The sequence below is a fragment of the Microbacterium sp. genome (assembly GCF_044508325.1).
GTDB lineage: Bacteria > Actinomycetota > Actinomycetes > Actinomycetales > Microbacteriaceae > Microbacterium.
Genome location: NZ_JBIQHX010000009.1, coordinates 54,689 through 109,958, shown reverse-complemented (window position 1 = coordinate 109,958; position 55,270 = coordinate 54,689). Strand labels below are relative to the sequence as shown.

At 71.3% G+C, this 55,270-nt stretch carries 58 protein-coding genes and 2 tRNA genes (2 of these 60 cut by a window edge); 41 read left to right on the top strand and 19 right to left on the bottom strand.

Going from position 1 to position 55,270, the window contains the following annotated elements; all coding sequences use genetic code 11:
• Nucleotides 1–229, bottom strand: the 5' portion of a protein-coding gene (locus ACIWQI_RS09460) for a universal stress protein (protein WP_396656932.1). The gene continues 218 nt to the left of window position 1, outside the view; the window shows 229 of its 447 coding nt (coding positions 1–229); it begins with the start codon at nt 227–229; its stop codon lies beyond the left edge, outside the window.
• Between the two features lie 66 nt (nt 230–295).
• On the opposite strand from ACIWQI_RS09460, the gene ftsY reads away from it, so the two are divergent.
• Genes ftsY through ACIWQI_RS09445 form a run of 3 tightly spaced genes read left to right on the top strand, consistent with a single transcriptional unit; the run spans nt 296 to nt 2,064 of the window.
• Complete coding sequence (ftsY, locus tag ACIWQI_RS09455; protein WP_396656930.1) at nt 296–1,168, top strand: signal recognition particle-docking protein FtsY; 873 nt, start codon at nt 296–298, stop codon at nt 1,166–1,168.
• A 58-nt stretch (nt 1,169–1,226) separates the two neighbouring features.
• Nucleotides 1,227–1,727 (top strand): DUF2004 domain-containing protein, encoded by a 501-nt coding sequence (locus tag ACIWQI_RS09450; RefSeq protein WP_396656929.1) that lies wholly within the window; start codon nt 1,227–1,229, stop codon nt 1,725–1,727.
• A gap of 1 nt (nt 1,728) precedes the next feature.
• Nucleotides 1,729–2,064 carry a hypothetical protein gene (locus ACIWQI_RS09445; protein ID WP_396656928.1) on the top strand — a complete coding sequence of 112 codons (336 nt, stop codon included), beginning with the start codon at nt 1,729–1,731 and terminating at the stop codon, nt 2,062–2,064.
• Between the two features lies 1 nt (nt 2,065).
• Here ACIWQI_RS09445 and lipA read toward each other — a convergent pair whose 3' ends face one another.
• Nucleotides 2,066–3,055 (bottom strand): lipoyl synthase, encoded by a 990-nt coding sequence (gene lipA, locus ACIWQI_RS09440; protein WP_396656926.1) that lies wholly within the window; start codon nt 3,053–3,055, stop codon nt 2,066–2,068.
• Complete coding sequence (gene lipB / locus ACIWQI_RS09435; RefSeq protein WP_396656925.1) at nt 3,052–3,693, bottom strand: lipoyl(octanoyl) transferase LipB; 642 nt, start codon at nt 3,691–3,693, stop codon at nt 3,052–3,054. The genes lipA and lipB overlap by 4 nt, the downstream gene beginning before the upstream one ends.
• Nucleotides 3,694–3,783: 90 nt before the next feature.
• On the opposite strand from lipB, the gene ACIWQI_RS09430 reads away from it, so the two are divergent.
• The gene (locus tag ACIWQI_RS09430; protein ID WP_396656924.1) at nt 3,784–4,743 is read left to right on the top strand and encodes a TetR family transcriptional regulator; all 960 of its coding nucleotides are present in this window, start codon (nt 3,784–3,786) and stop codon (nt 4,741–4,743) included.
• A 44-nt stretch (nt 4,744–4,787) separates the two neighbouring features.
• The gene (gene ffh, locus ACIWQI_RS09425) at nt 4,788–6,350 is read left to right on the top strand and encodes a signal recognition particle protein (RefSeq protein ID WP_396656923.1); all 1,563 of its coding nucleotides are present in this window, start codon (nt 4,788–4,790) and stop codon (nt 6,348–6,350) included.
• 4 nt (nt 6,351–6,354) lie between these two features.
• On the opposite strand, the gene ACIWQI_RS09420 is transcribed toward ffh, so the two are convergent.
• Nucleotides 6,355–7,518, bottom strand: a complete 1,164-nt coding sequence (locus ACIWQI_RS09420; RefSeq protein WP_396656922.1) for a glutamate--cysteine ligase — start codon at nt 7,516–7,518, stop codon at nt 6,355–6,357.
• Between the two features lie 181 nt (nt 7,519–7,699).
• Here ACIWQI_RS09420 and rpsP point away from each other — a divergent pair, with 181 nt between their 5' ends.
• From rpsP to treY, 6 genes are all read left to right on the top strand, one after another.
• Nucleotides 7,700–8,167 carry a 30S ribosomal protein S16 gene (gene rpsP / locus ACIWQI_RS09415; protein WP_396656920.1) on the top strand — a complete coding sequence of 156 codons (468 nt, stop codon included), beginning with the start codon at nt 7,700–7,702 and terminating at the stop codon, nt 8,165–8,167.
• 4 nt (nt 8,168–8,171) lie between these two features.
• Nucleotides 8,172–8,402, top strand: a complete 231-nt coding sequence (locus ACIWQI_RS09410; protein WP_396656918.1) for an RNA-binding protein — start codon at nt 8,172–8,174, stop codon at nt 8,400–8,402.
• A gap of 1 nt (nt 8,403) precedes the next feature.
• Nucleotides 8,404–9,009 carry a ribosome maturation factor RimM gene (gene rimM, locus ACIWQI_RS09405; RefSeq protein WP_396656917.1) on the top strand — a complete coding sequence of 202 codons (606 nt, stop codon included), beginning with the start codon at nt 8,404–8,406 and terminating at the stop codon, nt 9,007–9,009.
• A 1-nt stretch (nt 9,010) separates the two neighbouring features.
• On the top strand, nt 9,011–9,715 hold the full coding sequence (trmD, locus tag ACIWQI_RS09400; RefSeq protein WP_396656915.1) for a tRNA (guanosine(37)-N1)-methyltransferase TrmD: 705 nt from the start codon (nt 9,011–9,013) through the stop codon (nt 9,713–9,715).
• A 73-nt stretch (nt 9,716–9,788) separates the two neighbouring features.
• Entirely contained in the window at nt 9,789–11,978 is a 2,190-nt protein-coding gene (gene glgX, locus ACIWQI_RS09395; RefSeq protein ID WP_396656913.1) for a glycogen debranching protein GlgX, read from the top strand.
• A complete protein-coding gene (gene treY, locus ACIWQI_RS09390; RefSeq protein WP_396656911.1) occupies nt 11,979–14,321 on the top strand; it encodes a malto-oligosyltrehalose synthase in 2,343 nt (780 codons plus the stop codon).
• Between the two features lie 48 nt (nt 14,322–14,369).
• On the opposite strand, the gene map is transcribed toward treY, so the two are convergent.
• On the bottom strand, nt 14,370–15,152 hold the full coding sequence (gene map / locus ACIWQI_RS09385) for a type I methionyl aminopeptidase (protein WP_396656909.1): 783 nt from the start codon (nt 15,150–15,152) through the stop codon (nt 14,370–14,372).
• A 133-nt stretch (nt 15,153–15,285) separates the two neighbouring features.
• Here map and ACIWQI_RS09380 point away from each other — a divergent pair, with 133 nt between their 5' ends.
• The 4 genes from ACIWQI_RS09380 (at nt 15,286) to ACIWQI_RS09365 (ending at nt 17,854) form a co-directional block, all read left to right on the top strand.
• On the top strand, nt 15,286–15,780 hold the full coding sequence (locus tag ACIWQI_RS09380; protein ID WP_396656907.1) for an MFS transporter permease: 495 nt from the start codon (nt 15,286–15,288) through the stop codon (nt 15,778–15,780).
• A 179-nt stretch (nt 15,781–15,959) separates the two neighbouring features.
• Nucleotides 15,960–16,307: a 50S ribosomal protein L19 gene (gene rplS, locus ACIWQI_RS09375; RefSeq protein ID WP_396656905.1), complete on the top strand. Its 348-nt coding sequence runs from the start codon at nt 15,960–15,962 to the stop codon at nt 16,305–16,307.
• Nucleotides 16,308–16,424: 117 nt separating this feature from the next.
• A complete protein-coding gene (gene lepB / locus ACIWQI_RS09370) occupies nt 16,425–17,204 on the top strand; it encodes a signal peptidase I (RefSeq protein WP_396656904.1) in 780 nt (259 codons plus the stop codon).
• Nucleotides 17,201–17,854, top strand: coding sequence for a ribonuclease HII (locus ACIWQI_RS09365; RefSeq protein ID WP_396656903.1), 654 nt, complete (start codon nt 17,201–17,203; stop codon nt 17,852–17,854). The genes lepB and ACIWQI_RS09365 overlap by 4 nt, the downstream gene beginning before the upstream one ends.
• Here the strand turns inward: ACIWQI_RS09365 and ACIWQI_RS09360 are convergent, their stop codons facing one another.
• The gene (locus ACIWQI_RS09360) at nt 17,855–18,181 is read right to left on the bottom strand and encodes a DUF2469 family protein (RefSeq protein ID WP_396656902.1); all 327 of its coding nucleotides are present in this window, start codon (nt 18,179–18,181) and stop codon (nt 17,855–17,857) included.
• A 150-nt stretch (nt 18,182–18,331) separates the two neighbouring features.
• Here ACIWQI_RS09360 and ACIWQI_RS09355 point away from each other — a divergent pair, with 150 nt between their 5' ends.
• The 4 genes from ACIWQI_RS09355 to ACIWQI_RS09340 are packed head-to-tail and all read left to right on the top strand — an operon-like array spanning nt 18,332 to nt 22,394.
• Complete coding sequence (locus ACIWQI_RS09355; protein ID WP_396656901.1) at nt 18,332–18,694, top strand: YraN family protein; 363 nt, start codon at nt 18,332–18,334, stop codon at nt 18,692–18,694.
• On the top strand, nt 18,691–20,214 hold the full coding sequence (locus ACIWQI_RS09350; RefSeq protein WP_396656900.1) for a YifB family Mg chelatase-like AAA ATPase: 1,524 nt from the start codon (nt 18,691–18,693) through the stop codon (nt 20,212–20,214). Before ACIWQI_RS09355 ends, ACIWQI_RS09350 begins: the two co-directional genes overlap by 4 nt.
• Complete coding sequence (gene dprA, locus ACIWQI_RS09345) at nt 20,211–21,416, top strand: DNA-processing protein DprA (RefSeq protein ID WP_396656899.1); 1,206 nt, start codon at nt 20,211–20,213, stop codon at nt 21,414–21,416. The genes ACIWQI_RS09350 and dprA overlap by 4 nt, the downstream gene beginning before the upstream one ends.
• A gap of 54 nt (nt 21,417–21,470) precedes the next feature.
• Entirely contained in the window at nt 21,471–22,394 is a 924-nt protein-coding gene (locus tag ACIWQI_RS09340) for a tyrosine-type recombinase/integrase (protein WP_396656898.1), read from the top strand.
• 9 nt (nt 22,395–22,403) lie between these two features.
• Here the strand turns inward: ACIWQI_RS09340 and ACIWQI_RS09335 are convergent, their stop codons facing one another.
• On the bottom strand, nt 22,404–22,952 hold the full coding sequence (locus ACIWQI_RS09335; RefSeq protein WP_396656896.1) for a murein hydrolase activator EnvC family protein: 549 nt from the start codon (nt 22,950–22,952) through the stop codon (nt 22,404–22,406).
• Between the two features lie 323 nt (nt 22,953–23,275).
• On the opposite strand from ACIWQI_RS09335, the gene rpsB reads away from it, so the two are divergent.
• The 8 genes from rpsB (at nt 23,276) to ACIWQI_RS09295 (ending at nt 29,333) form a co-directional block, all read left to right on the top strand.
• Nucleotides 23,276–24,265: a 30S ribosomal protein S2 gene (rpsB, locus tag ACIWQI_RS09330; protein WP_396656894.1), complete on the top strand. Its 990-nt coding sequence runs from the start codon at nt 23,276–23,278 to the stop codon at nt 24,263–24,265.
• Nucleotides 24,266–24,302: 37 nt separating this feature from the next.
• Complete coding sequence (gene tsf / locus ACIWQI_RS09325) at nt 24,303–25,130, top strand: translation elongation factor Ts (protein ID WP_396656893.1); 828 nt, start codon at nt 24,303–24,305, stop codon at nt 25,128–25,130.
• A gap of 82 nt (nt 25,131–25,212) precedes the next feature.
• The gene (pyrH, locus tag ACIWQI_RS09320) at nt 25,213–25,932 is read left to right on the top strand and encodes a UMP kinase (RefSeq protein ID WP_396656892.1); all 720 of its coding nucleotides are present in this window, start codon (nt 25,213–25,215) and stop codon (nt 25,930–25,932) included.
• 66 nt (nt 25,933–25,998) lie between these two features.
• Nucleotides 25,999–26,553 (top strand): ribosome recycling factor, encoded by a 555-nt coding sequence (frr, locus tag ACIWQI_RS09315; RefSeq protein WP_396656891.1) that lies wholly within the window; start codon nt 25,999–26,001, stop codon nt 26,551–26,553.
• 8 nt (nt 26,554–26,561) lie between these two features.
• The gene (locus tag ACIWQI_RS09310) at nt 26,562–27,659 is read left to right on the top strand and encodes a phosphatidate cytidylyltransferase (RefSeq protein WP_396656890.1); all 1,098 of its coding nucleotides are present in this window, start codon (nt 26,562–26,564) and stop codon (nt 27,657–27,659) included.
• Nucleotides 27,656–28,258, top strand: coding sequence for a DivIVA domain-containing protein (locus tag ACIWQI_RS09305; RefSeq protein ID WP_396656888.1), 603 nt, complete (start codon nt 27,656–27,658; stop codon nt 28,256–28,258). The genes ACIWQI_RS09310 and ACIWQI_RS09305 overlap by 4 nt, the downstream gene beginning before the upstream one ends.
• 202 nt (nt 28,259–28,460) lie before the next feature.
• Nucleotides 28,461–29,045: a phage tail tip lysozyme gene (locus ACIWQI_RS09300; RefSeq protein WP_396656886.1), complete on the top strand. Its 585-nt coding sequence runs from the start codon at nt 28,461–28,463 to the stop codon at nt 29,043–29,045.
• Between the two features lie 3 nt (nt 29,046–29,048).
• A complete protein-coding gene (locus ACIWQI_RS09295) occupies nt 29,049–29,333 on the top strand; it encodes a hypothetical protein (protein WP_396656885.1) in 285 nt (94 codons plus the stop codon).
• Here ACIWQI_RS09295 and ACIWQI_RS09290 read toward each other — a convergent pair whose 3' ends face one another.
• Nucleotides 29,334–30,401, bottom strand: coding sequence for an AI-2E family transporter (locus ACIWQI_RS09290; protein WP_396656884.1), 1,068 nt, complete (start codon nt 30,399–30,401; stop codon nt 29,334–29,336).
• Between the two features lie 164 nt (nt 30,402–30,565).
• On the opposite strand from ACIWQI_RS09290, the gene ACIWQI_RS09285 reads away from it, so the two are divergent.
• Together ACIWQI_RS09285 and ACIWQI_RS09280 are read left to right on the top strand one after the other, a co-directional pair.
• Complete coding sequence (locus ACIWQI_RS09285; protein WP_396656883.1) at nt 30,566–32,392, top strand: glycosyl transferase; 1,827 nt, start codon at nt 30,566–30,568, stop codon at nt 32,390–32,392.
• Nucleotides 32,389–33,342, top strand: a complete 954-nt coding sequence (locus ACIWQI_RS09280) for a tetratricopeptide repeat protein (protein WP_396656881.1) — start codon at nt 32,389–32,391, stop codon at nt 33,340–33,342. The genes ACIWQI_RS09285 and ACIWQI_RS09280 overlap by 4 nt, the downstream gene beginning before the upstream one ends.
• A gap of 20 nt (nt 33,343–33,362) precedes the next feature.
• Here the strand turns inward: ACIWQI_RS09280 and glgB are convergent, their stop codons facing one another.
• The 3 genes from glgB to glgX (ACIWQI_RS09265) are packed head-to-tail and all read right to left on the bottom strand — an operon-like array spanning nt 33,363 to nt 39,722.
• Nucleotides 33,363–35,513, bottom strand: a complete 2,151-nt coding sequence (gene glgB, locus ACIWQI_RS09275; protein ID WP_396656879.1) for a 1,4-alpha-glucan branching protein GlgB — start codon at nt 35,511–35,513, stop codon at nt 33,363–33,365.
• Nucleotides 35,510–37,600, bottom strand: coding sequence for a maltotransferase domain-containing protein (locus tag ACIWQI_RS09270; RefSeq protein ID WP_396656877.1), 2,091 nt, complete (start codon nt 37,598–37,600; stop codon nt 35,510–35,512). The genes glgB and ACIWQI_RS09270 overlap by 4 nt, the downstream gene beginning before the upstream one ends.
• A 40-nt stretch (nt 37,601–37,640) precedes the next feature.
• A complete protein-coding gene (gene glgX, locus ACIWQI_RS09265) occupies nt 37,641–39,722 on the bottom strand; it encodes a glycogen debranching protein GlgX (RefSeq protein ID WP_396656875.1) in 2,082 nt (693 codons plus the stop codon).
• A gap of 57 nt (nt 39,723–39,779) precedes the next feature.
• Between glgX (ACIWQI_RS09265) and ACIWQI_RS09260 the strand changes: the two genes are divergently transcribed.
• The 3 genes from ACIWQI_RS09260 to ligA are packed head-to-tail and all read left to right on the top strand — an operon-like array spanning nt 39,780 to nt 44,437.
• The gene (locus ACIWQI_RS09260; protein ID WP_396656874.1) at nt 39,780–40,943 is read left to right on the top strand and encodes a cysteine desulfurase family protein; all 1,164 of its coding nucleotides are present in this window, start codon (nt 39,780–39,782) and stop codon (nt 40,941–40,943) included.
• Between the two features lie 34 nt (nt 40,944–40,977).
• Nucleotides 40,978–42,075 carry a tRNA 2-thiouridine(34) synthase MnmA gene (mnmA, locus tag ACIWQI_RS09255; protein ID WP_396656872.1) on the top strand — a complete coding sequence of 366 codons (1,098 nt, stop codon included), beginning with the start codon at nt 40,978–40,980 and terminating at the stop codon, nt 42,073–42,075.
• A gap of 28 nt (nt 42,076–42,103) precedes the next feature.
• Nucleotides 42,104–44,437 carry an NAD-dependent DNA ligase LigA gene (ligA, locus tag ACIWQI_RS09250; RefSeq protein ID WP_396656871.1) on the top strand — a complete coding sequence of 778 codons (2,334 nt, stop codon included), beginning with the start codon at nt 42,104–42,106 and terminating at the stop codon, nt 44,435–44,437.
• Between the two features lie 19 nt (nt 44,438–44,456).
• Here ligA and ACIWQI_RS09245 read toward each other — a convergent pair whose 3' ends face one another.
• Nucleotides 44,457–46,160, bottom strand: a complete 1,704-nt coding sequence (locus ACIWQI_RS09245) for a long-chain-fatty-acid--CoA ligase (protein ID WP_396656870.1) — start codon at nt 46,158–46,160, stop codon at nt 44,457–44,459.
• Nucleotides 46,161–46,216: 56 nt separating this feature from the next.
• Between ACIWQI_RS09245 and gatC the strand changes: the two genes are divergently transcribed.
• From gatC to ACIWQI_RS09215, 6 genes are read left to right on the top strand one after another with little or no spacing between them, the layout of a single operon-like run.
• A complete protein-coding gene (gene gatC, locus ACIWQI_RS09240) occupies nt 46,217–46,516 on the top strand; it encodes an Asp-tRNA(Asn)/Glu-tRNA(Gln) amidotransferase subunit GatC (protein ID WP_396656869.1) in 300 nt (99 codons plus the stop codon).
• Nucleotides 46,513–48,045, top strand: coding sequence for an Asp-tRNA(Asn)/Glu-tRNA(Gln) amidotransferase subunit GatA (gene gatA, locus ACIWQI_RS09235; protein ID WP_396656868.1), 1,533 nt, complete (start codon nt 46,513–46,515; stop codon nt 48,043–48,045). The genes gatC and gatA overlap by 4 nt, the downstream gene beginning before the upstream one ends.
• 11 nt (nt 48,046–48,056) lie before the next feature.
• Nucleotides 48,057–49,553 (top strand): Asp-tRNA(Asn)/Glu-tRNA(Gln) amidotransferase subunit GatB, encoded by a 1,497-nt coding sequence (gene gatB, locus ACIWQI_RS09230; RefSeq protein ID WP_396656976.1) that lies wholly within the window; start codon nt 48,057–48,059, stop codon nt 49,551–49,553.
• A 29-nt stretch (nt 49,554–49,582) separates the two neighbouring features.
• The gene (locus ACIWQI_RS09225; protein ID WP_396656866.1) at nt 49,583–50,845 is read left to right on the top strand and encodes a DNA polymerase IV; all 1,263 of its coding nucleotides are present in this window, start codon (nt 49,583–49,585) and stop codon (nt 50,843–50,845) included.
• Between the two features lie 48 nt (nt 50,846–50,893).
• On the top strand, nt 50,894–51,214 hold the full coding sequence (locus ACIWQI_RS09220) for a hypothetical protein (protein ID WP_396656865.1): 321 nt from the start codon (nt 50,894–50,896) through the stop codon (nt 51,212–51,214).
• A 49-nt stretch (nt 51,215–51,263) separates the two neighbouring features.
• Entirely contained in the window at nt 51,264–51,785 is a 522-nt protein-coding gene (locus ACIWQI_RS09215; protein ID WP_396656863.1) for a hypothetical protein, read from the top strand.
• Between the two features lie 3 nt (nt 51,786–51,788).
• Here ACIWQI_RS09215 and ACIWQI_RS09210 read toward each other — a convergent pair whose 3' ends face one another.
• The 6 genes from ACIWQI_RS09210 to ACIWQI_RS09185 form a co-directional block, all read right to left on the bottom strand.
• A complete protein-coding gene (locus tag ACIWQI_RS09210; protein ID WP_396656861.1) occupies nt 51,789–52,271 on the bottom strand; it encodes a DUF2017 family protein in 483 nt (160 codons plus the stop codon).
• Nucleotides 52,268–52,576: an ATP-dependent Clp protease adapter ClpS gene (gene clpS / locus ACIWQI_RS09205; RefSeq protein ID WP_396656860.1), complete on the bottom strand. Its 309-nt coding sequence runs from the start codon at nt 52,574–52,576 to the stop codon at nt 52,268–52,270. Before clpS ends, ACIWQI_RS09210 begins: the two co-directional genes overlap by 4 nt.
• Entirely contained in the window at nt 52,567–52,917 is a 351-nt protein-coding gene (locus ACIWQI_RS09200) for a metallopeptidase family protein (protein WP_396656858.1), read from the bottom strand. Before ACIWQI_RS09200 ends, clpS begins: the two co-directional genes overlap by 10 nt.
• 3 nt (nt 52,918–52,920) lie before the next feature.
• Nucleotides 52,921–52,996, bottom strand: a tRNA-His gene (locus ACIWQI_RS09195).
• A gap of 37 nt (nt 52,997–53,033) precedes the next feature.
• Nucleotides 53,034–53,660 carry an oligoribonuclease gene (gene orn, locus ACIWQI_RS09190; RefSeq protein WP_396656857.1) on the bottom strand — a complete coding sequence of 209 codons (627 nt, stop codon included), beginning with the start codon at nt 53,658–53,660 and terminating at the stop codon, nt 53,034–53,036.
• Nucleotides 53,661–53,712: 52 nt separating this feature from the next.
• Nucleotides 53,713–53,785, bottom strand: a tRNA-Arg gene (locus ACIWQI_RS09185).
• A gap of 142 nt (nt 53,786–53,927) precedes the next feature.
• On the opposite strand from ACIWQI_RS09185, the gene ACIWQI_RS09180 reads away from it, so the two are divergent.
• Complete coding sequence (locus ACIWQI_RS09180) at nt 53,928–54,137, top strand: methyltransferase (protein WP_396656855.1); 210 nt, start codon at nt 53,928–53,930, stop codon at nt 54,135–54,137.
• 6 nt (nt 54,138–54,143) lie between these two features.
• On the opposite strand, the gene ACIWQI_RS09175 is transcribed toward ACIWQI_RS09180, so the two are convergent.
• The gene (locus ACIWQI_RS09175) at nt 54,144–54,434 is read right to left on the bottom strand and encodes a hypothetical protein (protein ID WP_396656853.1); all 291 of its coding nucleotides are present in this window, start codon (nt 54,432–54,434) and stop codon (nt 54,144–54,146) included.
• 91 nt (nt 54,435–54,525) lie between these two features.
• Between ACIWQI_RS09175 and msrA the strand changes: the two genes are divergently transcribed.
• Complete coding sequence (msrA, locus tag ACIWQI_RS09170; RefSeq protein ID WP_396656851.1) at nt 54,526–55,050, top strand: peptide-methionine (S)-S-oxide reductase MsrA; 525 nt, start codon at nt 54,526–54,528, stop codon at nt 55,048–55,050.
• Between the two features lie 170 nt (nt 55,051–55,220).
• Nucleotides 55,221–55,270, top strand: partial view of a single-stranded DNA-binding protein gene (gene ssb / locus ACIWQI_RS09165; RefSeq protein ID WP_396656850.1) — the start only. It continues 496 nt past the right edge of the window; only the first 50 of its 546 coding nucleotides appear in the window; its start codon is at nt 55,221–55,223; its stop codon lies beyond the right edge, outside the window.

The window sequence follows — 55,270 nt, the reverse complement described above, 5'->3', positions numbered from 1 at the left end:
ACTTCTGCAGCCGCGCCTGCATGTCGGCATCCACCTCGTGCTCGTAGCGGGCGAGGGGATCCTCGAGGCCGGCTTCGAGTGCGGCGCGCACGACGCTCGGCTTGAGGGGTTCGGTGACCGTGAGGATCGTGGCCCGGGCGCCGAGTGCCTTGGCGAGGGTGAGACCTTCCACGATCCCCTTGCGGGCGAGATCGGAGCCGTCGGTGGTGATGAGGATATTGGTGTACATCCGGCCCTCCAGGGCTGTCGCCGATGGCTGGATCGTAGCAACCGCGCCGCCCCGTAGGGTGGAGGCATGGTGCAGCAGTCCTGGTCATTGGGAAGCGCGCTGCGCGGCATGTTCGCAAAGCCCACGATCGACGAATCGACGTGGGACGACCTGGAGACCGCGCTGATCACAGCCGACTTCGGCCCCGACATCACCGAGCGCATCGTCGAGGAGCTGCGCGAGAAGGTGCAGCGTTATCGCACCACCGACCCGCGTGATCTGCGCCGGATGCTCAAGGAGACCCTGGAGGAGCACTTCGCGCGCTTCGACACGACGCTGCGGCTCACCGAGCGCCCTGCTGTCGTGCTCGTGGTCGGAGTCAACGGCGTCGGCAAGACGACGACGATCGGCAAGTTCGCGAAGTTCCTGCAGCGCCACGGACGGTCGGTCGTGGTGGGGGCGGCCGACACCTTCCGCGCTGCGGCCGTGGACCAGCTCGCGACCTGGGCGGAGCGCGGCGGGGCGGCGATCGTGCGTCCCGAGCGCGAGGGTCAGGACCCGGCATCCGTCGCCTTCCAGACCATCGACCACGCCATCCGCACCGGCACCGAGATCGTGCTGGTCGACACCGCCGGCCGGCTGCACACCAAGGGCGGTCTGATGGACGAGCTCACGAAGATCCGGCGCGTCATCGAGAAGCAGGCCCCCGTCAGCGAGGTGCTGCTCGTGCTCGATGCGACCACGGGACAGAACGGCGTGATGCAGGCCGAGGCCTTCCTCGAGCACGCCGGCGTGACCGGCCTGGTCATCACCAAACTGGACGGCTCCGCCCGCGGCGGCTTCGTGCTGGCGGTCCAGGAGCGCACCGGCATCCCCGTCAAGCTGCTGGGGCAGGGCGAGGGCATCGACGACCTCACCGGGTTCACCCCGCACGTGTTCGCAGCCTCGCTGGTCGACTAGCTCGACCGATCGCGCCGGCGGGCTACCGTCTTCCCCCTTCCGCTGGTTTCATAGGGCTATGGCGATCGAGCACGATTTCTTCGGGCTGCTGGAGTCCGGTCCGGACGGATCGATCTTCTGGTCCGAGAACGTGGAGTTCGGTGACCAGTCGGTCACCGTCGACCTCACCGCGCCCGATCAGGACGATGTCTCGGCCGCCGCGCTGGACGTGGCCGCGGCGATGATCTCGGCCCTCGAGGACATCGACATGCGCGCCCGGCAGGCCATGATGAGCGAGCTCGACGACCGCACCAGCGAAGTGATCGAATACATCATGCAGCAGCAGGAGCAGCTCGGTGACGAGCTTCAGGACCAGCTGGTCGACATCTCCGGCGACGTGCACGTCGACGTGATCCGCTCGCTGCAGCTGATGAGCATGACGATCCTCGCCGACGAGCACGGCGGCTCGGAGCCGTTCGCGGTGCTCGAATACGCCCTCGATCCCGATGCGGCCGACGACGTGCTTCTGGTGAACCTCGCGACCGACGGCGCGGTGCAGTCGGTCACCAGCGCCGACTGACATGCGCGACCTCGGCCCGGTGGACCTGGGGGTCCTGCTGTCGGTGTTCGCGGTGCTGCTGATCTTCTTCGGCATCGACTTCCGGGTCTCGCGCGGCGCCGCGCGCAGGCATCAGCGGCGCGCCCTCGCGTTCGTCTCGCTGAGCCTGCTGGGCGAGGCGGCCACGGCGATCGCGCTCGTGCTGACATGGGTGTCGCTCTTCCTGCCCGCAGCCGCCGAGCAGATCGACACGCTCCTCGTCTTCATCCCGGGCACCGTCGCCATCGGCTGCGCGGTGGTCCTCACCGTGGAGAGCGTCGTCAGCAGGCTGATCGGCCTGCGGGCGGGCCCCGACTGATTCACACCGCCTGTGCGAAGCCGTCCGCGGCCCGCTCCGCGAGATGTGCGAGCTCGTCGGGGATCGGTCGTCCGTGGGAGATCATCGACTGCGCCCAGAGCCTGCCGGCGCGGTATGACGACCGCACGAGCGGACCGGCGAGGACTCCGAGGAATCCGATGCGCTCGGCCTCCGCACGGAACTCGGCGAATTCCTTCGGGCTGACCCAGCGGGCGACGGGCAGGTGGCGCGGCGACGGTCGCAGATACTGCGTGATCGTCACGATGTCGGTGCCCGCATCGTGGAGGTCGTGGAGAGCCTGCAGGACCTCCTCCGGCTCCTCGCCCATCCCGAGGATGAGGTTCGACTTCGTGATCAGCCCCGCGTCGCGCGCCCGCGTCAGCACGCCGAGCGACCGGTCGTAGCGGAAGGCGGGGCGGATCCGCTTGAACAGGCGCGGAACCGTCTCGACGTTGTGCGCGAACACCTCGGGGCGGGCGTCGAAGACTTCGGCGAGCAGATCCGGGCGGCCGTTGAAGTCCGTGGCCAGCAGCTCGACCCCGGTGCCGGGGTTGACGGCGTGGATCCGGCGCACCGTCTCGGCGTTCAGCCACGCGCCGCCGTCCGGCAGGTCGTCGCGGGCGACGCACGTCACGGTCGCGTAGCGCAGCTGCATCCGATGCACGCTCTCGGCGACGCGGCGGGGCTCGTCGGTGTCGTAGTCGGCGGGACGTCCGGTGTCGATCTGGCAGAAGTCGCACCGCCTGGTGCATTGCGCGCCCCCGATCAGGAACGTCGCCTCCCGGTCTTCCCAGCACTCGTAGATGTTCGGGCAGCCGGCCTCCTGGCAGACCGTGTGCAGGCCCTCGTCCTTCACGAGGGCCTGCAGCGCCTGATACTCCGGGCCGAGCCTGGCCCTCGTCTTGATCCACTCCGGCTTGCGTTCGATGGGGGTCTGCGCGTTGCGCACCTCCAGACGCAGAAGCCGGCGACCCTCCGGCGCGGCGGTCATGCCGCCGTCCCCGTGGCGGCGACGGCCTCGAAGGCGGCCGAGACCGGCTCGACCAGAGCGGCGGGGGAGACATCCGCCCCCAGCACCTCGCTCACCGTCGTCACCCCGGCGTCGGTGATGCCGCACGGCACGATCGTGCGGAAGCCGGCGAGCGTGTTGTCGGCGTTGATCGCGAAGCCGTGCATCGTCACCCCCTTCTCCACGCGCACGCCGATCGCGGCGACCTTGTCTTCGGACAGGGATCGGCGCACCCACACGCCGCTGCGACCGGCGACGCGATATCCGTCCACTCCGAGTGGGCGCAGCACGTCGATCAGGATGCCCTCGAGCCGGCGAACGTACGCGACGACGTCGACCGGCTCGGGCAGCCGCATGATCGGATATCCGACCAGCTGGCCGGGGCCGTGCCAGGTGATCTTCCCGCCGCGATCCACATCGATGACCGGTGTGCCGTCGGTCGGGCGCTCGTGGGGCTCGGTGCGTGTGCCTGCGGTGTAGACCGCCTCGTGCTCGAGCAGCAGGAGCGTGTCGGGCCGGTCGCCGGAGACGACCTCGGCGTGGATGCGCCGCTGCAGCTCCCAGCCGTGGCGGTACGGAACGAAGGCGGGATCGAGGCCCACGACCTGGATGTCGAGCACGGTGCTCCTCTGCTGATTGTTGAACCGGATCCAACAATACAGTCCGCGTCCTGCCTCGCCTGTCCACGACACCGCATCTAGGCTGACATCATGACCGCCGACCCCCGCTCCGGCCGCCCCAGGGCCACGTCGCGGGAGACCATCGCCGAGGCGGCGTGCGAACTGTTCCTCGAGCAGGGGTACGAGCAGACATCCGTCACCGACATCGCCACCCGCGCCGGCGTCAGCCGCTCCAGCTTCTTCAACTACTTCGATTCGAAGTCGGCCCTGCTGTGGGGCGGCTTCGACGAGCGGCTGGATGCCGCGTGCACGCAGCTGGCCGCAGACGCACCGGTGCGTGGGATCCTCTCCGCGATCGCGGACGGGTTCGCCCCCGACGTGCTCGCGCTCGCGATCGCCCACGCCGATGCGATGGGGGTCGCCGATGAGCTCGAGCGCGGCCGTGCCGTGCGCGCGGCGCAGCTGGGGCGGGCGATCGCCGAGCAGGCCCACCGCGGCGGCATCCCGCGCCTGGCGGCGGACGTGCACGCGGCGGCCGCGGCCGGCGCGGTGATGGCCGCCGTCTGGGCGTGGGCGGCTGCGGGCTCCGGACGCACCGCCCTGGAGCGGTGGCTGCACGAGGCGCTCGCGCTCGTGCCGGGACTCGGCGGCGAGGTTCGCCAGCTGCGCGTGGTCGTGGAGGCCGAGGACTTCGACAGGGCGCTCGCGTTCTATCGCGACGTCGCCGGGATGCCGCAGGCCGAGGCGTACGAGGCGGAGGGCGGCGCCCGGGTGGCGATCCTGGACGCGGGCCGGGCGACCCTCGAGCTGTCCAATCGCGCTCAGGTCGCGTTCATCGACCGGGTCGAGACCGATGGGGATGCGCCCAGCGACCGCATCCGCATCGCCCTCGAGGTCGCCGACACGGCCGAGGCGGCGCAGCGGCTGGCCGACCACGGAGCGGTCGTGGAGGCATCCACCCGGCGGACGCCGTGGCGTTCGCTCAACGCGCGCCTGCGCGGCCCGGCGGGCCTGCAGCTGACCCTCTTCCAGGAGCTGGGGCCGGAGTAGGCGACGGCGGCGGCCGCAGGGGCTCGCGTAAACTTGCGGGCACTATGGCTACTTTCGGCACGCTCTCGGACCGCCTCACCGAGACATTCCGCAATCTCCGCACCAAGGGCAGGCTCACGCCCGCCGACGTCGACGGCACCGTTCGCGAGATCCGCCGCGCGCTGCTGGATGCGGATGTCGCGCTGCCGGTCGTCAAGGAGTTCACCGCGAACGTCCGCGAACGCGCGCTCGGCGACGAGGTCAACCGTGCGCTCAATCCCGCCCAGCAGGTTGTCCAGATCGTCAACGACGAGCTGATCGGCATCCTCGGCGGGCAGCAGCGACGCCTCCAGTTCGCGAAGAACCCGCCGACGGTGATCATGCTCGCCGGGCTCCAAGGGTCGGGCAAGACGACGTTCGCGGGAAAGCTGGCCAAGTCCCTGGAGAAGGACGGCCACACGCCGCTGCTGGTCGCGGCCGACCTGCAGCGCCCGAATGCGGTGGGCCAGCTCCAGGTCGTCGCCCAGCAGGCGGGTGCGGCGATCTACGCCCCCGAGCCGGGCAACGGTGTGGGCGACCCGGTGCGGGTCGCGCGCGACGGTGTCGAGACGGCGCGCCGCCAGCAGCACGACGTCGTCATCATCGACACGGCGGGCCGGCTCGGCGTGGACGCCGAGCTCATGAAGCAGGCCTCCGACATCCGTGCGGCGACCGACCCGGACGAGGTCCTGTTCGTCATCGACGCGATGATCGGGCAGGACGCGGTGAACACCGCGAAGGCGTTCCAGGAGGGCGTCGACTTCACCGGCGTGGTGCTGTCCAAGCTCGACGGCGACGCTCGAGGCGGTGCTGCGCTGTCGGTGGCCTCCGTCACCGGCCGGCCGATCATCTTCGCGTCCACGGGTGAGGGGCTCGACGATCTCGAGCCGTTCCACCCCGACCGCATGGCGAGCCGGATCCTCGACCTGGGCGACATCCTCACCCTCATCGAGCAGGCCCAGCAGGCCTTCGACGAGGAGGAGGCCCGCAAGGTCGCCGAGAAGCTGGCCACCGAGCAGTTCACGCTCGAGGACTTCCTCGACCAGCTGCAGCAGCTGCGCAAGATGGGCTCGATGAAGAAGATGCTCGGGATGCTCCCGGGCATGGGTCAGATGAAGCAGCAGCTCGACGACCTCGACGAGCGCGAGCTGGACCGCACCGAGGCGATCGTCCGTTCGATGACCCCGGCCGAGCGCCGCAACCCGAAGGTGCTCAACGGCTCCAGGCGCCTGCGCATCGCCCGCGGCTCCGGGGTCACCGTCACCGATGTCAACCAGCTCATGCAGCGATTCGAGCAGGCGTCGAAGATGATGAAGACCGTGGCGCGCGGCGGCGTGCCGAACGTGCCCGGCATGGGCCCGGTGCCCGGAATGGGGCGGCCTGGCGCGTCGAGCAAGCGCGGCAAGCAGCCCAAGCGCAAGGGATCGCGGTCGGGCAACCCCGCCAAGCGCGCCGCCGAGAACGCGGGCCTGGCCGCCCAGGAGCCCGCCGCGCCGACCGGCTCCGGCTTCGGGCTCGGCGGCCCGAAGGGCGCGGAGCCGACCGAGGCCGATCTCGCCCAGATCCAGAAGCTGTTCGGGCGGGGCTGAGCGCTCAGCGCCCGAGCGACGCGAGGTGCTCGCGCAGGGTCGGACCCGCGCGGAACTCGCGGATGAGGTGCATGACCACCTCGCGGAGGTCGCCGCCGGCGGCATCGGCCACGAGCACCTGCCGGGTCGATGAGGCACCCTGGGTCATGATCGACTCCAGCCCGCCGAACTCGCGCGTGCACTTGAGCTCGTCGGCGATGTCGGCGAGGGCCTCCATCGTCGCGCGCAGGTGGTCGGTGACCGCCTCCTCGTGCCCTTCGCGGTCGACGATCACGCGGGCGTCGAGTCCGTAGCGCGCCGCCCGCCACTTGTTCTCACGGACGAACCACGGCTGGATGCGCGGCAGCTCGCGACCGGCATCCAGTTCGCGGGAGAAGTGCTCGACGAGGACCTGCACGAGCGAGGCGACCGCCGCGAGCTCAGGCAGCGTCGACATCCCGTCGCAGGCGCGCACCTCGATCGTGCCCCAGCGCGGCGCCGGCCGGATGTCCCAGCGCACCTCGGTCGCGTCGTGCATGACGCCGGTGCGCACCATGTCGTCGAGGTACCCCTCGAACTGCGCCCAGTCGTCGAGCGGCCACGGCAGTCCGGCAGTGGGAAGCTGCTGGAACACGAGTGAGCGGTTCGAGGCGTAGCCGGTGCGCTCGCCCGCCCAGAACGGACTCGATGCCGACAGCGCCTGCAGATGCGGCAGGTAGATCGACAGCGCGTTGATGATCGGGAACACCTTGGTCACGTCGTCGACGCCCACGTGGACGTGGATGCCCCAGATCATCATGTTCCGCCCCCACCACTGCGTGCGCTCGATGAGCGTGTGATAGCGGGTGCTGTCGGTGACCTCCTGCTCGTACCACTGCGCGAAGGGGTGACTGCCCGCGCACAGGAGCTCGACTCCGAGAGGGTCGGTGACGCGACGCACGGCGGCGATGGCGTCCGCGATGTCGTCGGTGGCGGCGGCGACCGTGTCGCCGATGCCGCTGGTGACCTCGACGGTGTTGGTCAGCAGCTCGCCGGTGACGGTGAAGCGCTCGTGCTCGGTGTCGGTCGCCAGCGCCGCGATCACCTCGGGCGCGCGGGGCGCGAGGTTGCCCGTCACGCCGTCGGCGAGCATCACTTCCCACTCGATGCCCACCGATGAGCGGGCGGATGTCGCGAACGGCACCGTCATCCGGACATTGTCGCAGTGGGCGGAGGTCGTTCGCGAGCGATGCCGGGATCTGGCAGAATAGACGGTCGGACCACCGCTCGACCCTCTATCCGGCGTGCGGTCCGCCCTCAGAGCTTTGCCGGGTGTGCACCCCACGCCTCCGGCGCCGTTCATCGTCTCAACACACGCATTCAGGAGAATTGTGGCTGTCAAGATCCGTCTCAAGCGCCTCGGCAAGATCCGCGCGCCCTACTACCGCATCGTCGTCGCCGACTCGCGCACCAAGCGCGACGGCCGCGTCATCGAGGAGATCGGGAAGTACCACCCCACCGAGGAGCCGTCCTTCATCGAGGTCGACTCGGACCGTGCGCAGTACTGGCTGAGCGTCGGTGCGCAGCCGACCGAGCAGGTCCGCGCCATCCTCACCCTCACCGGTGACTGGGGTCGCTTCCAGGGCGACGAGAACGCCGTCTCGACGGTGAAGACCGCCGAGGCCAAGGCGGGCTTCGAGGCCGACGCCTCGAAGAAGTCGGTGCTCAAGCCCAAGGCCGAGCCCCGTCCCGAGCCCGTCGAGGAGAAGGCCGAGAAGGCGGTGGAGCCCGCTGCCGAGGAGCCGGCGGCCGAGGAGGCTCCCGCCGAGGACGCCGCCGCCGACGAGTCCGCCGAGTAGTCCGTTGCTCGCCGCCGCGCTCGAGCACGTCGTCAAGGGGATCGTCGATCACCCCGAGGACGTGCGCATCCACTCGTCCACCTCTCCGCGCGGAGATGTGCTCGAGGTCCACGTGCACCCCGACGACCGGGGGCGCGTGATCGGGCGCGGCGGGCGCACCGCCAAGGCGCTGCGCACGGTCGTCTCCGCGCTCGCCGACGGCCGCCGCGTGCGCGTCGACGTCGCGGACGACTGACGTGGCAGCCCCGAAGCGACCGCCGGCGCCCTCGGGCAGGACGCAGCTGCGCGTCGGCCGCCTCGTGAAGGCGCACGGCCTGAAGGGCGCGCTGAAGCTGGAGCTGTACACCGACGACCCCGACGGCCGCTTCGTCCCCGGTGCGACCTTCACCCTGCAGGTGCCCGAGTCGTCGCCCTGGCACGGGAAGACCCTCACGGTGCGCGAGTTCAAGTGGATGAACAGTCATCCCGTCGTGTTCTTCGAGGGGATCGACGACCGCACGGGTGCGGAGAGCGTCGTGCGCGCGATCCTGTGGATCGAAGAGGATGCCGCCGCCGAGGCGGAGGACGACGCCTGGTACGACCATCAGCTGATGGGTCTGGACGTCGTCCGCGACGGCGCCGTGGTCGGGCGGGTCGTGCGCGTCGATCACCTGCCCGCTCAGGATCTGCTGATCGTCGCGCCCACCGGCGAGGACCGGGAGGTGCTCGTGCCGTTCGTCAAGGCGATCGTCCCCGAGGTGGACGTCGCAGGAGGCCGGGTCGTCGTGACGCCGCCGGCCGGGCTGTTCGAACCCGCCCCGGACGCCGAGTCGTCGGCCGAGGACGCATCCGCGGAGGACTGACGTGCAGATCGACGTCCTCACCATCTTCCCCGCGTTCTTCGACGTGCTCGAGGTGTCGCTGCTCGGGCGGGCACGTGAGGCAGGGCTGCTGGACATCCGGGTCCACGACCTGCGGGACTGGACCCACGACCGTCACCGCACCGTCGACGACACCCCGTACGGCGGCGGGGCCGGGATGGTGATGAAGCCGGAGCCGTGGGGCGAGGCGCTCGACGCGCTCGTGCCTGCCGACGCCGGGGCCCAGGCCCCGCCGGTCATCGTCTTCCCCTCGCCCGCCGGCGCTCGCTTCAGCCAGTCGATGGCCCGGGAGCTGGCCGGTGCGTCGCACCTGATCTTCGGCTGCGGCCGCTACGAAGGCATCGACGAGCGCGTCTTCGACTATGCCGCCACCCGCGGCGATGTGCGCATGGTGAGCCTCGGCGACTACGTGCTCAACGGGGGCGAGGTCGCCGCGATGGCCATGATCGAGGCCGTCGGCCGTCTCGTGCCCGGCGTCGTCGGCAACCCGGACAGCCTCGTCGAGGAGTCGCACGAGGACGGCCTGCTGGAGCACCCGTCGTACACCAAGCCCGCCGCCTGGCGCGGATTCGAGGTGCCGCCGGTGCTCCTCAGCGGCAACCACGGGGCGGTCGCCGCGTGGCGGCGCGAGCAGCAGCTCGAGCGCACGCGCGCACGCCGGCCCGACCTGCTCGGCCCGCAGGACTGAACGCCGGGTCCGCGAGGACCGGGGCCGGGCGGCACCGGCGCTAGGGTGGGATCCTCCGGACGGAAGGATGCCCGTGCAGGCGTGGCCGGGAACCGCGTACCCCCTGGGTGCCGAATTCGACGGCGGCGGAACGAACTTCGCCGTCTTCAGCGAGGGCGCCGAGAGGGTCGAGCTGTGCCTGTTCGACGACGCCGGCGCAGAGGTCCGCATCCCGCTCGTCGACGTCGACGCCCACGTGTGGCATGCGTATCTGCCCGAGGTGGGGCCCGGCCGGCGCTACGGCTACCGCGTGCACGGCCCGTACGACCCCGCGCAGGGCCTCAGGTACAACCCGAGCAAGCTCCTCCTCGATCCGTACGCCAAGGCCGTCGAGGGCCAGGTGCAGTGGAACCAGTCGGTCTACGGCTACGACTTCGGCGACCCCGAGTCGCGCAACGACGACGACTCGGCCGCGAGCATGATGAAGGGCGTCGTGGTCAACCCGTTCTTCGACTGGGCCGGTGATCGGGCCCCGAAGACGCCATACGCCGAGAGCGTCATCTACGAGACGCACGTCAAGGGCATGACGAAGCTGCACCCCCTCGTCCCCGAGGACATCCGCGGCACCTACAGCGCCCTCGGTCACCCCGCCGTCATCGAGCACCTGCACCGGATCGGCGCCACCGCGCTCGAGCTGATGCCCGTGCACCAGTTCGTCGACGACGACGCGCTGCAGCAGAAGGGGCTGTCCAACTACTGGGGCTACAACACCATCGCCTTCTTCGCCCCGCAGAACACGTACGCCGCCGGCGGCCAGCGGGGCCAGCAGGTGCCGGAGTTCAAGGCGATGGTGCGCGCGCTGCACGCGGCCGGCATCGAGGTGATCCTGGATGTCGTGTACAACCACACCGCGGAGGGCAATCACCTCGGACCGACCCTGAGCATGCGCGGCATCGACAACGAGGCGTATTACCGGCTCGAAGCCGAGGACAAGCGGTACTACACGGACTACACCGGCACCGGGAACAGCCTGAACGTCAGCAGTCCGCACTCGCTGCAGCTGATCATGGACTCCCTCCGCTACTGGGTGCTCGAGATGCATGTGGACGGCTTCCGCTTCGACCTGGCGGCCACCCTCGCCCGCGAGTTCTACGACGTCGACAAGCTCGCCACCTTCTTCGAGCTCGTCCAGCAGGATCCGGTCGTCTCGCAGGTCAAGCTCATCGCCGAGCCGTGGGATCTCGGTCCCGGCGGCTATCAGGTCGGCAACTTCCCGCCCCAGTGGACGGAATGGAACGGCAGGTACCGCGACACGGTGCGCGACTTCTGGCGCGGCGAGCCGCAGGCTCTGGGGGAGTTCGCCTCGCGCCTGACCGGTTCGGCAGACCTGTACGAGCACTCGGGACGCCGGCCGGTGGCATCCATCGACTTCGTCACCGCGCACGACGGCTTCACCCTGCGCGATCTCGTCTCCTACAACGAGAAGCACAACGAGGCCAACGGCGAGGACAACAGGGACGGCGCCGACGACAACTGCTCCTGGAACTGCGGGGTGGAAGGACCCACCGACGACCCGACGGTGCTGGAGCTGCGTGCGCGCCAGCAGCGCAACTTCCTCGCGACGCTCCTGCTGAGCCAGGGCGTGCCGATGATCTCGCACGGCGACGAGCTGGGGCGCACGCAGCAGGGGAACAACAACGCCTACGCGCAGGACAACGAGCTCAGCTGGATCCATTGGGACGACGCGGACGAGCCCCTGATCGAGTTCACGGCAGCCCTGGCCCGGCTGCGCCGCGAGCACCCGACGTTCCGCCGCAGCCGATTCTTCGACGGTCGGCCGATCCGCCGCGAGGAGGGCGCGCCGGTGCCCGACATCGTCTGGCTGCGACCGGATGGCACCGTGATGCAGCCGGAGGACTGGGACTCGGGATTCGGTCGCGCGATCGGCGTCTTCCTGAACGGGCAGGGGATCCGCGAGCGCGGCCGCCGCGGCGAGCCGATCGAGGATCTCCACTTCATCGTGCTGTTCAACGCGGGCGACGAGGCGATCGACTTCCACCTCCCCACCCACGAGTTCAGCCCGAGCTGGGACGTGCTCGTCGACACCGCCGGCACCCAGACCGACCCGGGCGCCGTCGAGCCGGGCGGGTCGCTGCGGCTGGAGGCGAAGTCGATCATCGTCCTCCGCGAGCACAGGGGGGTGGCGCCGACTGCCGACCACTCTGTGGCCGCGTCGCTGGCGGCGCGCGGCGAGCCGGCCGGCGGGCGACCCGGGCAGGCCTGAGTGCGCGCGCCGGCATCGACCTATCGCCTGCAGGTGCGGGCCGGCTTCGATCTGGATGCCGCGGCGCACCTGACCGGCTATCTGCGCGATCTCGGCGCCGACTGGGCGCACCTGTCTCCGCTGCTGCAGGCCACGAGCGGATCCGACCACGGGTACGACGTGGTCGATCCCGGGCGGGTCGATGAGCAGCGAGGAGGCACGGAGGCCTTCGCACGGTTCGTCGCCGGCGCCCGCGCGGCCGGCCTCGGCATCCTCGTCGACATCGTTCCCAATCACATGGGCATCTCGCGCCCGGAGCAGAACCCGTGGTGGTGGGATGTCCTCGCGCACGGGCGCGCCTCCCCGTTCGCCGAGGCCTTCGACATCGACTGGGACGCCGGCGACGGGCGGGTGCGCGTGCCCATCCTCGCAGGGTCGATCGACGACGTGCTCGGCGACGTCGTCGTCGACGTCGAGGCCGGGGTGGTCCGGTACGGCGATCACCTCCTGCCGCTCGCTCCCGGCACAGCCGACGACGGCGCCGACCCGGCCGCCGTGCTCGGCCGCCAGCACTGGGAGCTCGTGCACTGGCGCCGCGAGGCATCCGATCTCACCCACCGGAGGTTCTTCGCCGTCTCCACCCTCGCCGGGCTGCGCGTCGAGGTCCCGTGGGTGTTCGCGCAGTCCCACGCCGAGATCGTGCGCTGGGTCCGCACGGGCCAGGTCGACGGACTCCGCGTGGACCACCCGGACGGGCTGCTCGACCCGGGCGGATATCTGGCGCGGCTCGACGCGGCGACCGGAGGCGTGTACGTGCTGGTCGAGAAGATCCTCGAGCGCAGCGCCACCGACGATCCCGAGCGCCTGCCGGCGTGGTGGGCGGCCGACGGCACGACCGGCTACGACGCCATGGCAGAGATCGATCGCGTCCTGGTCGATCCGGCGGGGGAGCGGCCGCTGGACGCGCTCGACGGGCGCCTGCGCGCCGAGACCGGTCTGCCGGCGCCCCAGCCCTGGCCCGATCTCGTCCACGACGCCAAGCGCATGATCGCCGACACCATCCAGGTCTCCGAGATCCGGCGGCTCGTGCGCTGCCTGCCGGCGCACGTGCGCAGCACCGTTCCCTCCGCGCACGACGCGCTCGCCGAGCTGCTGGCCTGCTTTCCCGTCTACCGCTCGTATCTTCCGGCGGGACGCCGGTGGCTGGACGAAGCGGCGCGCGAGGCATCCCGGCGCCGCCCCGACCTGGCCGCGGCGATCGAGACCCTGCTGCCGCTGCTCGCCGACCCCGGCGCCGACGTCGCTCGTCGCTTCCAGCAGACGACCGGTCCGGTGATGGCCAAGGGCGTCGAGGACACGGCGTTCTACCGGGCGACACGGCTCGGCACCCTCACCGAGGTCGGCGGCGACCCCGGTGTCTTCGCTCTGAGCGTCGACGGGCTGCATCGCGCGTTCGCGCACCGGCAGGCGGCCTGGCCGCGGTCGATGACCGCGCTGTCGACGCACGACACCAAGCGCGGCGAGGATGTGCGCGCCCGGCTCTCGGTGCTCGCTGAGATCCCGGACCGCTGGGCGAGCGTGCTCGAGCGTCTGCGGGGCATCGCCTCCAGCGGGCACGGCCCGTTCGACGCGCTGCTGTGGCAGGCGATCGTCGGGTCGTGGCCGGCGGCGCCCGGGCGACTGCACGCCTACGCCGAGAAGGCGGCGCGCGAGGCGGGCGAGGCGACGACCTGGTGGGATCCGGATCCGGGCTTCGAGCGGCGGGTGCACGAGGTCGTCGACGCGGCGTCCGGACCCGCCCGCGACGTCCTCGCGGAGTTCACTGCCGAGATCGCCCCGTTCGGCTGGTCGAACTCGCTCTCGGCCAAGACCCTGCAGCTGGCGGGACCGGGAGTGCCCGACGTGTACCAGGGCTCCGAGCTCTGGGAGACCTCGCTCGTCGACCCCGACAACCGCCGCCGGGTCGACTTCGAGGTGCGGCGCGGGCTGCTCGAGAGGGTGGATGCCGGCTGGCAGCCCCCGATCGACGAGTCCGGCGCCGCGAAGCTGCTCGTCGTCGCGCGATCGCTGCGCCTGCGGCGTGACCGGCCGGATCTGTTCACGCGGTACACGCCGATGACCGTCGTGGGGGAGGCCGCGGACCACGCGATCGCCTTCGACCGCGGCGGCGCGCTCGCCGTGGCGACCCGGCTGCCGGTCGGGCTGGCCGGTCGCGGCGGATGGGGCGACACCGTGCTCCTGCGGCACGCAGGGCCGACGGTGGACGTGTTCACCGGTCGCGGGTTCGAGGGGCACCGCGTGCCGATGGGCGACCTGCTCACGACTTACCCGGTGGCGCTGCTGGTGCCGGAGGACGGGGCATGATCGGCGATCGCGCCGCCGGACGACCGTGGGCCCCGGCCCCGGACCGGGCTACGCGGCGCCGACCGCCGAGCGGTCGGTGAGCACGATCGGAGCACCGTCGGTGATCGCGATGGTGTGCTCGGAATGCGCGCCCCGTGAGCCGTCGACGCTGCGCAGCGTCCAGCCGTCGGGATCGGTGACGAGCTTGTCGGTGGTCTGCAGGAACCACGGCTCGATCGCGATCACCAGTCCCGGCCGCAGCGGGAAGCCCCGCCCGGGCTTGCCGTCGTTGGGCACGTGCGGGTCGCCGTGCATCGTGCGCCCCACCCCGTGTCCGCCGAAGTCCGTGTTGATCGAGTAGCCCTCGCCGCGGGCGACCTCGGCGATCGCGTGCGAGATGTCGCCGATCCGGTTGCCGGCCGTGGCGGATTCGATCGCCGCCTGCAGCGCGCGCTCGGTCGTCTCGATGAGGCGCAGGTCCTCGTCGCGCGGGGTGCCGACCACGAACGAGATCGCCGAATCGGCGACCCAGCCGTCGATCGCGACCGCGAAGTCGAGTGAGACGAGATCCCCGTCGCGCAGCGCGTAGTCGAACGGCAGACCGTGCAGCACGGCGTCGTTGATGGACGTGCAGATGACCTTCCCGAACGGCATCGCCCCGAACGAGGGGTGGTAGTCGATGTAGCACGACGTCGCCCCCGCCTTGCGGATCAGCTCGTGTGCGCGACGGTCGATCGCGAGCAGGTTCGTGCCCACCTTCGTCTCATCGCGCAGCGTGGCCAGCGTCTCCGCGACGAAGCGCCCGGCAGGGCGCATCGCCTCGATCTCGGCAGGGGTGCGCAGCTCGATCATCGGGCATCCTCTCGTCCCCTCCATTGTGTCGGATGCCGGTGCGCGACGACGTCCATGGGTATCGCCTGTGAGGGCGCCCAGCATCAGGTCCGCTCCGGCCGCGGCACCGGGACGGCGGCGTACCATCGAGACCATGTGGCTGCGACGCGCGTTCTTCGCCTGGCTGATCCCCGCGGCATTCGTGCTGCCGCTGTGGCTGCTGATCGGGTGGGCCGTGTTCGACGCCGGCGGGTGGGGCCTGCTGTGGGTGCTGTTCATCGCGATGCCCTCGGTGTTCGTCGGCCAGCTCGTCTTCACGCTGCTCGTCCGGGCGCGGGGCACCGTGCGCGCCGCCCGGGCCGTCTCGTGGGGCGATGTGCTCGGATTCACGATCTGGCACGGGCTCACCGTGGCGCTCGGGTTCTTCCATCCGGCGTCCTGGGTCGCGCTCCTGGTCGCCGCGATCGTCGCCGGTCTCGTGCTGTTCTGGTATCTGCTCTGGGAGCTCATCCGCGAGGCGCGGCCCGCGCGCCTGCTGCTGCACACCTCCGACGGGACCGCCTACCTGCCGCCCCCGGCGACCGCCGGCGGCGAGCCGGCCGATCGCGAGGTCTTCATCGTGACCGAGCGTCCGGCCGCGCGCGACTGAGGCCTGCCGCACCCGGCCGTTTTTGCCGGTGCGCGGTTCCATGGCAGAATTGTCGTTTGTGCTCCGAAGGCTCTGCCTCAGGGGAGCCGGGTCGACCGCCACGGTGCTCGCCCGCGCGAGCACGATTCCCAGACATCCCATGCGCGGCCGACCTGTGGCGGCCGCAGGAAGAGACGATCATGCAGATCCTCGACACCGTCGACGCGGCTTCGCTCCGCTCCGACATCCCCGCCTTCGCCCCCGGCGACACCGTGAAGGTGCACGTCAACATCACCGAGGGCAGCCGCTCCCGCATCCAGGTCTTCCAGGGCGTCGTGCTCGGACGCTCTGGCGACGGCATCCGCGAGACGTTCACGGTCCGCAAGATCAGCTTCCAGGTCGGCGTGGAGCGCACCTTCCCGGTGCACAGCCCCTCGATCGACCGCATCGAGGTCGTCACCCGCGGCGACGTGCGCCGCGCCAAGCTGTACTACCTGCGCGAGCTGCGCGGCAAGAAGGCGAAGATCAAGGAGAAGCGCGAGAGCTGATCCGCGCCGACCCGGGAACCCCGTCGCATCCGCGGCGGGGTTCGTCGTCGGTTTCGGGCGCGGATGTGCGACCCTTGAAGCCACGGCGTGTCAGGCGCCGGGTATGAAGAGGACCCCATGACGAGCGAGAAGACGGTGCCTGCCGCGCCGGCGCCCGAGCCTGCGGCGCGGGCGGACCATCGCGCGGGCGGGCGTCGGCGCAGCGGCTGGGGGTTCCTGCGCGACCTCGCCGTGATCGTGCTCATCGCGCTGGTGGCGTCGTTCCTCATCAAGACCTTCATCGTCCGGTCGTTCTACATCCCGTCGGGGTCGATGGAGCACACCCTCGAGGTGCAGGACCGCATCCTCGTCGACGAGATCACCCCCCGGTTCACCGGCTACGGCCACGGCGACGTCGTGGTGTTCCGCGACCCGGGTGGGTGGCTGCCGCCGCAGCGGCCCGACACGCGCCCCGCCATCGTCCAGGGTGTCGACTGGCTGCTCTCCCTGGTGGGGCTGTCCGCGCCCGACAGCGACGACCACCTCGTCAAGCGCATCATCGGCATGCCCGGCGACCGAGTGGTCTGCTGCAACGCGATCGGACAGATCACGGTCAACGGCGTCCCGATCGACGAGACGGGATATCTCGAGCTGCCGGCGGGGCAGACCGCAGCTTCCGGTGACGACTTCGACGTGGTCGTGCCCGACGGCTCGCTGTGGGTCCTGGGCGACAACCGATACTCGTCCAAGGACTCGCGCTACAACCAGGACCAGCCCGGGAGCGGCTTCGTGCCGCTGGACAACGTCGTGGGGCGGGCGTTCCTGATCACCTGGCCGTTCGACCGGTTCGGATTCATCGACGGACACGCCGACGTGTTCGCCGGAATCCCCGAGCCCGCGGAGGCCCCCGAGCCGTGACCGTCGTCGAGCCCCGGCTCACCCTCGAGCGGCGCCTCCTGAAGGAGCGCCCCATCGTCATCGCGCTGGACGAGGTGGGTCGAGGCGCCCTGGCCGGCCCGGTGGCCGTCGGGGCGACGGTCGTGGACGCACGCGGTGCGCGGCGACGGGTTCCTCCGGGCCTGCGGGACTCCAAGCTCGTTCCCGAGCACAAGCGGGCAGCCGTCGCCGCCCGCGCCGCATCGTGGGTGCAGGCCAGCGCGGTCGGCTGGGCGTCCTCTGCCGAGATCGATGAGGTCGGGATCATCCGCGCGCTGGGCCTCGCGGCCCTGCGGGCCATCGCCGATCTGCGTGCGCACGGGGTGATCGCGGAGGACGCGATCGTGCTCCTGGACGGCAACCACGACTACGTGACGTCGGCGGGCGGTGCGGGGCTCACCGTGCGGCCGGTGATCAAGGCCGACCGCGACTGCGCGAGCGCCGCCGCGGCGTCGGTCATCGCGAAGGTCGCCCGGGACGCGCTGATGACGCGCCTGCACGACGATCTTCCGGTGTACGGCTGGGCGCGCAACAAGGGCTACGCGAGTCCCGACCACCGCGACGCGATCCACGTGCACGGACTGTCCGAGCACCACCGCGCGTCGTGGTCGTTCGCGGTGCCGCTGTTCTGATCAGCTGCCGTCCAGCGAGAGCTCTTCGGGGAGCTGGAAGTCGCGCCGCGAGAGCTCCTCGATGTTGACGTCCTTGAAGGTCAGCACGCGCACCGACTTCACGAAGCGGTCGGCGCGGTAGATGTCCCACACCCAGACATCCTGCATCGTCAGCTCGAAGTAGAAGTCGTTCTCGGTGTCCCGCCGGACGACGTTCACCTCGTTGGCCAGGTAGAACCGCCGCTCGGTCTCGATGACGTACTGGAACTGGGAGACCACGTCGCGGTACTCGCGGAACAGCGCGAGCTCGAGTTCGCGATCGTAGTCCTCGAAAACGTCGTCATCCATGGTGCCTCCATCCTAGGCGTCCGTCGTCTTGTCTCGAGCTCCCGGAATGTCGCGCGGCGCGCCCCTGCACAGCGGTCGTCCAGCAGGACGCTGTCCAGAATCGGATGCTTCTGGTCGGCGCCCGGCACCACGAGTGCGCAGTCTCGGAGCATGGCACAGAAGGACGTTCTCGGGCGCGCGGGGGAGGACCGCGCCGCCGCGCATCTGGCCGGGCGCGGATGGCGGCTGCTGGATCGCAATTGGCGCTGCCGCCAGGGTGAGCTCGATATCGTCGCGCTGGACGGGCCGGACCTCGTCGTCGTCGAGGTCAAGACGCGGCGGACGATCGGATTCGGGCACCCGCTGGAGGCCGTCGACGAGCGCAAGCGCGCCCGGCTGTGGCGACTGGCGATGGCGTGGGCCGCGGCGCATCCGGAGCTGGCCCGCGGACGTGAGATCCGCCTGGACGCGGTCGCGGTGATCGGCGCCGACGCCGCCACGGCGAAGCTCGAGCACGTGGTGGACCTGCGGTGAGCGCGTCCCGCACGTGGTCGGTCGCCCTGACGGGCATCGACGGAGCGATCGTCGAGGTCGAAGCCGACCAGTCGAATCAGACGCCGGGGTTCCACATCATCGGGCTCCCCGACAGTGCGCTGCGCGAGGCGGCGTCGCGGGTGCACAACGCGTCGGCCAACTGCGGACTCGCCCTGTCGCGTCGCCGGATCACGGTGAACCTGTCGCCGGCGAGCCTGCCCAAGCAGGGCTCGGGCTTCGACGTCGCGATCGCGGTTGCCGCCCTGGCCACCGACGGCGGGATGGACGAGGACTCCCTGGCACGCACCGTGCACCTCGGCGAGCTCGGCCTCGACGGTCGTCTGCGCCCGGTGCCGGGGGTCCTGCCTGCGGTGCTCGCCGCTGCGCGCGCGGGGTTCGAGCGCATCGTCGTGCCGCACGCCAATGCCGACGAGGCGCGCCTGGTCGACGGCGTCCGGGTGCTCGCGGCGGCCTCGCTGGCAGAGGTCGCGCGTGCGCACGGCGCGGACGTGGCAGAGGTCGAGCTCGAGCCGGTCCCGCGCCCCGCGGCCGCCGCCGGCTCCGCGGAGGCGCCCGAGCTGGCCGACGTGATCGGCCAGCCGGAGGCGGTCGAAGCGCTCATCGCCGCCGCCGCCGGCGACCACCACCTGCTCATGAGCGGTCCGCCAGGAGCCGGCAAGACCATGCTCGCGAGCCGACTGCCGGGCATCCTCCCGCCGCTCGGCGACGAGGCGGCGATCCAGGTCGCCTCGGTCAGGTCGCTGTGCGGCGAGCCGGTCGAGGCGCTGGTGCGCCGCCCGCCGTTCGAAGCCCCGCATCACAGCGCGAGCGTCGCCGCCCTGGTGGGCGGAGGCTCCCGGCTCGTGCGGCCCGGTGCCATCGCGCGCGCGACGCACGGTGTGCTGTTCCTCGACGAGGCGGGCGAGTTCCCGGCTCACGCGCTCGATGCGCTGCGGCAGCCGCTGGAGACGGGCTCGATCGTCATCCACCGCGCCGGGTTCACGGCATCCTTCCCCGCTCGATTCCAGCTGGTGCTCGCGACCAACCCGTGCCCGTGCGGCAACTACGGGGTGCGGGCGGCGGTGTGCGAGTGCCCCCCGATGGCCATCCGCCGCTATCTCGGAAGGCTGTCCGGACCGCTGCTGGATCGCGTCGACATCGAGCTGCGACTGGCGCGGGTCTCGGTGACGCAGGCGAGCAGGAGCGGCGTCGTCTCGACGCAGGCCGCTCGCGAGCGCATCGCGCAGGCGCGGGACCGCGCCGCGCATCGCCTGCGCGAGACGCCGTGGCGCGTGAACGCCCGCGTCGATGGAACGTGGCTGCGCAGCGGCCCTCTCGCCCTGCCGCCGGTGGCGCGACGCCCGCTGGACGCCGCGCTCCACCGCGGGTCGCTCACGCTGCGCGGATACGACCGCACACTCCGCCTGGCCTGGACCCTGGCCGACCTCGACGGGCACTCCGCGCCCACCGTGCACGACGTCGGCAGAGCGCTCTACATGAAGAAGGGGATCACACCGTGACCGCCACCTTGATGACCGATGAGCTGTGCGCCCGTGCGGCCGCGCTGCTCGACGGCCCCGCCGACGTGTCGGCGCATCGCGAGACCGCCGCCCGCGCCGTGTGGAGCTGCCTCATCGAACCCGGTGACGGCGTCGCGGGGCGCCTCATCGCCGCCGGCGGGGCGGCGCGTGCGCTCGAGGTCGTCGAGGCGGAGGATCGGGGGCACGCCCTTGCCGCCGGCATCGCCGCACGCGACTGGACGAAGGCCCTCGAGCGCTGGCGGCCGCGGGCGGATGCCGCGCTGATCCGCTCCGCGCTGGCCACCGCCGCCGCCGCGGACATCAGGCTGCTCAGCCCCGCCGATCCGCGGTGGCCGGCGGGGCTCGACGACCTGGGGGATCACGCGCCGCCATGCCTGTGGGTGCGCGGCGCGGCGGGGGCGCTGACCCGCAGCCAGACGGCGCTCGCGATGGTGGGTGCCCGGGCGGCGACCGGCTACGGCGAGCACATCGCGACAGAGCTCGCCGCCGAGCTCGCAGCGCAGGGCGTCTCGATCGTCTCCGGCGGCGCGTACGGGATCGACGGCGCGGCGCACCGTGCGGCGCTGTCCGCCTCCGGCACGACGGTCGGTGTGCTGGCGGGAGGCGCCGACCGCGCCTATCCGACGGGCAATTCCGAGCTCATCGGGCGGATCGCCGCTTCGGGCGGGGCGATCGTGAGCGAGGCTCCCTGCGGTGCGGCGCCGACCCGATGGCGCTTCCTCCAGCGAAATCGGCTGATCGCCGCGCTCGCCGCCGCCACGGTGGTCGTCGAGGCCGGGTGGCGCAGCGGCTCGCTGAACACGGCCGGCCACGCCGCCGACCTGGGGCGACCCCTGGGGGCGGTCCCCGGTCCCGTGACCAGTCCGGCCTCGGCGGGGTGCCATCGGATCATGCGGGAGTACGGCGCGCAGTGCATCACCTCGGCGGCTGACGCGCTGGAGCTGATGGGCGCGGCGCCGACCGCGATCCCCACGGGGGAGCAGTCGCGCACCGATGAGAGGACACGCGTGCTCGATGCGATGAGCTTCCGGGCGCGGCGCAGCGTCGCCCAGATCGCACAGCTCTCCGGCATGTCGGCGGGCGATGTGCAGGGACTGCTGGGGCTGCTCGCCCTGGAGGGCCTGGTTGCCGACGGCGGCGGCGGATGGAAGCGCATCCCGCCGGACGGCGACCGCGCGTGACCCGCCGCGGAGTGCCTGACCCGCTCCGCCGGCGCCGGCGGTCATGCTGGTGAGATGGAGGTTCACGCGGCCATCGAGGCGTACGCGCGTCACCTGGATCGGGTGCGGCGGCTGTCGCCGGCGACCGTGCGTGCCTATGCGTCGGATCTTCGCGACCTCGCCGCCGCGCTGCCGCCGGACTCGGAGATGGCCGACGTCGACCTCGAGCATCTGCGCGAGTGGCAGTGGCGATCGACCAGTCGCGGCGACGCCCGGTCGACGCTCGCGCGCCGCGCCGCGGCGGCACGGGGCTTCTTCGCCTGGGCGGTCGAGGAGGGGCTGGTGGAATCCGACCCCGCGCTCAGGCTCACCACGCCCAAACGCGGTCGCTCCCTCCCCAAGGTCGCCACGCGTCCCGCCGTCGAGACCGTGCTCGGCGAACTCGGAGCGCGTGCGGCGGAGGGGGACCCGCTTGCGCTGCGCGACCACGCCGTCCTCGAGCTGCTCTACGCGGCCGCCATCCGCGTATCCGAGCTGTGCGGCCTCGACATCTCGGACCTCGACCGCGATCGGCGCACGGTGCGCGTCGTCGGCAAGGGGTCGAAGGAGAGGGTGGTGCCGTTCGGCGCCCCCGCGCTGAACGCCCTCGACGCGTATCTCGTCCGGGGGCGCCCGGTCCTGGCCGCCCGACGTGAGGGACAGCCGCAGCAGAGCCTCCCGGCCGCGGCGCTCTTCCTGGGCGCCCGGGGTGCCCGGCTGACCCCGCGCGCCGTGCACGCGACGGTGACCCGCGAGTTCGGACCCGCGCTGGAGGCGGATGCGGTGGGCGCTCACACCCTGCGGCACTCCGCGGCGACCCACATGCTCGACGGCGGCGCCGACCTGCGCGCGGTGCAGGAGATGCTGGGGCACGCGAGCCTCGGAACGACGCAGATCTACACCCACGTCTCGGCGGAGCGTCTGCGCGCCGCGTACCGGCTCGCGCATCCGCGCGCGTGAGCGGGCGGATCAGCAGCACGGCAGCAGCACCGCCCGCGGGACGCCGCCGAGAAGCAGCAGGGGGTTGATGTACTCGCCGTCGAGGCGCACACCGAAGTGCACCCGCCCGGGTCGGGCGTGCCCGCCGACGCTCAGCATCCCGACATCCTCTCCGCGCGTGACCGGCGTGCCGGGGGCGAGCGCCGAGTCGACCGGCTCGAGCGTCGTCACCAGTCCGCCGCCGTGGTCGACCGTGACCACGCCGCGCCCCGCGACAGCGCCCGAGAAGGCGATCACCCCGGCAGCGGGACTGCGCACGGCGGTGCCGCTGTGCGGATGCAGGTCGATGCCGCGGTGACCCGGCCCATACGCGTGCGCGGGCGCCTCGTACGGCCGCTCGAGGCGGAAGGGGCTCGCCATCGGCCACACCCACGCCTGATCGACGGGCACGACCACGACGTCGTCCGCCGATCGCGGCGCCGCGGTCCGCGCGGCGGTCGCCGGCAGCGGGCCGCCGACGACCAGCATCCCGAGGACGACGGCGCCGGCGACCGTGCGCAGGGCGGCGGATGACGGCATCCCCCCATCGTGCGCGCGCCTGCCGATCCCGGGACGAACGGCCCCGGATGCTGTGCGCCGTCGGCGCCCTCGACCTGCCTGTGGAGGAAGGCGGGACTGATACACTGGGAGAGCACCTCGATCTCGGGGTGACTACGCGTGCCCACAGCCCGGTCTCCGGAGACGGCGATCGGGCGGCACGGAACTCCCACCGGTCTCGACCTGCGTGCAGGGCGAGCGGGAGTGTGTCGGGCACCAGGCTCACCGATCCGCCGGATCGGCGAAATCAACCGCAACGGGCGCGCAGCTGCGAGAGCAGGTGCGCGCGGAACAGGAGAACGGCCATGGCCGTCGTCACCATTCGCCAGCTGCTCGACAGCGGCGTCCACTTCGGACACCAGACCCGCCGGTGGAACCCGAAGGTCAAGCGCTTCATCCTCACCGAGCGCTCCGGCATCCACATCATCGACCTGCAGCAGTCGCTCGCCTACATCGACCGTGCCTACGAGTTCGTCAAGGAGACGGTCGCCCACGGGGGCACGATCCTGTTCGTCGGCACCAAGAAGCAGGCGCAGGAGGTCCTCGCCGAGCAGGCGACCCGCGTCGGCCAGCCGTACGTCAACCAGCGCTGGCTGGGCGGGCTGCTGACCAACTTCCAGACCGTGTCCAAGCGCCTCGCCCGCATGAAGGAGCTCGAGGAGCTCGACTACGACGACCCCGCATCCAGCCCCTTCACCAAGAAGGAGCTGCTGCTGAAGAAGCGCGAGCTCGACAAGCTGCACAAGTCGCTGGGCGGCATCCGCAACCTCGCCAAGACGCCGTCGGCGCTGTGGGTCGTCGACGCCAAGCGCGAGCACCTCGCCGTCGATGAGGCCAAGAAGCTCGGCATCCCCGTCATCGGCATCCTCGACACGAACGCCGACCCGGACGACTTCCAGTACCCGATCCCCGGCAACGACGACGCGATCCGCTCGGTCTCGCTGCTCACGCGCATCATCGCCGACGCGGCCGCCGAGGGTCTCATCCAGCGTCACCAGCCCGCCGACGCGGCGGACGAGGCGGCCGAGCCGCTGGCCGAGTGGGAGCGAGAGCTGCTCGAGCAGGGCGCGCCGATCGAGACCGATGTCGCCGCCGTGGAGACCGCCGCCACCGAGTCGGCCGCCGACGAGGCCGGTGCCGCTGCGGCCGCCGCGGCTGCCGCCCCGGCCGAGGATGCCGCGCCGGCCGAGGATGCCGCGCCGGCCGAGGATGCCGCGCCCGCCCCGGAGACCGACCAGGTCGCCGAGAAGGAGGCCCGCGACGAGGCAGAGGCCGTCGAAGAGGCCGCCGAGTAGAACCCGCCACGAGCACATTCCAAGGAGCCGCGAACACATGGCAAACTTCACCATCGCCGACATCAAGACGCTGCGCGAGCAGCTGGGGACCGGCCTGGTCGACACGAAGAAGGCGCTCGAGGAGGCCGACGGCGACCTCGAGAAGGCCGTCGAGATCCTGCGCCTGAAGGGTGCGAAGGGCAACGCCAAGCGCGCCGACCGCTCGACGAGCGAGGGCCTGGTCGCCGCCCGCGAGGGCGACGGCACGGTCACCCTCATCGAGCTCGCCTGCGAGACCGATTTCGTCGCCAAGAACGAGCGCTTCATCGCGCTGGCCGACAAGGTCGCCGACGCCGTCGCGGCGGTGCGCGCCGACTCGGTGGAGCAGGCGCTGGCCGCCGACGCCGGCGGCCAGACGGTCGAGCAGCTCATCTCGGACGAGGCGGCCGTCATCGGCGAGAAGGTCGTGCTCCGCCGCGTCCGCACGCTGACCGGCGACGCCTTCGAGGTGTACCTGCACCGCACCAGCAAGGACCTGCCGCCGCAGATCGGCGTGGTGGTCGCCTACACCGGTGCCGACGCCGAGACGGCCCGCTCCATCGCGCAGCACATCTCGTTCGCCAACCCGACCTACCTGTCGCGCGAGGACGTCCCCGCCGCAGACGTGGAGAAGGAGCGCGAGATCGTCACCGAGATCTCGCGCAGCGAGGGCAAGCCGGAGGCCGCGCTGCCGAAGATCGTCGAGGGCCGCCTCGGCGCGTTCTTCAAGCAGGTCGCGCTCCTGGACCAGGACTACGCGAAGGACAACAAGCTGTCCGTCGGCCAGGTCGCCAAGGACGCCGGCATCACCGTCACCGATTTCGCCCGCTTCAAGGTCGGAGCGTAATCGGCGAAGGAGGGCCCGCATCGGATTCGATGCGGGCCCTCGTCGTGCCGTTCGCTAGTTTGGATCCGACGGGAGGAGAAACGTGACCGATGAATCCAGGGGACGCCGCCGCGTCCTGCTGAAGCTCTCCGGGGAGGCGTTCGGCGGCGGGAGCCTCGGGGTCAACCCGGACGTCGTCGCGCAGATCGCCCAGGAGATCGCCGCCGCCGTCGGACAGGTCGAGATCGCCGTCGTGGTCGGCGGGGGCAACTTCTTCCGCGGAGCCGAGCTGAGCCAGCGCGGCATGGACCGTGGGCGGGCCGACTACATGGGGATGCTCGGGACCGTCATGAACGCCCTCGCCCTGCAGGACTTCCTGGAGCAGGCCGGCGCGGCGACCCGGGTGCAGTCGGCGATCCAGATGACCCAGGTCGCCGAGCCGTACATCCCGCTGCGCGCGGAGCGGCACATGGAGAAGGGCCGCGTCGTGATCTTCGGCGCCGGCGCCGGGCTTCCCTACTTCTCGACCGACACGGTCGCAGCCCAGCGGGCCCTGGAGATCCGCGCCGACGAGGTCCTGGTGGCGAAGAACGGCGTGGACGGCGTCTACACGGCGGACCCGAAGAAGGATGCCTCCGCCACCCGTATCGACCGGATCACCTACCAGGAGGCGCTGCAGAGCGGTCTGCGGGTGGTCGATTCGACGGCGTTCAGCCTCTGCATGGACAACCGCATGGACATGCGCGTGTTCGGCATGGAGCCGCGGGGAAACGTCACCCGCGCGCTGCTGGGAGAGTCGATCGGCACCCTCGTCACGACGTGACGCCTCCGCGGGCGGCGGGAGCCGCCCGCTAGAATCGAGCTCTGACAGCCGAAGAATGGAGAGACCGTGATCGCGGACGTCCTGGCCGATGCCACCTCCCGCATGGATCGAGCCGTCGAAGCGGCGAAGGAGGACTTCGCCACCGTCCGCACCGGTCGCGCGAACCCCCAGCTCTTCCAGAAGATCCTGGTGGACTACTACGGCTCGCCCACGCCGCTCGCGCAGCTGGCATCCCTGAACAACCCCGAAGCGCGCACGCTCATCGTCACGCCCTATGACAAGTCGGCGATGAAGGCGATCGAGCAGGCCATCCGCGACACGCCCAGCATCGGCGCCAACCCCACCAACGACGGGAACATCATCCGGGTCACGCTGCCCGAGCTGACCGAAGAGCGCCGGCGGGAGTACGTCAAGCTGGTGCGCTCGAAGGCCGAGGACGCCCGCGTGCAGGTGCGCGGCATCCGCCGCCGGGCCAAGGACGACCTGGACGAGCTCAAGAGCGAGATCGGCGAGGACGAGCTCGTGCGTGCGGAGAAGGAGCTCGACGCGATCACCCGCACGCACGTCGACCTCATCGACGACGCACTCAAGCGCAAAGAGGCAGAGCTGCTCGAGGTCTGAGCCCGCCCATGTCCGACCCCGCCGACGGCCAACAGCCTCAGCGCCCGCTGACGCGGCGCGAGGCGGCCAAGGCGCGCCGTCAGGCCGCTGTCGCCGGCGCTCCGCCTCCGGCGGTGCCGCCGCCGGAGGCGATCCCGCCTCGTCCCGCGCTGCCCGAGGGCGAGAACGGCACCCTCCAGGAGTCCATGCGCAGCGCGCGCACGGAATTCGAGCAGCAGGTCGCGCATGCCCGGGAGCAGTTCGAGGAGGCGAACGAGCGCATCAAGCAGCGCACCGGCCGCGATCTGATCCTCGCCATCATCATCGGCCTGGCCATCGGCGCGGTCCTGATCGCGACCCTGATCTTCCTGAAATGGGTGTTCGTCGCCTTCGCCCTCGCCGCGAGCGTGCTGGGCACCGTGGAGCTGGCCCGGGCCCTCCAGGGGGGTGGGCGCCGCATCGACCTCGTGCCGCAGCTGATCCTCGGGTCGGCGCTCGTGATCTGCGCGGCCTTCCTCGGCTACGCGCTGCAGTGGGTGCTGCTGTTCTCGGCGATCGCGATCATCGTCGTATGGCGGCTGATCGCCCAGATGGCGGCCAAGGACGGTCGCACGTACGGAGATGTCCTGCGCGATGTGGTCACCGGCGTCTTCCTCCAGCTGTACGTGCCGTTCCTGGCCAGCCTGTGCATCGTGCTGCTGCGCCAGGATCAGGGCGAGTGGTGGGTGCTCGCATTCATCATCGTGGCGGTCGCCACCGACACCGGCGCGTACTCGGCGGGGATCTCCTTCGGCAGGCACCCGATGGCGCCTCGCATCAGCCCCAAGAAGACCTGGGAGGGCTTCGCCGGCGGCGTCGTGGGGGCCGTCGTGGCGGGACTCCTGCTGGCCCAGTTCATGCTGCACATCCCGTTGTGGTGCGGCGCGGTGCTGGGCGTTGCCGTCCTCCTGTCCGCGACCGTCGGCGACCTGGGCGAATCGATGCTCAAGCGGGACCTGGGGATCAAGGACATGAGCTCGTGGCTGCCCGGTCACGGCGGCGTCCTCGACCGGCTCGACTCCATCCTGCTGTCCACGGTGCCGGCTCTGGCCCTGTACTACCTGTTCTCCCCTCTGGTGGTCTCATGACATACGACCCGTTGCCGACCGACGACACCGCGGCGGCAGAGCCGTCAGCGCGCCCCGCCCCGTTCCCCGATGCTCCGCGCGGGCAGAAGGGGTACGACAAGCGGGCCGTGGAGGTGTTCCTGGCTCGGGCGCGCGCCGCGTTCGAGGCGCCGGGCGACGACCCGCCGATCACCAGCGCCACCGTGCGGGACGCGACCTTCCCGCTGGTGAAGAGGGGCTATGCGGTCGCGGCCGTGGATGCGGCGCTCGGGCGCATCGAGGACGCCTTCGCGAACCGTGAGCGCGAGGAGGGGATCGCCCGGGCGGGCGTGGCCGGCTGGGTCGAGGGTGCACGTGCCACCGCGCAGGAGGTGCTCGATCGGCTGGCACGTCCCGACGGCCGGCGCTTCGCGCGAGCGCGGGGGATGCGCTACGGCTACCGCATCGACGAGGTGGATCTCGTCTCGCGCAAGCTCATCGGCTACTTCGAGCGCGGCGAGCCGGTCACCGTCGACCAGGTGCGCCAGGCGGCGTTCCGCATGCAGCGGCGCGGCTATCGCGAGGAGCAGGTGGACGCTCTCCTGGACGCGGTCGTCGAGGTCATGCTGGCGGTGCGCTGACCAGGTCCCCGCGTCATCGCGCGCTCGGATGGCATGCCCAGGCGGCGGCCGGTAGACTCGCGTCATTGTGACACCGGGCAAAGAGATGATCCCCGCCAGTTCCCGGCGGCTTGCGCGCGCCTCGGCGGCGCCGGACACCGCGGGGCCCGCCCGGTCAGCGCCGCGACCTGCACCCAAAGCCCGCTGGTCTCGGCGACGCGGGGTGCTCGGCGTCTTCGCCGCGTTCGCAGCTGTGGGTTTCGCGGCCGCCTACGTCGGCCCGATGGGCGCCGCGTTCGCCGAGCCCGAGGCCGCGGTGACGACCTCGCTGTTCGCCGAGGCGGTCGACGGCCAGCAGACGATCGACCAGGCTGCCGAAGCGGCCAAGGTCTCGCTGGAGCGCGACAGCTACGCCGTCTACGTCAAGCCCAAGCCCAAGCCGACCGCCCGCAGCGCTTCGGCGGGCGGAGGATCCGGCTGGGTGCCTCCGTTCGTCAAGCCGGACCCCGGCTCGGCCAAGGCGATCGCCTACGACATGGTCAAGGCGCGGGGCTGGAGCGACGACGAGTTCGCCTGCCTCGTCGCGCTGTGGAACCGTGAGTCCGGCTGGCGCGTGAACGCGTACAACAAGTCCAGCGGGGCGTACGGCATCCCGCAGGCGCTCCCCGGCACGAAGATGGCCTCCGCCGGCGCGGACTGGCAGACCAGCGCGACGACCCAGATCAAGTGGGGCCTGGGGTACATCAAGGGCCGCTACGGCACGCCGTGCGGCGCCTGGGCGCATTCGCAGCGCACCGGCTGGTACTGATCCGTGCCTCGGTCGAACCGTCGTCGGCCGGCCAAGGCGGGCGAGGACTCGTTCGAACGGTTCGTCGCCGGCTTCGCGCGGACCGAGACGCGGCGCGGGGCGGACTGGACCGTGCAGCCGGTCTCCGGTGCGCAGGCGGTCAAGACGTACACGTGCCCGGGCTGCGGGCGCGACATCGCGCCCGGGGTGGCGCACATCGTCGCGTGGCGTGCGGACGGCGTGCTCGGCGACGCGGCCGACCTCGCGGCGCGCCGGCACTGGCACACCGCCTGCTGGCGGATCGCCTGATCAGCGCTCGTTCTGCCGGGGGATGACCACCTGCCGGTAGATGATGAGGATGCTCGCGGCCACCGGGATCGCGATGAGCGCGCCGAGCAGTCCCAGCAGCGATCCGCCCGCCAGCGCGGCGACCACCACGACCCCGCCGGGCACCGCGACAGCGCGGCTCATGATCCGCGGAGAGACGATGTACGCCTCGATCTGCATGTAGATGAGGTAGTAGATCGCCGCGATGAGGGCGGTCGTGGGGGACCCGAGCCCGGGGACCAGGCAGGTCAGGACGATGATCGTCGAGCCGGTCAGCGTGCCCACGAGCGGGATCAGCGAGAAGAAGAACGCCACCACGGCGAGCACCGCCGGAAACGGCGCGTTGATGATCGACAGGAAGACGGCGCTGAGCACGCCGTTGATCAGGCCGAGGGAGACCTGCCCCATCACGTAGTAGCCCACCGAGTCCGAGATCTGCTCGGAGAGATCGATGAAGCGGTCGCGCCGGGAGGCGGGGACCAGCTGGTACACCGCGCGCTTGAGCGCCGGAGTGGACGCCGTGAAGTAGATCGTGAGGATCAGGACGATGAAGGCGCCGAACAGCCCGGACGCCACGGCCAGGCCGACATTGATGACTCCGCCGGTGATCGAGCCCCAGTTGTCCAGGAGCCAGTCCTGGAGATTGGCCAGCGCCTCATCGAGGAACTCGGGGGGAAGCCCCGGGAACAGGGCCTGGAGCCATCCGCTCACCTCATCCAGGAACTGCGGCAGGGTCCGGCTTCCCACGAAGTCGCCGATGGCGCCGACGAGCTGACTGATCTGGTCGACGATGATCGGCACCACCAGCAGCACGATGCCCGCGAACGCCGCCAGCACGCCCAGGATCGTCACGAGGACCGCCGCCCATCTGGGCAGTCGCAGCCGCTCGAGCCACGCCACGATCGGCTCGAGTCCGAGCGAGAGGAACAGCGCGGTGCCGATGTAGAGCAGGATCGTCGACAGCGTCTGGATGCTGCCGATCAGCAGCAGCCCGAGACCCACACCCAGGGTCGCGACGAACGCCGTGCGGAACGGGTTGTTGAACTTCATGGATCTCCCATCGCTCCGGCGTCCAGGTCAGAATAGCCACCTGCGCACCCGGAGCGAGGTCACCACCCCTTCCATGGTGTCTTTCAGGTGTCCTTCGCTAGTCTGGAATGTCGAGTGTGCAGACCCGGCACCGAAGCGACCGGGTCACGGATGGAGTATTTCGCGTGCGATTCGTGTGGGCTGTGGTGGCCTTCTTCCTCGCCGCCGTGTGCATCGCAGGGGGCATCGCCCAGCGCACGGTGTTCATGGGCCCCAAGACCGAACAGGCTGACATCGCCGTGACGGCGGAGCTGCCCTACACCCTCATCGACGGCGCCGTGCTGTCGTCGATCCCGGGCACGCAGACTCTGGTCGTGCGCGGCGACGGGCCGGTGTTCGCCGCCTACGGTCGCACCACCGACATGACCGGCTGGCTCTCCGATGCCGCCTACAGCCACGTGTCGATGAAGGGCGGCGAGATCGTCGTCGACGAGGTCGCCCCGGTGTCCCTCGCCGTCGCCGACGACGGCACCGAGGCTGCACCCGCCACTCGCAATCCCGCCGGCTCCGACCTCTGGCTGGACCAGTACCAGGACGACGCGGCCGTCGTCGCGCCCCTCAAGCTGCCCGAGAACATGAGCGTGCTCGTCGCATCGGACGGCACGCAGCCCGCTCCGGCCGACATCACGATCTCGTGGCCCCTGGACAACTCCACGCCCTGGGCGGGACCGCTCATCGTGCTGGGCGGCGTGTTCCTCGCGGTGGGCGTCGTGCTCTGGCTGCTCGGCATCCGGCATGTCCGCCGCTCCCGCGGCCCGCGCCGCAAGGCCCTTCCTCCGCTGCCCGAGACCCAGCCCATCGACCTCGCGATCGAGGCCGAGGACAAAGGGGTCATCTCGGCGGGCGCGCCCACGCGCCGCGCCGTCGGCGCCGCGCGCCGGGGATTCATCGTCTTTCCCGCCGTCGCGATCTCCGCGCTCCTGTTCGCGGGCTGCTCGTCCGACGCATGGCCGCAGCTCGGCGGCGCCGCCTCACCCAGCCCGAGCCCGTCGGAGACGGTGATCGTCCCCGAGGGTCAGCAGCAGCCGGCAGTCACCCAGGCGCAGGCCGAGCGGATCCTCGCCGATGTCGCCGCGACCGTCGTGGAGGCCGACGAGGCCAAGGACGCAGAGCTCGCTGCGACCCGCCTGGCCGGAGCAGCCCTGGCCGAGCGGAAGACGGACTACAAGCTGCGCGCGGCGATCAAGGACCGTGAGCCGATGCCGTCGATCCCGGCCAAGCCGCTCGCCGTGCTGCTGCCCCAGCAGTACGACGGCTGGCCGCGCACGGTGATGTCGATCGTCTACGACAAGGACGACGCCACGGTGGCGCCGACCATCATGCTCATGACCCAGCAGGACCCGTGGTCGGAGTACAAGGTGGGCTATCTCGCCAACCTCGAGGCATCCGCCGAGCTGCCCGGGGTGGCACCCGCCGACATCGGCGCGATCCAGGTCCAGCCGGACTCGCCGTTCCTCGTGATCGAGCCGGGCGATCTGGCCGCCGCCTACGCCGATGTGCTGAACAAGGGCGACCAGAGCGAGTACGCGGGTCTGTTCGACCTCGCCAACGACCACTTCCACGCCTCGGTGGCCGACAAGCGCAGCCAGCAGCTGGAGGCCTTCAACAAGACAGGCAAGAAGACCGCCACCCTGACGTTCTCGTCGACGGTGGGGCCGGAGGCGCCGCTGGCCCTCGCCACGCTCGAGAGCGGCGCGATCGTCGCGGTGAACATCAACGAGACCGACACGGTCAAGCCGACCAACAAGGACGCCGTGATCAAGCTCAACGACAAGAACAACCCGAACCCGACCGTCAAGACGCTGACCGGCGTCGACCAGTCGGCGACCGGGTTCACGACGACCTACAGCGACCAGCTGTTCTTCTATGTGCCGGGGCAGGGCTCCACGGAGAAGATCCGTCTCCTCGGCTACAGCTCCAACATCCTCTCCGCGGCGGTGATCAAGAAGTGAGCAGTCCCGACCCCTCGGTCCTTCAGCAGAGCGCCGTCCTGCGCGGTGCCGTGGATCTGTCCGCGCTGCGCAACCGGCCGGCGGCCCCTGCGCCGGGTGCCGACGGCGACGGCGGCGCCGCGCCTTCGCTGGTGATGGATGTCACCGATCAGTCGTTCCCGCAGGTGCTCGAGCTCTCGCGCACCGTGCCGGTCGTGGTGGACCTGTGGGCCGAGTGGTGCGGACCGTGCAAGCAGCTCAGCCCGATCCTCGAGAAGGTCGTCACCGAGCTCGGCGGTCGCCTGGTGCTCGCCAAGGTCGACGTCGACGCGAACCCCCAGTTGTCGCAGGCTTTCCGCGCGCAGTCCATCCCGATGGTCGTCGCCCTGGTCGCCGGCCAGCCGGTGCCGCTGTTCACGGGCGCCGTGCCGGAGCAGCAGGTGCGCGAGGTCTTCGCCCAGCTCCTCCAGCTCGCCGCCCAGAACGGCGTGACCGGCACGATCGCCGTCGACGGTGCCGACGCGGGCGCGGATGCCGCGGAGCCGGCGGAGCCGGAGCTTCCGCCGCTGCACGCCGAGGCTTTCGACGCGATCGAGGCGGGCGACTACAGCCGGGCGGTGACCGCCTACGAGAAGGCGCTCGCCGAGAACCCGCACGATTCCGACGCCGCCGCCGGGCTCGCTCAGGTGCGCCTGCTCGAGCGTGTGCAGGGCGCCGACCTGCAGGCGGCGCGGGCGGCGGCCGCGGCCTCTCCGCTGGATGTCGACGCCCAGTTCGCGGTGGCGGACCTGGATGTCGCCGGCGGCCACGTCGACGACGCGTTCGACCGTCTGCTCGACCTGTTCGCCGCGCTTCCCGCTCCGGAGCGCGGCCCGGTGCGCGAGCGCCTGCTCGAGCTGTTCGGACTGGTGGGCGACGGCGACCCCCGGGTGATCCGCGCCCGCGGGCGCCTGGCATCCCTGCTCTTCTGAGGATCCTCCTCCCGAGTGCGTCAGGTGCTGTGGCGCAGCCACAGCACGCCGAGCGGCGGCAGCACCATGGTCGCGCGCCGGTCGGGTCCGGTGCGCACCGCGCCGAGGTTTCCGACTCCCGAGCCCCCGTACGCCTCGGCATCCGTGTTGAGGATCTCGTGCCACTCGCCTGCCTCGGGAAGCTCCAGCGCGAAGCCTTCGACGGGCGTTCCGGAGAAGTTGCACACGACGGCCACGGTGCCGCCGTGGTGATCCCGCCGTGCGAACGCGAGCGTGTCGGGGTTCCAGTCCGGTGCGCCCAATCGTGAGAACGCCGCGCCGTCGCCGTCCCGCGACCACAGCGGCGCGTGCTCGCGATAGACGCGGTTGAGGGCTCCCACGAAGTCGACGAGCCGGCGGTGCGACGGCTGATCGAGCAGCCACCAGTCCAGGCCCCGGCTCTCGGACCACTCGGACAGCTGACCGAACTCCTGACCCATGAACAGGAGCTGCTTGCCCGGATGTCCCCACATGTACGCCAGGAAGGCGCGCATGTTCGCGAGCTTCTGCCAGTGGTCGCCCGGCATGCGCCCGAACAGGCTTCCCTTGCCGTGGACCACCTCGTCGTGGCTGATCGGCAGCAGGAAGTTCTCGCTGAACGCGTAGACGAACGAGAACGACAGCTCGCCGGCGTGGTAGGCGCGGTACATCGGGTCGCGCTTGATGTACTCCAGCGAGTCGTTCATCCAGCCCATGTTCCACTTGAACCCGAATCCCAGCCCGCCGGCGCTCGTGGGTGCGGTGACACCGGGATAGCTGGTGGACTCCTCGGCGATCATCGCGATGCCGGGGTGCCGCCGGTAGGCGGTCGCGTTGACCTCCTGCAGGAAGGCGATGGCCTCGAGGTTCTCCCGCCCGCCGTGCTCGTTCGGCACCCACTCTCCCTCTTCGCGCGAGTAGTCCAGATAGAGCATGGAGGCCACGGCGTCCACCCGGAGGCCGTCGACGTGGAACTCCTCGAGCCAGTACAGTGCGTTCGCGACGAGGAAGTTGCGGACCTCACGGCGCCCGTAGTCGAAGATGTACGTGCCCCAGTCCTTGTGCTCGCCGCGCCGGGGGTCGGGATGCTCGTAGAGCGGCTCGCCGTCGAAGCGGGCCAGGGCGAACGCATCCTTCGGGAAGTGTCCGGGGACCCAGTCCATGATGACGCCGAGGCCCGCCTGATGCAGCCGGTCGATGAGCTGGCGGAGGTCGTCCGGAGTGCCGAACCGGCTGGTGGGGGCGTAGTAGCCGGTCACCTGATAGCCCCACGACCCCCCGAACGGGTGCTCGGCCAGCGGCAGGAACTCGACGTGCGTGAAGCCGCGGCCGGTCACGTAGTCGATGAGCTCGTCGGCGGCGTCCCGATACGACAGCCCGGGGCGCCATGAGCCCAGATGCACCTCGTAGACCGACATCGGCTGCGAGACCGGCGTCGAGCGGGTGCGCGCGCGCATCCAGTCGCCGTCCTGCCACGCGTGGTGCGAGCGGGTTACGATCGACCCGGTCGCAGGCGGCACCTCCGCCTGGCGAGCCATCGGGTCGGCCTTGAGGATCCACGAGCCGCCGCGGGTGAGCAGCTCGAACTTGTACACCGCCCCCTCGGCGACCCCGGGCGCGAACAGCTCCCACACGCCGCTCGAGCCGAGCGACCTCATGGCGTGGCCCTGTCCGTTCCAGTCGTTGAAGTCGCCGACCACCCGCACCGCCTGCGCGTTCGGCGCCCACACGGTGAATGCCGTCCCCGCGACGCCGTCGTCGTCGCGGACGTGCGCGCCCAGCACGTGCCACAGCTGCTCGTGGCGCCCCTCGGCGATCAGGTGCAGGTCGAGCTCGCCCAGCGTGGGCAGGTGCCGGTAGGCGTCGTCGACCTCCCAGTCCGGGGCGCCGTCGTAGGTCGCCACCAGCGTGTAGGCACCGGGTCCGCGGGTGTGGGCACCCTCCCAGATGCCGTACGCGACGTGATCGAGCCGGAGGCGGGTGCCGTCCGGGAAGACTGCGGAGACGGATGCCGCCAGCGGCCGCCGCGCGCGGATCACCCACGACTCCCGTCCTTCCGCGTCGGCGATCCGGTGCTGACCGAGGACGTCGTGCGGCGCATGGTGGGAGCCGCTGGAGACCTTGTTGAGCGTGTCGTCGTCGAGGCTGCTCATCGCCGCTCCCTGACGTGGAGGATGTGCACCGGCTCGTGGAAGGCGTCGAGCCGGACGAAGTCGTGGTCGGTCCAGGTCCAGCGCGCTCCGGTCACCAGGTCCTCCACCTCGAACGGCTCGCCCGGCTCGACGCCCCAGATCCGCGTGTCGAGGTGGACCGTCGTCTGGCGCACCGAGTGGGGGTCGACGTTGGCCACCACGATGATCGTGTCGGAGGCACCGGTGGGCGAGTGCGCGGCATCCAGGTGCTTCGAGTACACGAGGATCGCGTCGTCGTCGCTCCAGTGCGCCCTCCAGTTGCGCAGCTGCCGCAGCGCGGGGTGCGCGGCTCGGATCTCGTTGAGGCGTCGCAGATAGGGCGCGAGCGAGTCGCCGCGCGCCTCGGCGCCCGCCCAGTCCCGCAGCTTGTACTCGTACTTCTCGTTGTCGATGTTCTCCTCCGAGCCGGGGCGGGCGACGTTCTCGAAGAGCTCGTAGCCGGCGTACACGCCGTAGCAGGGCGCAGAGGTGGCCGCGATCGCGGCCCGGATCTTGTACGCCGGGCGCCCGCCGAACTGCAGGTACTCGGTGAGGATGTCCGGGGTGTTGACGAACAGGTTCGGGCGCATGAAGTCGGCGGTGTCGTCGGCGACCCAGCCCAGGAACTCCTCGAGCTCGGCCTTGGTGTTGCGCCAGGTGAAGTACGAGTAGCTCTGCTGGAATCCGGCCTGCGCGAGCGCCTGCAGGGGAGCAGGGCGGGTGAACGCCTCGGCGAGGAAGACGACGTCGGGATGCTCGGCGGTCACCGCGGCGATGAGCCACTCCCAGAACCAGAGCGGCTTGGTGTGCGGATTGTCCACGCGGAAGATCCGCACCCCCTGCGCGATCCAGTGCCGCACGATCCGCAGCACCTCGGCGCAGATCCCCTCCGGATCGTGGTCGAAGTTGATCGGATAGATGTCCTGATACTTCTTCGGCGGATTCTCCGCATAGGCGATCGTGCCGTCCGGGAGGGTCGTGAACCACTCCGGGTGCTCGGTGACCCACGGGTGGTCGGGCGAGGCCTGCAGCGCCAGATCGAGGGCGATCTCCAGTCCCTCCGCCGCCGCGGCGCGTACGAACGCCCGGAAGTCGGCGAGGTTTCCCAGGTCCGGGTGGATGGCATCGTGCCCGCCCTCGGCGGCCCCGATCGCCCAGGGCGAGCCGGGATCCACGGCCGGGTCGGCGCCGAGCGTGTTGTCGGGGCCCTTGCGACCGGCGCGGCCGATGGGATGGATGGGCGGCAGGTAGACCACCTGGAACCCCATCGCCGCGACCTCCGGCAGACGCTTGGCGGCGGTGCGGAAGGTGCCGCTGCGGATCGTGCCGTCAGCACGCCGCCGTGCGCCCTCCGAGCGTGGAAAGAACTCGTACCAGGCACCCACCCCGGCGCGCTCCCGCTCCACCAGCAGGGCACGGTCGGCCCCGACGGTGACCAGCGACATCAGCGGGCGCTCGGCGAACAGCGCCGCGACGGCGGCATCCTGCACGGTCTGAAGCGCCTCGTCGTCGTCGACGGCGTGATCCCGCAGCCGCTGCGCCGTCGCCGTGAGCCGTCGCCGCTGCGCCGCGGGCCGCGACTTCTCCGCTGCGGCGCGGTCGAGAAGGCGCGCGCCCAGTTCGCGCATGAGGGCCGTGTCGACGCCGGCCGCGAGCTTGACCGCGGCGGCGTGCTGCCACGTGCGGAAGTCGTCGGCGAACGCCTCGAACCGGAAACGCCACCCGCCCTGCTCGAGCAGCGCCACGTCGGCGCGCCAGCGGTCGAACCCGTCGTCGAGGGAGGTGAGCCGGTGCAGGGACTCGTCGCCGGACGGCGCGAACAGGCGCACGTGCACGCCGATGAGGTCGTGCCCTTCGCGGAACGCCGTGGCGCGGAACGGGACGACTTCGCCGGCGAACGCCTTCGGGCGGTAGCGGGCGTCGGGTGTGGCCGGCCGCTCGTCGGTGATCGGGATGCGTCCGGTGACCGTCTCGAGCGGGTTCCGATGGGGTGCCGCCGCCCGCGGCGGGATCGCCGACGCGCTGCGCCACGGCGGCGGTGCGGGGCGGGTGCGTGCTGTGCTGGCCACGCCACGAACCTATCGCGCGCAGCCCGCGGAGTCAGGGGGGTCACTCCGCGCGGAAAAGGCGCATCGAGGTGCCGGGCACCGGCACGATGTCGCCAGGCGCGAACGCCGGGCCCTCCGAGTCGGGGCGCTCGTCGGCGCTCGACCACAGCGAGACGAACCGCGTCACGCCGTCGACCTGTGGAAGCACGACGTCGATCGGCGCCTCGTGGCCGTGGATGATCAGCAGCACGCGGTTGACCTGCTCGATCTCGGGGATGGAGGTGGCGACGTACTGGAGGGTGCGGTGCGACGGATTGGTCCACCGTTCGATCGACATGGTCTCGCCGAGTTCGTCGTACCAGTCCATCACGGAGGCGTTGGGCACGCGCTGTTCGGCGTGCGCGAAGTGAACGGGGCGCAGGGCGGGGTTCTCACGGCGGAGCCGCGTGAGGGTGCGCACGTGCGCGAGGAGGTCGCGCTGCCACGGCTCGTGGGTCCATGACAGCCAGGTCAGAGGCGAGTCGTGGCAGTACGCGTTGTTGTTGCCCTTCTGGGTGCGGGCGAACTCGTCTCCCGCGGTGATCATCGGGACCCCGGATGACAGCAGCAGGGTGCCGAGCAGATTGCGCATGGCCTTGCGGCGGACCGCCAGGATGTGCGGGTCGTCGGTCGGGCCCTCCACGCCGTGGTTGAACGAGCGGTTCGTGTCGGCGCCGTCGCGCCCGTCCTCGCCGTTGGCCTCGTTGTGCTTGATGTCGTACGAGACCAGGTCGTGGAGGGTGAAGCCGTCGTGGGCGGTGACGAAGTTGACCGACGCCAGCGGGCCGCGCGCGGCGCTGAACGTGTTCGAGGAGCCGGCCAGGCGTGTCGCGAAGCCGCCGATGCCGACGGGGGCGACCGACGCGCGCCGCACGTAGTCGATGTCGCTGAGCCAGAAGTTGCGGACCCGGTCGCGGAAGCGGTCGTTCCACTCGCTCCATCCCGGCGCGAAGTTGCCGGTCTGCCACCCGCCCTCGCCGACGTCCCACGGCTCGGCGATCTTCTTGACGTCGGCGAGGGCCGGATCGTCGATGATCGCCTGCAGCAGCGGATGATCCGGCGTGAAGGTCTGGTGCGCGTCGCGGCCCAGGGTGACGGCGAGGTCGAACCGGAAGCCGTCCACCCCGCACTCCTGAGCCCAGTAGCGCAGGGAGTCCAGGACCAGGCGCGCCGCGGCATCCGTGTTCGTGTCCAGCGAGTTGCCGCAGCCGGTGACGTCGATGTAGGCGCCGTCGGCGTGCTGGCGATAGTACGCGCGGTTGTCGATGCCGCGCAGACTCGAGCGCGGCCCGCCGATGCCGAGCTCGGACGTGTGGTTGTAGACGACGTCGAGGATGACCTCCAGCCCCGCCTCGTGCAGCCGCCGGACCATTCCTTTGAACTCGCGCAGCACGCCCGCGGCCCCCTCACGCCTGCTTCGCTCGGTGGCGTAGCCGGCGTGCGGGGTGAAGAAGTTCAGCGTGTTGTAGCCCCAGTAGTTCACCAGTGAGTGGTGGAGCAGCCGCGGCTCCGAGACGAAGGCGTGCACCGGGAGCAGCTCGACCGCGGTCACGCCCAGGCTCAGCAGGTGCTCGATCGTCGCGTCGTGCGCGAGTCCTGCGTAGGTTCCGTGCAGTGCCGGCGGGACGAGCGGGTGGCGCTTGGTGAGGCCCTTCACGTGGGCCTCGTAGATGACGGTGCGATCCAGCGGCGTCGCGGGCTTTGCGACCCCGCCCCAGTCGAATGCGCCGTCCACCACCTCCGAGCGCCACATGCGATGCCCGTCGCCGGCGAGACCGCGCGAGTACGGCTCGAGCAGCAGAGAGCGGCGATTGAACGCGCTGCCCGGCCCCGGCGGGCCGTCGACGCGGATGGCGTAGTGGGTCCCGACGCGCAGCCGGGGCGTGGTGGCGCTCCACACGTCGCCCGGCCCGGGGGTGAGCGGGACGGTGTCGACGATCCAGTCGAGGTCGTCCCCGTCGAAGATCACGAGCTCGACCTCGTCAGCGTGCGCCGACCACACCCGGAGGGTGCCTCCGTCCGCGCCGAGGGTCACGCCCAGATCGTCCAGATCGGGGGCGAGCAGTCCGGGCGCCGTCTGCAGGGCGGACTGACGGCTGGGCATGCGTTCTACAGTAGTTCGGGTGCCGGGGACCGGCCCGCAGGCACCGGCGAGGCGGCGATGACGATCTATCTGGATCATGCGGCGACCACTCCGCTGCGTCCGCAGGCCCGTGATGCGTGGCTGGCGGCGGCGGAGGTGGCCGGCAACGCGTCGTCCGTGCATGCGGCCGGGCAGGAGGCGCGGCGGCTGCTCGCGGAGTCGCGGGAGAGGCTCGCGGCGGTCATCGACTGCGATCCGATCGAGGTCGTGTTCACCTCCGGCGGCACCGAGTCGGTCAATCTGGCGCTGAAGGGCCTGTGGTGGGCGCGATCGCCGGCCCACGACGTCGTCGTCCTACCCGACGGCGAGCACCATGCCACGCTCGATACCGTGCAGTGGCTCCACGAGCACGAGGGCGCGCGGGTGGCGCCGGTCCCGCTCGATCGGCTCGGTCGCATCCCGGCCGGAGGGTTCGGCGCGGCGCTGCCCGGCGCCGCCCTGGCGACGGCTCTGGTCGCCAACAACGAAGTGGGCACGGTCAACGACGCGGCGGCGCTCGCGGGGGCCGCGGCGGATGCGGGGACGCCTCTGCACCTGGACGCCGTGAGCGCCTTCGGACACGTGCCGGTGTCGTTCCGGCGCTGGCGAGGCGACGCGCGAGGCCGCGCGGGCCTGGTCGCGCTGAGCGTCTCGGCGCACAAGATCGGCGGACCGGTCGGCGTCGGCGCCGTCGTCGCGTCCCGGCACGCCGCGATCACTCCGCTGCTGCACGGCGGCGGCCAGCAGCGCGGCCTGCGCTCGGGCACGCAGGATGTCGCCGGTGCCACGGCGTTCGCCGTCGCCGCCGAGCTGGCCGCGGCCGAGCGGGCGGCCGAGTCGCATCGGCTCGCGGCCCTGCGCGACCGACTCGTCGCGGGGGCTCGGGCGTCGGTGCCCGGCGCCGAGCTCCTGGGCGACCCGGACGACCGGCTGCCGGGGAACGCGCACCTTCTGTTCCCCGGGGCGACGGGGGAGACCCTGCTGTTCCTGCTCGACCGGGAGGGCATCGCGGTCTCCACGGGGTCTGCCTGCCAGGCGGGGGTGCCGGAGCCCTCCCATGTGGTCAGGGCGCTCGGCCGGGCCGATGCCGAGGCCCGGCAGGTGCTGCGCATCACGCTGGGCCGCACCTCGACCCCCGCCGACGTGGACGCCCTGCTGGCGGTGCTGCCGGCCGCCGTGGAGCGTGCGCGCGCCGCATCCTGACCTGCTGCCCAGGGAGGGTTCGTACACTGGAGGCATGCGGATCCTGGCGGCGATGAGCGGCGGCGTCGACTCCGCCGTCGCGGCCGCGCGGGCCGTCGAGGCGGGGCACGACGTCGTCGGCGTGCACCTCGCGCTCTCGCGCGCGGGGGGCACGCTGCGCACCGGCAGCCGGGGCTGCTGCACGATCGAGGATGCGATGGATGCCCGGCGCGCGGCGGATCGGCTCGGCATCCCGTTCTACGTCTGGGACTTCTCCGAGCGCTTCCGCGACGACGTCGTCGAGGACTTCGTCGCCGAGTACCGTGCCGGGCGCACGCCGAACCCGTGCATGCGCTGCAACGAGCGCATCAAATTCGCGGCGCTCCTGGAGCGCGCGCTCGAACTCGGCTTCGACGCGGTGTGCACGGGACACTACGCGACCGTCGTGGACGGCCCCGACGGCCGCGAGCTGCACCGGGCCTCGGACGCCGCCAAGGACCAGTCCTACGTCCTCGGGGTGCTCACGGCCGACCAGCTCGCACACACGTACTTCCCGCTGGGTGCCACCCCGTCCAAAGCGCTCGTGCGTGCCGAGGCCGAGGAGCGGGGCCTGGCCGTGGCGCACAAACCCGACAGCCACGACATCTGCTTCATCCCGGACGGCGACACGCGGGGCTGGCTCGCCGAGCGCGTCGGCGCCGAGCGCGGCGACATCGTCGACCGCACCGGGGCGGTGGTCGGCTCGCACGAGGGCGCCCACGCCTTCACCGTGGGCCAGCGGCGCGGCCTGCAGCTGGGCGTGCCCGCCCCCGACGGCAGGCCGCGGTTCGTCCTGGAGGTGCGCCCCGTCTCGAACACCGTCGTCGTCGGACCCAAAGAGGCGCTGGCCACCGCCGAGATCGCGGGCGGGCGGTACTCGTGGGCCGGTCGCGCGCCGGTGGCGGGCGAGTTCTCGTGCGACGTGCAGATCCGCGCGCACGCCGACCCGGTGCCGGCGGTCGCCGTGCTCGACGAGCAGGGCGTCACGGTGCGCCCGCGGCATCCCTTCGACGGCGTCGCCCCCGGTCAGACCGCGGTGCTCTACGACGGCACGCGGGTGATCGGGCAGTTCACCGTGGATCGCACCGTGCCGGCCGTGCCGGCCGGTGTATGACGTCGGGGGCGGTCCTTAGACTGGCCGGGTGGCAGACGCTCCGACCGACCTCCCCGACCTCCTGAGCCTCGACGAGGCCCACCGTGAGGCCGAGAGCCTCACCGAGCGCATCTTCGAGGCGCGCGACGCCTACTACGGGCGCGACGCCGAGATCGTCGACGATGCGACCTACGACGGGTGGATGCGCCGTCTGGAAGAGCTCGAGCGCATGCATCCCGAGCTGCAGGGCCAGGACTCGCCGACCCTCACCGTCGGCGCCGCCGAGTCGTCGATGTTCGCGCCCATCGAGCACGCGGAGCGCATGCTGAGCCTGGACAACGTCTTCAGCGAGGCCGAGCTCGAGGAGTGGTGCCGCAAGACGCAGGATGCCGCGGGCCGGTCGGTGCGGTGGCTCACCGAGCTGAAGATCGACGGTCTCGCCATCAGCCTTCGGTACGAGCGCGGTGTGCTCGTCTCGGCGGCCACGCGCGGCGACGGGCGGATCGGGGAGGACGTCACCGTCAACGCGCGACGGGTGACCGGAGTGCCCGAGCGGCTCGACGGCGCCGACCACCCCGAGCTCGTCGAGGTGCGCGGCGAGGTGTTCATCCCGGTGGCGGCCTTCGACGACCTGAACGCGCTCCAGGCCGACCTGCGTGAGCGCGCCTTCGCATCCTCCGTCGAGCGGGGGGTCGATGCCGAGAAGGCCCGGCGCTCCGCCGACCGCCGGTTCCCCGCGTTCGCGAATCCGCGCAACGCCGCCAGCGGCGGCCTGCGCCAGCAGCTGGAGAAGAAGAGCGGCATGGAGCTGGAGGCGGGGCGGGCGCGCATCGGGTCGCTGCGGCTGTACGTGCACGGCATCGGCGCGTGGCAGGATCCGCCGGTCGCATCCCAGAGCGAGGTGTACGGGCTGCTGGCCGACTGGGGCCTTCCCGCCAGTCCCTACGCGCGCACGTTCGACACCATCGACGGCGTGCTCGAGTTCGTCGCCCACTACGGCGAGCACCGGCACGACGTGGAGCACGAGATCGACGGCGTCGTCGTGAAGGTGGACGAGCTGGTCCTGCACGACGAGCTGGGCGCCACCAGCCGTGCGCCGCGCTGGGCGATCGCGTACAAGTACCCGCCCGAGCAGGTCAACACGAGACTGCTCGACATCGTCGTCTCGGTCGGTCGGACCGGACGGGCGACACCGTACGCGGTGATGGCGCCGGCGCGGGTCGCCGGCTCGGTCGTGCGCCAGGCCACCCTGCACAACCAGGAGGTCGTGCGCGCCAAGGGCGTGCTCATCGGCGACACCGTCGTGCTGCGCAAGGCGGGCGACGTGATCCCCGAGATCCTCGGACCGGTCGCCGAGCTGCGCGACGGGACGGAGCGCGAGTTCGTCATGCCGGCGGACTGCCCCGAGTGCGGATCCCCGCTCGCACCCGCCAAGGAGGGCGACATCGATCTGCGCTGCCCGAATGCGCGGTCCTGCCCGGCCCAGGTGCGCGGTCGGGTCGAGCACATCGGATCCCGCGGTGCGCTCGACATCGAGGCGCTCGGCGAGGTCACCGCTGCCGCGCTCACCCAGCCGGTCGCGCCGCAGGAGGCGGTCCTGGACACCGAGGCGGGCCTGTTCGACCTCACGCTCGACCGGCTCGTGCCGATCGAGACGGTCGTGCGGGACGCGGAGACCGGCGAGGTGAAGCTCGACGAGGCGACGGGCGAACCCGTCCGGCGGGCGCCGTTCCGACGCAATCCCACACCCGCCGAGAAGAAGGCGGGCCTGAGCGGTCCGCAGCCGTCCGCACAGGCCCTGACGCTGCTCGATCAGCTCGAGAAGGCGAAGACCAAGGAGCTGTGGCGCTTCCTCGTGGCGCTGAACATCCGCCACGTCGGCCCTGTCGCGGCGCGCGCGCTCGCGCAGTGGTTCGGGTCGGTGGCGGCGATCCGCGCGGCCACACAGGAGGAGCTGGCCGCTGTCGAAGGCGTGGGCGGCATCATCGCCGAATCCGTGCGCGACTGGTTCACGGTGGACTGGCATGACGAGATCGTGGCCCGCTGGGAGGCGGCCGGCGCGCAGCTGGCGACCCCGGGCCACCCCGGCCCGGGCGCTGCCGCCGCCGCGGGCGGAGTGCTGGAGGGGGTCACGGTCGTCGCGACCGGCTCGCTCGAGGGCTACACCCGCGAGGGTGCGCAGGAGGCGATCATCCGCGCCGGCGGGAAGGCGGCATCCAGCGTCTCGAAGAAGACCGACTTCGTCGCCGCCGGTCCCGGCGCCGGTTCCAAGCTCGCCAAGGCGGAGGAACTCGGCGTGCGGATCATCGACGCGCAGCAGTTCCGCATCCTCGTCGAGCAGGGTCCTGCGGCGCTGGACGCGACGGCGCCGGACGCCGGGTGATGCCCGGGATCCTGCCTGCTCAGGAGCCCGTCGTCAGCTGCAGGAGCGACTCGCGCACCTGCCGTCGCAGCACCTTGCCGATCAGCGACTTGGGCAGCTCGTCGACGACGAAGATCCGCCGAGGCACCTTGTAGGGCGTGAGGATGCCGCGGGCGAACTCCCGGATGGCGTCCACATCGGGCTCGTCCACACCCGGGTCGAGGACGACCGCCGCGACGACCTCCTCGCCCGAGTGCTCGCTGGGCAGGCCCACCACGGCGACGTCGTCGACGTCGGGGTGCTGGCGCAGCGCGATCTCGATCTCGGTCGGCGCGACGTTGAACCCCCCGGTGATGATGAGCTCCTTGATGCGATCCACGATCCGCACGAACCCCTGCGGGTCGACGGTCACGATGTCGCCCGTGCGGAACCAGCCGTCGACGAACACCCGCTCCGTCTCCTCGGGCTTGCCGTAGTAACCCGAGAACACCTGCGGTCCCCGCACGATCAGCTCGCCGCGCTCACCCGGCGGCACATCGACGGTGGGCTCGTCCGGGTCGACGACCCGGCACTCGGTCCCCGGCAGCGGCAGCCCGACGGTGCCGGGCACGCGATTGTCGGCGACCGGGTTGGCCATCAGCACCGGCGAGCACTCCGACAGCCCGTAGCCCTCGACGAGGTAGCCGCCGGTGGCGGCCTCGAAGGGCACCACGAGCTCGTGGGGGAGTGCCATCGCGCCCGAGATGGCGATCTCGGTGCCGCGCAGCGAGACGCCCTGCTCCTGGGCGGCCCGCAGCAGCCGGTCGGCGATGGGCGGCACGAGGGGGAGGAAGGTCGCGGGATGCTTCTTGGTCACCGCCAGCACGAGGTCGGGATCGAACCGGGGGAAAAGCACCAGGCGCGCGCCCATCGACATCGCGAAGGTCAGGCACAGGGTGAGGCCGTACGCGTGGAACATCGGCAGCACCGCATAGACGACGCATCCGTCTCCGCGGGTGATCTGCGGCACCCATGCCTGGGCCTGCGCCGCATTGGACAGCAGGCTGCGGTGGGTCAGCGCCGCGCCCTTGGGCGTGCCGGTGGTCCCGCTGGTGTACTGGATGATCGCCAGGTCGTCCGTCTGCGGCGCCGGGTGCGACCCCGGCAGCGGGTCGGTCCGGATCAGGTCCTCCCACACGACCGTGCCGCTGACGCGCTCGTGCAGCGCCTCTCGCGACTCGCGGGCCTTGCGGATCGGCAGCTTGAGGGCCAGCCGCGTCGCCAGGGGCATCGCCTTGGTGACGTCGACCGAGACGATGCGCGGCACCTGCAGGTCGGCGGGGAACTCCTGCACGGTGCGCACCGCCTTCGACCACACGATCGCGGTCTTCGCGCCGTGATCCTCGAACTGCTTGCGCAGCTCGCGGGGCGTGTAGAGCGGATTGTGCTCGACGACGATCGCGCCGAGCCGCAGAATCGCGTAGAACGCGACGATGTGCTGCGGGCAGTTCGGCAGCACGATCGCCACGGTGTCGCCGGCGCCCACGCCGAGCGCCTTCAGGCCCGCGGCGGCGCGGTCGATCTGCTCCTGCAGCTGCCGGTACGTCGTCTCGGCGCCGAAGAACTGCAGTGCGACGGCGCTCGGGTAATCGCGTGCCGAGGCAGCGACGATGTCGACGAGCGAGCCGGACACGGGCGCCAGGTCCGCAGGGACCCCTTCCGCGTAGCTCGCGATCCAGGGACGGGGCGGGTCGTAGGTCGTCACGGGCCCAGCCTACGCGCGCGTCCCGGGCGCCGTCAGAGCGCCCATAGACTTGTCGGGTGTCAGAAATCACCCCCGATCTCGTGCGCCATCTCGGTGTGCTCGCCCGGATCCAGCTCAGCGACGAGGAGGTCGAGCGTCTGACCGGGCAGCTCGACGTGATCGTCGACAACATCGCCAAGGTGTCGCAGGTGGCGACGCCCGAGGTGCCGGCGACGAGCCACCCCGTGCCTCTCGAGAACGTCTTCCGGCCCGATGTCGTCGGCGACACCCTCACGCGCGAGCAGGCGCTGCAGAACGCGCCCGACTCTGCCGACGGCCGCTTCCGCGTGACCGCCATCCTCGGAGAAGAGCAATGACCGCGCAGGCAGGAGCGGGCGACATCATCCGGCTCACCGCGACAGAGCTGGCGGCGCGACTGGCCGCCGGCGAGATCTCGAGCGTCGAGGCCACCCAGGCCCATCTCGACCGGATCGCCGCGGTCGACGAGGACGTGCACGCGTTCCTGCACGTGAACGAGAGCGCCCTCGAGGTGGCCGCCGGCATCGACCGGCGCCGGGCCGCCGGCGATGAACTCGGTCCCCTCGCGGGCGTCCCGCTCGCGATCAAGGACGTGCTGGTGACCACAGACATGCCCTCCACGAGCGGATCGCGCATCCTGGAGGGCTACCTGTCGCCGTTCGATGCGACGGTGGTCGCCCGGTCCCGTGCGGCCGGGCTCGTTCCGCTGGGCAAGACGAACATGGACGAGTTCGCCATGGGATCGTCGACCGAGCACTCCGCCTACGGTCCGACGCGCAATCCGTGGGATCTCGACCGCATCCCCGGTGGTTCCGGCGGCGGCTCGGCGGCGGCGGTCGCCGCGTACGAGGCTCCGCTGGCCCTCGGCTCGGACACCGGCGGTTCGATCCGCCAGCCGGCCCATGTCACCGGCACGGTGGGAATGAAGCCCACCTACGGCGGCGTGAGCCGGTACGGCGCGATCGCGCTGGCATCGAGCCTCGACCAGGTCGGCCCCGTCACCCGGACCGTGCTCGATGCGGGTCTCCTGCACGACGTCGTCGGCGGTCACGATCCGCACGACTCGACCTCGCTCACCGACGCCTGGCCCTCGTTCGCCGACGCGGCCCGCGAGGGTGCGCGCGGTGACGTGCTGAAGGGACTGCGGGTCGGCGTCGTCCGCGAGCTGCCGGACACCGGCTTCCAGGCCGGCGTCGCCGCCTCGTTCCGCGAGGCGCTGGACGCGCTCCAGGCGCAGGGCGCCGAGATCGTCGAGGTGAGCGCGCCGCACTTCGAGTACGGCGTCGCCGCGTACTACCTGATCCTGCCGGCCGAGGCATCCAGCAATCTCGCCCGCTTCGACTCCGTGCGCTTCGGGATGCGGGTCACCCCGCACGCGAGCGCCACCGTCGAAGAGGTGATGGCGGCCACGCGGGAGGCGGGGTTCGGCGACGAGGTCAAACGGCGCATCATCCTCGGCACCTATGCGCTCAGCGCCGGCTACTACGACGCCTATTACGGCTCGGCGCAGAAGGTGCGCACACTGATCCAGCGCGACTTCGCCCAGGCGTTCGAGCAGGTGGATGTCATCGCGACCCCGTCGGCGCCGACCACCGCGTTCCGCTTCGGCGAGAAGATCGACGATCCGATGCAGATGTACCTCAACGACGTCACCACGATCCCGGCGAACCTCGCCGGCGTCCCGGGCATCTCGATCCCGTCCGGGCTCGCCGCCGAGGACGGGCTGCCCGTCGGCATCCAGTTCCTCGCCCCCGCCCGCGAGGACGCGCGCCTGTACCGGGTCGGTGCGGCGCTGGAGGCCGTGCTGATCGACGCCTGGGGCGGCCCGCTGCTGGATCGCGCCCCGCGACTGGGAGGTGCCGCGTGAAGAGCACGCTGATGGACTTCGACAAGGCCCTCGAGCTGTTCGAGCCTGTGCTCGGGTTCGAGGTGCATGTCGAGCTCAACACGAAGACGAAGATGTTCTCGGCGGCGCCGAACTCGTTCGGCCGCGAGCCCAACACCGAGCTCGCGCCGGTCGATCTGGGTCTGCCCGGCTCGATGCCCGTGGTCAACGAGCAGGCGGTGCGCTACTCGATCAGCCTCGGGCTGGCGCTCGGGTGCTCGATCGCGCCCTCCAGCCGGTTCGCGCGGAAGAACTACTTCTACCCCGACCTGGGCAAGAACTATCAGATCTCGCAGTACGACGAGCCGATCGCCTTCGACGGCAGCGTCGAGGTCGAGCTGGCCGACGGCACGATCGTGACCGTGCCGATCGAGCGCGCGCACATGGAGGAGGACGCCGGCAAGCTCACCCACGTGGGCGGCTCCACCGGACGCATCCAGGGTGCCGAGTACTCGCTGGTCGACTACAACCGCGCGGGGGTGCCGCTGGTCGAGATCGTCACCAAGCCGATCTTCGGCGCCGAGCACCGGGCCCCAGAGCTCGCCGCCGCCTACGTGCGGACCATCCGCGACATCGTCATCGCGCTGGGCATCTCCGACGCGCGCATGGAGCGCGGAAACCTGCGCTGCGACGCGAACGTGTCGCTGCGCCCACGCGCCGCGGCGGGCGAGCCGCCGGCACCGCTGGGCACGCGCACCGAGACGAAGAACGTGAACTCGATGCGCTCGGTCGAACGGGCGGTCCGCCATGAGATCCAGCGGCAGGCGGCGATCCTCGCCGCCGGAGGCACCATCACGCAGGAGACCCGGCACTGGCACGAGGACACCGGGACGACCTCGCCGGGCCGGCCGAAGTCGGACGCCGACGACTACCGCTACTTCCCGGAGCCGGATCTGCTTCCGGTCGTGCCGTCCGCGGCGCTCATCGAGCAGCTGCGCGCCGCCCTGCCCGAGCCGCCGGCGGCCCGCCGCCGCCGGCTGAAGGCCGAGTGGGGCTTCGCCGACATCGACTTCCAGGGGATCGTGAACGCCGGCCTCCTCTCCGAGGTGGAGGCGACCATCGCCGCCGGCGCGTCGCCGGCCTCCGCCCGGAAGTGGTGGACAGGCGAGGTGCTGCGCATCGCCAACGCGCAGGATCGCGAGCCGTCGGACCTGGTGGCGCCCGCCGATGTCGCGGCGCTGCAGGCGCTCATGGACGCGGGCACCCTCACCGACAAGCTCGCGCGGCAGGTGCTGGAGGGCATGATCGCGGGGGAGGGCTCACCGCAGGAGATCGTGGACGCACGAGGACTCGCCGTCGTCTCGGACGACGGGGCCCTCATCGCGGCCATCGACGAGGCGCTCGCCTCCCAGCCGGACGTGCTGGAGAAGATCCGCGACGGCAAGGTCCAGGCCGCCGGCGCGATCATCGGCGCCGTCATGAAGGCGATGAAGGGCCAGGCGGATGCGGCACGCGTGCGTGAACTGGTGCTGGAGCGGGCCGCGCAGTAGACGTCGGCGGTCCCGGTGAGAATGGTGGCATGGGACGCGGCGACGGCACCGGCCGGATCGTCTCGCCGGAAGGCGCGGACGACACCGGCACCGGCATCCTGCACGTCGATATGGACGCCTTCTACGCCGCGGTCGAGGTGCTCGACGATCCGAGTCTGAAGGGCAAGCCGGTCATCGTCGGCGCCCCCGAGGGCCGGGGGGTCGTCTCCAGTGCCACGTACGAGGCGCGCCGGTTCGGCGTGCGCTCGGCGATGCCGGTGTCGCAGGCGCTGCGCCTGTGCCCCACGGCGATCACCGTGGAGCCCCACTTCGACCGCTACCTCGAGATGTCGGCGCAGGTGATGCGGCTGTTCCGCGACGTGACGCCGCTGGTCGAGCCGCTGTCCATCGACGAGGCCTTCCTCGACGTGCGCGGCGCGCGGCGCCTGCTGGGCAGCCCGGGCCGGATCGCGGTCGAGCTGCGCCGCCGCGTGCGCGCCGAGACCGGCCTCACCGCCAGCATCGGGGTGGCGGCGACCAAGCACGTCGCCAAGATGGCCTCGACCCTGAGCAAGCCGGACGGTCTGCTGATCGTGTCCGAGCCCGAGACGCAGGCCTTCCTGGCGGCACGTCCCGTGCGGGCCCTGTGGGGTGTCGGTCCCAAGACCGCAGAGGCATTGGAGGGTCGAGGCATCCGGACCGTCGCCGACATCCTGCAGACGCCGCCGGCAGTCCTCGATCGCCTCCTCGGAGCCACCATGGGTGCGCGCATCCGGCAGCTCAGCCGCGGCGTCGATGCCCGCGAGGTCGAGACCCGCCGCGTCGAGAAGAGCATCGGCCACGAGGAGACCTTCCACGAGGACATCGGCGACCCGGGCGCTCTGCACGTCGAGCTGCTGCGCCTGGGCGACCGTGTCGGGGCGCGGCTGCGCGCCGGCGGCTGGGCGGCGCGCACCGTCTCGATCAAGGTGCGGTTCGCCGACTTCACGACGGTGACCCGGTCGCAGACCCTCGGCGAGCCGACCGATCTGGGGCAGCGGGTGGGAGCCGCCGCGCGCGAGCTGTTCGACGCTCTGGAGCTGAGGATGGCGGTGCGCCTGATCGGCGTGCGCGCCGAGAACCTCGTCCCGGCCGGCACCATGGGCCTCGCGCTCTGGGACGACGATGCCGAGTGGCGCAGCATCGAAGGAGCCCTGGACGGGGCGGCGGAGCGCTTCGGCCGCGGCGCGGTCACGCGTGCGGCGCTGCTGCGCCCTGATCGCTCGATCGGCGCCGTGTCGCATCACCCGCCCCTGCCCACCGATCAGCACTGAGCCGACGCGGACGGTGCGCGTCCGCCCGCACCGCGCTACCGTGGTGCCATGCCCAACATCGCACTCGAGCTCGGCAAGCAGTCCGCATCGTTCGGCGTGAAGAGCGCGTACGGCGAGCAGCAGGATGTCGACGGCATCCGTCTCATCCCGGTCGCGGTGACGTGGTCGGGCTTCGGCGGCGGGTCCGACGAGGCGGGCAACGGCGGCGGCGGGGGCGGCGGCTACGCGGTCCCGCTGGGGGCGTATGTGCGACGCGGCGACGACCTGCGCTTCGAGCCGAACATCGTCTCCTTCCTCGCGGTCGCCATCCCGTTCGTGTGGGTGGCCGGCCGGGCGCTCAGCCGTGTCGTCCGGGCCCTCAAGAAGTAGCGACGCCGACCCGTTCACCGCTGCGCTGCGTGACGCCGCGGATACGGTGGTGCGCGCAGCGGCAGAGGTTTCCTCGTCCCCGGCGGTCGTGCTGATCGACGGCAGATCGGGGGCGGGCAAGTCCACGCTCGCGCGAATGCTGGTCGATGCCTGGCCCGTGCCGGAGCGTGTTCAGGTCGTGGCGCTGGACTCCCTGTACCCGGGATGGGACGGGCTCGAGGCGGGCGTCGCACTGGCGTGGGAGCGGATCCTCGTTCCGCACGCGCACGGCGCTCAGGCGGAGTGGCGGAGCTGGGACTGGGATGCCGGCGTGCCCGGCGGTCTGCAGGTCGTCGACCCGGCCCGGCCCCTCATCGTCGAGGGCTCGGGGCTGCTCGACGCGCGCACCGCCCCGCTCGGCGATGTGCGGGTGTGGCTGGAGTCCCCGACCGCTCCGCGTCGGCACCGCGCCTTGGCGCGAGACGGCGAGACCTACCGTCCGCACTGGGATCGGTGGGCCGCGCAGGAGGAGGCGCACCTGGCTCGGGACGATCCGCGCAGCCTCGCCACGCACATCTTCGAGATCCCCTGACGGTCAGTCCGCCGAGACCGCGTGGACGAGCCCGTCGAGCCGGTAGCCGAGCCAGTCGTACACTCCGAAGCGGGGGTCGTCCGGATCGTGGTCGTCCTCGTCGGCCACGCCCAGGCGCGAGGCGATGACCAGCCGCAGCGCGGCGAGCGACCGCATCCACGCTCTCGCGTCGTCGGGGGAGAGGGCGACGTCGACGACCGCGTCGTCCGCACCTTCCGCCGCGGATGCGCCGGAGGCCTCGAGATCCGAGAGCACCCGGTTGGCATCGTCGCGGCGGCGGTCGAGCAGCTCGTGCTCGGTGGCGTGGCGGAACTCCCGGCCGGCGTGCGGATCGTCGGGGTAGGCGTCGGGCACGAGCCGCGCCACGGCGTCGTCGTCGGCGGCGTCTTCGGTCGCCTGCAGCAGATCGACGAACTGGCCCATCAGGTCGGCGAGGTGGCGCGCCTCGATGCGCGTGATCGTCAGCATCACCATCGCGGCGCTCACCGCGGCGCCTTCCGCACCGTGGCCCACAGGCCGTAGTCGTGCATGGCCTGCGCGTGCAGCTCCATCTGCTCGCGCGCGCCCTCGGCGACGACCGCGTGGCCCTCGTGGTGCACCGCGAGCATGAGCCGTGTGGCCTGCTCGCGCGAGAACCCGAAGTATTCGCGGAAGACGTGCACGACGTAGCTCATCAGGTTGACCGGGTCGTTCCAGACGACGGTCTGCCAGGTCGGGATCCCGGCGGGGGCGTCCTCTCGGCGTACGTCCTCACGGGTGTCGGGGTGCGCGACGCGCGCCATCATGCCCACCCCAGCTCGTGCAGCCGGTCGTCGTCGATGCCGTAGAAGTGCGCGATCTCGTGCACGAGGGTGGTGTGCACCTCTTCGCGCAGCTCGTCCTCGCTCTCGCAGGCGGCCAGATGCGGCTCGCGGTACACGATGATGCGGTCGGGCAGCTCGCCCATGCCGTAGCGGTCACGCTCGGTCAGCGCGAGGCCGTCGTACAGGCCGAGCAGATCGAGGCTGCCGTCCTCTGGGCGGTCTTCGACGACGAAGACCACGTTCTCGAGCCCGTCGACCATGTCGTCGGGCAGGAGGTCGAGCTCCTCGATCACGAGCGCCTCGAAGGCGGCGGCATCCATGTCAACCATGCTTGGGGTGAGTAACGGGACTTGAACCCGCGACCCCCTGGACCACAACCAGGTGCTCTACCAACTGAGCTATACCCACCATGCGGCCCGCCTGCGCGGGCAACCAGAAGATTCTCTCATACCTGGGGAGCGAATGACGAAACGACGGAGGCCGCCAGCGCACGGGCTCCGTCGCTGGTCGGACCGGGCGCCGGCACGAAGACGGCCTGCCTGTAGTAGGCCAGCTCTCGGATCGACTCGAGGATGTCGGCGAGGGCGCGGTGACCGCCGTTCTTCTCCGGGGCGTGGATGTACGCACGGGGGTACCAGCGGCGGGAGAGCTCCTTCACCGACGACACGTCGACGTTGCGGTAGTGCAGCCACCGGTCGACCCGCGGCATGTACTTGGCGAGGAACATGCGATCGGTGCCGATCGTGTTCCCCGCCAGCGGGGCCTTGCCCGAGACCGGCGCGAATCTCTGGATGTACTCCAGCGCCTGGAACTCGGCGTCAGCAAGGCTGACTCCCGACGCGATCTCATCGAGCAGGCCCGAGGTGCGATGCATCTCGGTCACGAACTCGCTCATGTTCTCCAGCGCCGAGGCGTCGGGCTTGATCACGATCTGGAAACCGGGATCGAGGATGCGCAGGTCGAAGTCGGTGACGACGATCGCGATCTCGACGAGCTCGTCCACGGCGAGATCGAGCCCGGTCATCTCGCAGTCGATCCACACGAGCCGATCGTTCTCGGAGGCGCCCACCATGCGGTCATCCTATCGGCGGGCGCAGACGCCGGATCGCCGCGCGGGCGCTGAGCCCCTCCGGGAGGATTCGAACCCCCGACCTGGCGGGTAGAAACCGCTCGCTCTGTCCCCTGAGCTACGGAGGGATGGGCACCTCAAGGGTATCGTCCTCTGCGGGTGACGGCGACGCGGCCGAGGATCGGCGCCCGTGACGCGCCAGGACGACGGGCCTGGCATCCGCCCCCGGCGGAGCGTAGCCTCGCAGTGCGTCCGAGAAGGAGGATCCGCATGACTGAGACACAGGCTCGCAGGCTCTGGGTCGCGTACGCAGAGTCCGGGGTGGTGGGGACGATCAAGCAGGATGCCGACGGCTACACGGCGACTCTGGCCGGCGCCGACCGCTCCATCGGGACCTATCCGACGATGGAGGTCGCCAAGAACGCCCTGCATTCGCATCTGAAGCCCGGCGCCGAGTGGCCGCAGTTCCGCGAGCACTGAGCCGCGTCAGCCCGCGCGCAGTGCGGCGACCGCATCGTCCGGCGACCAGAAATCGCCGATGTCCCGGAAGCGCGCGGTCGGGGGGTGATAACGTCGCGCGCGACAGCGCAGTCCGAGCGGGTGCGCGATCAGCTGGAGGTGGCCGATCACCCGTCCGGACAGGTCGACCACCCGCCAGAGATCGGCGGTCGCACGCACGAGGCGGATGTCTCGGGTCGTTCGAAGCGACGGCGGTGCGAACGGGACGGCCGGGGTGGCGGCGATCCCAGCGGCGGGGCGCATGCGTTCGGCTCTCATGGTTCGAAGATAGCTGCGACCACCGACATCGCCGCGGGCCGGGAACATCGAGCGGCCGCACGGCGTTGTGCACGATGATCGAGGAGTGAAGATGCAGACATTCGTTCTTGCAGGTGGGTGCTTCTGGTGCCTGGATGCCGCGTACCGCGCGCTGCGCGGGGTCGCCGAGGTGGTGTCGGGATACACCGGGGGATCCGTCCCGGATCCGAGCTACGAGCTGGTGTGCACCGGGACGACCGGACATGCCGAAGCGGTCGCTGTGACCTTCGATCCCGAGGTGATCTCGGCGGACACGATCCTCGACGCCTATTTCACGATGCACGACCCCCGGCAGCTGAACCGGCAGGGCAACGACATCGGCACGCAGTACCGCAGCGCAATGTTCTACGCCGACGACGAGCAGCGTCGGCTGTTCGAGGCGGCCCGCGACCGGGCGTCGGAGTGGTGGGACGGCGGGGTCGTCACGACGATCGAGCCGCTGGACGCGTTCCACCGCGCCGAGGAGTACCACCAGGACTTCTTCGCGAAGAACCCGACGCAGGGCTACTGCCTCGCCGTCGCCGTGCCGAAGGTGAACAAGGTCCGGGCGCGCTTCTCCGAGTACGTCGACGCCTGATTCCGCGCTCTCTGTCCCTCCACAGGCCGGATCTCGCCGTCGCCCTGTCCCCAGGATGAGGGCGCGGGCTGTCCGCCTGGGCGACCCGCCGATGCTGGTGGTGCTCCGGCGTCCACGGGCACGGGGCGCCGGAGCACCGGGGGCGGTCCCCGTGCGAGAGAGGACAGGACATGAGCGAGACGATCACCGTCGTCGGCAACATCACCGAACCCGAGTTCAA

Coding starts and splice junctions, on each gene's coding strand:
- ftsY (WP_396656930.1), top strand. CDS start 296: ATGGTGCAGCAGTCCTGGTCATTGGGAAGCGCGCTGCGCGGCATGTTC.
- ACIWQI_RS09450 (WP_396656929.1), top strand. CDS start 1,227: ATGGCGATCGAGCACGATTTCTTCGGGCTGCTGGAGTCCGGTCCGGAC.
- ACIWQI_RS09445 (WP_396656928.1), top strand. CDS start 1,729: ATGCGCGACCTCGGCCCGGTGGACCTGGGGGTCCTGCTGTCGGTGTTC.
- lipA (WP_396656926.1), bottom strand. CDS start 3,055: ATGACCGCCGCGCCGGAGGGTCGCCGGCTTCTGCGTCTGGAGGTGCGC.
- ACIWQI_RS09430 (WP_396656924.1), top strand. CDS start 3,784: ATGACCGCCGACCCCCGCTCCGGCCGCCCCAGGGCCACGTCGCGGGAG.
- ffh (WP_396656923.1), top strand. CDS start 4,788: ATGGCTACTTTCGGCACGCTCTCGGACCGCCTCACCGAGACATTCCGC.
- ACIWQI_RS09420 (WP_396656922.1), bottom strand. CDS start 7,518: ATGACGGTGCCGTTCGCGACATCCGCCCGCTCATCGGTGGGCATCGAG.
- map (WP_396656909.1), bottom strand. CDS start 15,152: ATGATCGAGCTGCGCACCCCTGCCGAGATCGAGGCGATGCGCCCTGCC.
- ACIWQI_RS09380 (WP_396656907.1), top strand. CDS start 15,286: ATGTGGCTGCGACGCGCGTTCTTCGCCTGGCTGATCCCCGCGGCATTC.
- rplS (WP_396656905.1), top strand. CDS start 15,960: ATGCAGATCCTCGACACCGTCGACGCGGCTTCGCTCCGCTCCGACATC.
- lepB (WP_396656904.1), top strand. CDS start 16,425: ATGACGAGCGAGAAGACGGTGCCTGCCGCGCCGGCGCCCGAGCCTGCG.
- ACIWQI_RS09360 (WP_396656902.1), bottom strand. CDS start 18,181: ATGGATGACGACGTTTTCGAGGACTACGATCGCGAACTCGAGCTCGCG.
- ACIWQI_RS09355 (WP_396656901.1), top strand. CDS start 18,332: ATGGCACAGAAGGACGTTCTCGGGCGCGCGGGGGAGGACCGCGCCGCC.
- ACIWQI_RS09340 (WP_396656898.1), top strand. CDS start 21,471: ATGGAGGTTCACGCGGCCATCGAGGCGTACGCGCGTCACCTGGATCGG.
- ACIWQI_RS09335 (WP_396656896.1), bottom strand. CDS start 22,952: ATGCCGTCATCCGCCGCCCTGCGCACGGTCGCCGGCGCCGTCGTCCTC.
- rpsB (WP_396656894.1), top strand. CDS start 23,276: ATGGCCGTCGTCACCATTCGCCAGCTGCTCGACAGCGGCGTCCACTTC.
- tsf (WP_396656893.1), top strand. CDS start 24,303: ATGGCAAACTTCACCATCGCCGACATCAAGACGCTGCGCGAGCAGCTG.
- ACIWQI_RS09310 (WP_396656890.1), top strand. CDS start 26,562: ATGTCCGACCCCGCCGACGGCCAACAGCCTCAGCGCCCGCTGACGCGG.
- ACIWQI_RS09305 (WP_396656888.1), top strand. CDS start 27,656: ATGACATACGACCCGTTGCCGACCGACGACACCGCGGCGGCAGAGCCG.
- ACIWQI_RS09290 (WP_396656884.1), bottom strand. CDS start 30,401: ATGAAGTTCAACAACCCGTTCCGCACGGCGTTCGTCGCGACCCTGGGT.
- glgB (WP_396656879.1), bottom strand. CDS start 35,513: ATGAGCAGCCTCGACGACGACACGCTCAACAAGGTCTCCAGCGGCTCC.
- glgX (WP_396656875.1), bottom strand. CDS start 39,722: ATGCCCAGCCGTCAGTCCGCCCTGCAGACGGCGCCCGGACTGCTCGCC.
- ACIWQI_RS09260 (WP_396656874.1), top strand. CDS start 39,780: ATGACGATCTATCTGGATCATGCGGCGACCACTCCGCTGCGTCCGCAG.
- mnmA (WP_396656872.1), top strand. CDS start 40,978: ATGCGGATCCTGGCGGCGATGAGCGGCGGCGTCGACTCCGCCGTCGCG.
- gatA (WP_396656868.1), top strand. CDS start 46,513: ATGACCGCGCAGGCAGGAGCGGGCGACATCATCCGGCTCACCGCGACA.
- gatB (WP_396656976.1), top strand. CDS start 48,057: ATGGACTTCGACAAGGCCCTCGAGCTGTTCGAGCCTGTGCTCGGGTTC.
- ACIWQI_RS09225 (WP_396656866.1), top strand. CDS start 49,583: ATGGGACGCGGCGACGGCACCGGCCGGATCGTCTCGCCGGAAGGCGCG.
- ACIWQI_RS09220 (WP_396656865.1), top strand. CDS start 50,894: ATGCCCAACATCGCACTCGAGCTCGGCAAGCAGTCCGCATCGTTCGGC.
- ACIWQI_RS09200 (WP_396656858.1), bottom strand. CDS start 52,917: ATGGTTGACATGGATGCCGCCGCCTTCGAGGCGCTCGTGATCGAGGAG.
- orn (WP_396656857.1), bottom strand. CDS start 53,660: ATGGTGGGCGCCTCCGAGAACGATCGGCTCGTGTGGATCGACTGCGAG.
- ACIWQI_RS09180 (WP_396656855.1), top strand. CDS start 53,928: ATGACTGAGACACAGGCTCGCAGGCTCTGGGTCGCGTACGCAGAGTCC.
- ACIWQI_RS09175 (WP_396656853.1), bottom strand. CDS start 54,434: ATGAGAGCCGAACGCATGCGCCCCGCCGCTGGGATCGCCGCCACCCCG.
- msrA (WP_396656851.1), top strand. CDS start 54,526: ATGCAGACATTCGTTCTTGCAGGTGGGTGCTTCTGGTGCCTGGATGCC.